Here is a 57242-nt window from a genome sequence, read left to right on the forward strand (position 1 = left end):
CGCTCAACGAAGACCAGTGGCTCTACCTGTTCTCGCTGTTCGTCGCGGTCGTGATGTTCTTCATTGCCCACAACCTGCTGCAAAGCGGCAGCGGCCGGGCCATGCGCGCCATCCGCGACCACGCCATGGCCTCGGAGGCGATGGGCGTGGACAACAGCCACTACAAGGCCATGACCTTCGGCGTCTCGGCCGCGTACACCGGCGTGGGCGGCGCGCTGTCGGCCATTGCCGTGCAGTTCGTGGCGCCCGATTCGTTCACGCTGTTTTTGTCGATCTCGCTGCTGGTGGGCATCGTGGTGGGTGGCGTGGGCACGCTGTACGGCGCGATCTTCGGCGCCCTCTTCATCATGTTCGTGCCCTCGCTGGCCGAGAAGGTCTCCAAGGCCGCGCCATGGGCGGTGTACGGCGTGGTGCTGATCGCCTTCATGTTCGCGATGCCCGGCGGCGTGGTCGGGTTGCTGCGCAAGCTCCAGGCACGCGTCGCCCGTGCACGATGACGCGATGCTGATCGCCTGCGTGATTCAACGGCGTGGACCTCGACCCGGTCGGGCCCGCGCTGAACATGAAGTGACCACCATTCATCCATCCACGCCCTTCGGAGCCCACCCATGAGCCAGCCTGACGACCAGGACCCCCTTCTGTACGAACGCGACGGCGACGTCGCCATCCTCAGTTTCAACATTCCCAAGCGGCTCAACCCGCTCACCGTGCCGCTGCAGGAGGCCCTGCGCCAGCGGCTCGCGCAGCTGCGCGACGAAGGCGAGGTGCGTGCGGTGGTGCTCACCGGCGTCGGCAAATCGTTCTGCGTGGGCGCCGACCTCGGCAGCATGGACGCCAGCGCGCCCGGCAGCCTGGGCCAGCGCACGGCCGACGCGATGGAGGCGCTGTCGAACCGCCTCATCGAAGACCTGCGCAGCTTGCCCTTCCCCGTGGTGAGCGCCATCAACGGCCCCGCCGCAGGCGCCGGCGTGGGCGTGGCGCTGGCCGCCGACGTCGTGCTGGTGGCGCGCTGCGCCTACTTCTACCTGCCCTTCATGCCGCGCCTGGGCATCGTGCCCGACCTGGGCACCACCTGGTTCCTCGAGCGGCTCGTGGGCCGCGCAAGAGCCATTGGCATGTCGCTGCTCGGCGAGCGCCTGTCGGGCGAACAGGCCGCGCAATGGGGCCTCGTGTGGGCCTGCGTGGACGACGCCGAACTGCGCGCCCATGCGGTGGCCATTGCGCAGCGGCTCGCGCGCCTGCCCGCACACGCGGCGCACGAGATCCGCGCCGTGTACGAATCGGCCGCGAGCCAGTCGCTCGTCGGCCAGATGCGCCACGAGGCCGAGCGCCAGCGCGAGCTGATCGACCGGCCCGACTTCGCCGAAGGCGTGAAGGCCTTCATGGAGAAACGCGAGCCCGTGTTCCGTCGACCATGAGCGGGGCTGCTGATTCCACCGCCGCTGCGGGCTTCGAGTTCGACGCCGAACGCCTGCAGCGCCACCTACGCAGCGCGTTGCCCGAGCTCGAAGGCCCGATGCGCCTGGCGCGCATCGGCGGCGGGCAGTCGAACCCCACCTTCTTCGTCGACTTCGACAACCGCGCCTTGGTGCTGCGCAAGCAGCCGCCCGGCGAGCTGCTGCCCTCGGCCCATGCGGTCGACCGCGAGTACCGCGTGCTGCGCGCACTGGCCGACACCGACGTGCCCGTGCCGCGCACCGTGCTGTACTGCGACGACCGCGCCGTGGTGGGCACGCCCTTCTACGTCATGGACAAGCTCGAAGGCCGCGTGCTGTCGAACTACGCGCTGCCCGGCATTGCGCCCGCCGAGCGCCGCGCGTACTACTTCGCGATGGCCGAAACCCTGGCGCGCCTGCATGCGGTCGACCTTGCGGCCGTCGGCCTCACCGACTACGGCCGCCCCGGCAACTTCTTCCAGCGCCAGATCGCGCGCTGGACCCGGCAGTGGGAGGCTTCACGCACCCGCGAAGACGCCAACATCAATCGCCTCATCGCCTGGCTGCCGGCCAACTTGCCACCGGGCGACCAGACCACCATTGCGCACGGCGACTTCCGTTTCGGCAACCTCATGTTCCACCCCACCGAGCCGCGCGTGATCGCCGTGCTCGACTGGGAGCTGTCCACCCTGGGCCACCCCCTGGCCGACGTGGCCTACAACTGCATGGCCTGGCACACCGGCGCCGACGAGTTCGAAGGCATGCAGGGCATCGACCTCGCGGCCGAAGGCATCCCCACGCAAGCCGAGTACATCGCCCGCTACCAGCAGGCCGGCGGCTGCGCCGAGCCGGTGACCAACTTTCACCTGGCGTTCTCGCTGTTCCGCTTCGCCGTGATCCTCGAAGGCATCGCGGCGCGCGCGAAGAGCGGCAGCGCGGCGGCGGCAGATGCAGTGCAGGTGGGCGCGCAGGCCGCGGGGTTTGCGCGGCGGGCGGTGGCGTTGATCGATTAGCCGGTAGCGAACCGGCCAGAGCCGGGCAGGGCGCCCGTCAGCCGCCGATGGGCGAGCACAGCTCGACCAGCGTGCCGTCGGGGCAGCGCACGTACGAGACCACCTGTCCCCAGGGCTTGGTCACCGGCGCCGACAGCTGCGTGGCGCCGGCTGCGAGCGCACGGCTGTGCGCGGCAGGCACGTCGGGCGTCACGAGGCCCAGCTCCATGCCCAGCGGTTGGGCGGAATCCGAGGCGGCGACATGCCCGCCCGGAAAGTTGGAGTCGGCGAGCGCGTGTGCGGCAAAGGACAGCGTGGTTTCGCCGGTTTCGACCTCGCCATAAGTGCCCGATTCGTGCAGGAAGCGCGTGGGCAGGCCGAAGGCTTGTTCGAAGAACTTCAGCGATTGGGCGACGTCGGGAACGTAGACGATGGTGTAGCCGAGTTTCATGGGCGAGGGCGCGTTGCTTGCTTACTGCGCTTCCAGCCGCTCTGCAATCTCGCGCGCCCCGAGTTCCCGCACCGTGGCCAGTCGCTCCAGCTGCGCCGCACGCGGGCGTGCCTTGCCTTGTTCCCAGTGATAGATCGTCTGACCCGACACACCGACCAGCTGCCCATAGATCGCCGCGGACAACCCGAGCTTGGCGCGGTGCGCGGCCAGCCGGTTGGCACTGAAGCGGCGCTTGGGGCCGCCCGCGTCGGCGTCGTCGCCCGCAGCACTGGCTGCTGAGGCCGGTGCCTGACGCGCGGAGCCCTTGGCAACCTTGCGCAATTCTTTTTCAAGCGCGCTCACCTGACGGCGCAACTCGGCAATCGATGCCCGGTGCGCAACGGAGGCCTTCTTGAGGGTTTCGATCTCCGCTCGCACTTCCTTGCGAGCGACACGGGAGATTTCGGCTTTGAGGATGGAGGCGATGTTTGGCATGGGGGGATTGTGCTCAATTTGGGGAGACAAATGGAGGGTGCGTGCTGTAGGCGGATGCCGTCGTTTATGGGGCAGCAGGTGTTGGAGCTCTCAAAGAGCTGCGAATTTCTTCGTTGAACTCCAAATTCCCGATGCCGATGGATGCTTGCCGCGCCGGTTGTCAAAACTGCGCTTATCAGGTTGAAAGGCTTCGTCCGAGCGTTCGAAGTAGCGCTATCGACAGCAGCCGTCGTTCAAGACGAGCACTCAACTGGTACCCGTAGCTGCGCTTCTGACGGATCTGACAAACGACTCACTGAAAGCCGCGGCCCTGGCCTGCCACGACGGCAAGCCGTACGCGCTGTGCAGGCGTTTGACGGGAAACTCTATGATCGCGCGATCAATAACGAGGAGAGACCGAAATGAAGAAGATTGCCGCCATCGTCATGGCGTTTCTGGTCACCGGCTGCGTCACGGCGCCGCCCGTCAAACCGCCAGAGATTCAAATCACGAACATCCCCTCACTTAATGTTGAGGCGACTGCAGACATCGGCGAAACGTTGGTGGCGAAAGGCAAGCTCTACGTCTTTGATGGTTTGGACTTGCAGGAGCGCATCACTGACAACGGGATCATGCGCGAGTACATTGTGGAGCCGAATGCGATGCGGCTCGAGCGAGAGGATGCTGATGGAACCCAGTTCTTTTTTGCATCGCCCGGCGCTTACTGGATCAACGACAAGTACACACGTCGCCGCGCCGAGCCCTTCGGAGGCTATCTCACTAGGAAGAAGAACGGCACATTGCAATTGATCGGCTCATATGACATGACGGGGGCCGGCAAGATCAATCCGGCCGCGCCACGCCACCGCGTCGGCAAGATCGTCGATAAGACGCAGCCGAATTTCAGGCAAGAATTGCTGTATGGGGGGCGGATTGGCAATCAGATCAAGATCACTTATCGCGAGTTTGCGGGCGATCTCATCAGACCAGGGTTCACACAAGAAGCTCAGTACGACTTGAGCACCGAACAGACGATCGGCTTCAAAAGCGTGCGGATCGAGGTCATTGAGGCCACCAATACTCGAATCAGATACAAGGTGCTTGCTTCTTTCCCGGACTCGCTCTAGCAACGCAGACCCTGGTGCCCGGCGGCGATGCTCCAATTCGATTCACGCTGACGACGTCCGCTTCGGAGGAGTTTCAAGTTCCGCTCAGGGCCCTGAGCGGCCGATCGTCCTGCTCCAAAGCAGACGGTGAAAGAAGGTCTCCACGCCGCCTCACCAGCCAACGTGTGCGAAGCCGCCTTCGTGGTGGAAGACGCTGAGAGCAGCGATCTCGCGCCACAGAAAGATGACGTCCCCATCAAACATGAATTGGGAGGACTGGTTCATCCTCAGGCGCAACTCGTCGACGGGACACTGCAGCGACTGCCCATCGATGAAGCTTTCGTCAGTCACAACAAGGACCTGACCCGTCGGAAGCACCTTGTCCGTGAAGATCAGATCGAATAGCTGACCCTTACCGTTCGGTGCATCGAGGTCGGGCCAGGTAGTGATGGTTACGAAGTTGTAGGGGATTCCGGCCCGATCAGCCGCTTCGAGGATCGCATCCGGCTGCAGTTTTGCACCAGGAACCACACGATCCAACAGCTGGAGCGGAAGCGAAAGAGGATCGGTCTTCATGTTGTTGGGACGTAGTTGGGCATGTCTGCTTGTGGCCGAATTCTGCAGTAGTCGCTGAGGCATGATTCAGCTATTCGCACAAAAACTGGACATCGGAAATGCAGTTCGTACGCTTGGGGGAGTTTTTCGCTGCTGCCCGTATTACCGGACCAACGCACAACTTGCTTCAGATTCGACTCGGTGGCCCCCTCGATGGCTTTCCCATCTGTGAGCGACTCGCCGGCACAGGCGAGTGCCGGCACAAGCCTTTGAACGAAGATCAGCTCGTCCAACACGTGCTACGCGGGGTGGCGGAAGCCAACCAGCATCTGGGCTCCGCCTACGTGGTCTCACACATTCGATACGTCGAGAACGATACGCCTCCCGAAAAAGCATATGGCTTCATGGCAATGCGGATCGTTGAGCACTATCACAATGGTGGTGCGTTCGAATCTGGTCTGTTGACTGAACAGGACGGTTGAAGGTCTGCTGTTGGCCGCGATGGGACCTTCAAGGAACCAACTCGCTGACTACGCCGATTCCGACAATCCTTGCACCTTCTAAGATCTGGAATTGTGATCCAACGACCAGATCCCCGTAGTCGACATTGGGTGCATAGATGAACGCGACCTCAGCATCTGTACAAATTCCGGGCTGAATCGGCTCGCTGGATTCATCGCCCGAAAAGACCACCCCCAAGTACTCTCCATTGCCGACGCGAAAGTGAGGTCTGTACTTTCGGGTCAAGTACGCGGGCATCGTTCGACCGCTAACTTCCGCGGCAACGAACTGAACTATCACCTTCGCACCGGGCATATATTGGGCTTGATCGTATGACTGCTGGGGAACGAACTGGAGCCGGATTGTGAGCGTCGGGTTCTGGCCGCGACGCGTCATGCTTCGCGGCACTCTGAAATCTAGTCCATATGGATGGCGATGGTCCTCGAATCGAGCGCAATTTTTTGCAGCGTGCGATAGAAATTGCCGTCCTGCCAACGGCGCAGGACGTCGGTGTTCACAAAGCGGAGCACGCACTCCCCAGGCCAACCTGGTCCCCCCGCGCTCAGTGCATCCCAGAGCGCGTCGAAATTGCGGCCAAAGAGTTGTGCACCCTCCGGTTGTGTCGTCGACAGGTAGGCTGCCCAAAAATCTGCTTCGTCGTTGAACTCACTGCAGTCGATGATGAATTCACGCATTACTCATGACGTTCGAAATTGAGGGGACGAGGTGGAAGTCTGCTATTGGCCGACGTCAGTCGTTCGCCGCGTCTACGAAGTAGCGAGCATAGAACGTCCGAGCGTCCTCCCAGTCGTCTTCGAAGGCGTCAAGGTACTTGCCGTAGTCTGCGATGGCTGACCAGTCATTCCTCGCGATTGCCAAGCGAGACTGATCTTCGAAAAAAGACCGCAGCTCCGGCCACCGGAGCGCGTGCATGCAGACCTGTACAAACTCTTTCGGCGCGTACCCCCGCATCGTTCTAAATTTGTCCTCGAAGGCGTTGCGTAGGGCTGGAAAGCTTCCAACAAGGTCAATCGCTTTAGATGCGAACGGAAGCACCTCGGGCGCGTCGAAGACTTCGCCGAGCTTGTGCTCGGCACGCTTCGCAAGGTCCACGAGTTGGTCAGCAGGCTTCACAAAATCCTCTTATGTGGCGATTTGGCGCAAAGGTCCAGTTTTGGCGCCAAATTCTGCCGCGACGGCGAACGTCTGGTTCTAGCCGTATGCAGCGCTCACGGGTCATTTGCCCGAGGACACCGGCCGCTGAAAGCCCCGCGCAAGCTCGGGAAAATCGTCGGCCACCTTGATTGCTGCTTCTGGCTCCATGCCGATCATCGGAAGCATGAAGACAGCGCCACCCGTGTCGAAGGCATAGATTTCACCACCGCCGTTCCCGGCGAAGGCCACGAAACCCGGCGCGTACACATCCACGTCCATCTCTGAATTGACCGTGACGACCTCGTCTTCGCCCCAGAGGATCACGTAGTGTTCCTCACCCGACAAGACAGCGAAGCCCTCAAACAGACCGTTCGTATCGATGAAAACGCGGTAGGCAGCGGGCAGCGGGATGGTCATTGGGAATGTCCGGTTATGGCCTGTCATGAGCCGGCGGCCACAAGGTCTGCGAAATCTTCGGCGACGCGGACCAACTCGCACGTTTCATGACGCCAGACGAAGACCTCCGGACCAAGCCCTTGTCCATCCGCGAGAAAGACTAGCTGATCACCTTCGCCGTTACCGCCCAGCGGTACCGCGGCTGAGGGAAATCCACGCCAGGCTCTTGCACGCTCGGTCTCGGGGACGACGCCATTGAGGGTGCGGGCGAGCCGCTTTCTGTCGGAGTCGTCCGCGATGGGATACAGCTCCCAGTCGTCGCTCTCCGTTGCGACTGTGCCGCCGTTGCTCCTCATCATGGCGAGGCGATACGTTGTCGGGAAGCCGACGCCCAACGCCTGCTCCGCAGCCTGCACGTAGCGCTCATCCAAATCGAACGGCATCAAATCCTTTTCATTGAGAACTTGGGTCTAAGGTCGGCTTCTGGCCGTCAAGCGCCGATTGCCTTTTCACCAATCGGCACCGCAGGTGCGGCATCCTTGGCGAGCATCGAAAGCTTGCGCTTGTACAAGGGCGCACGGATCGCCGTACGCACACGCTTGAGAGTGGTGGCGTTGCCGATGAGAGGCCAGCAATCCATCAGCAGCCAATCTCGCTGCTGGCTCTGCTGCTTCGAAGCAGTGGGGTCAACGGCAATGATGCGGCTCAGGACGGCGTCGAGGCCTGGAGGATCGTCTGCGGGCGCGCGCGGAGTGCTGGCGCGCAAGGCATCCACTAGCAATTTCAGCCGGGCCAAGTCGTTGAGAGCGTCAAATTGGACTAGCTCCGATGCCGTGCCCAGCAACTGGTTGAGCTCGGACACCGTAGTCTTCTCTGTTAATGGCCGTAGTGCCAGATAGGCCATGCCATGAACGTGCCCCTTGACGCCAATCCGCTTGTCGCGTGTCAACGCCAGCGCATCGCGCCAACCGTAGGTGCGGGACACTGCGTCAACGAGTTGGCGTCGCATGTTGTCCACCCACTCGCGTTCCTGCCGAGCTTCGTATTTCGGCCAGAGCGATAAGAAAGCAAATGCGTCAGCACGTGCAGCGTGGTATTCGCCGATGGCTCGCCAGCCGACCCATTGCTCCTGATCGAAATTTGGGCTTGCTGCGGCTTCCATGGCTACTGACAGGTCGCCATCGGCCAGCAGCCTATACACAGTGGCGCGTTGCAGGAATCCTTGAACCAGCTTTGAGGCGCTTGCGCGGATGGCGCGTTGAGCTGTGGCGACCGGAATCAGCCCGCCAGCTAGCAGGATGCAGATCGCGTCGCTCACGTTGAAGCCGAGATGGCTGTTGGCGTCATACGGAGCGCGGACGCTGAATCTCGCTGCGGGCTCGTAGAGCCGAGTCGTGCAGAACGGGTCAGGGCCGCGAGCGACCCGCGCATGAAGGGCGGCACGCACCGCCTCCTGGAATGGAACAAATGCAGCCGGCGTTGGATAGGGTGGTTGCGATGCCGCTTCAATTTCTTCATCCGACGGTGAGTAGCCGATGGCAGCGATGGCTAGGTCATCCAGCGGAGACAGGGGGTCACTGGTCATTTGGCATTGGCCTTTGATGTGGAGACAGATGGAATCCCGCCCCAGAAGCTACACCGCATTTCGCTCCTTGGGCATTGATGATCATGGCTTCGCTCGCAATTAGCCAGCCCTGCAACGCAGCAATGGCAATCTCCAGAAAGAATTGGAAACTCGCAGTGAAGGTCTGCTCTTGGCCGACTGTAGACCGTCGCGCCGCCGTCGTGAACTGGCCCGAAGGCGACTTCGTGTCACTCCAAAGCAGTCCCTCTGAGAGCGGAACGAGCGCTTGTCTACAGCTTTCGCATGCCAAGCAGCCAGGATTTTGCGGTCTGTTCTGCTTCCCCTTGTGGCCCCCAGAATGTGAAGCCCCTTCCCTCGAATTCTCTAATCAAATAGGCGGCAGCGCCGTCAAACGGAACAACTGGGCGTTCGAGATTTGCCATCATCTCCTCCGAAGTAATGTCGGCCGCCGGTTTTCCGGTTCCATGTGCGAACTTAGAGATAGCAGCATCGCTCACGACCACCAGCTTTTCAGCTCCTGTCAAGATGAAGAACCTCGGTGATAAAGATGCGCTATGTGGGATAAAAATCCCACCTGCATATACCGCAATAAGTCGCTTTCCATCGAATCTCTTGCGCTCTAGATAGAAGATTCGAAAGTTGTCCGGCTGCTCACTCAAAAAGAATATACCCGCTTCATTCTGGCCGACAGGAACGTATCGGCCCGCTTTTATAGCAAGCGCGTACTGAACCCTCATGAGACCAGCGACACCCTCGTGTACGAAGTCCTCCGACGGAGCGCGCGCCGCCACGCCTGACGCGGGCTGCAGGTTCGTTGGTTGGACCGCGCAACCTGCGAGAGCGAGAGCGATTGAGACGAGAACTGTTTTGAAGAGCATAAAGGTTGTGCGGAAGTTGGTGCGCCGGGAGGCTAGATTTTGGCCAAAGCCGAGCGGCCGGATCTGGCCGAATAGCGCTGTTCAGCTGGCACTAGCCCGGCGCATCCAAGGTGAGCTTGTGTCCGCACGCGAGGCGGTCCACCCGAGTGGTAGGTCTGCCAGTTCACCGAGGGTTCTGTCGCGCTCTACCAATTGCGCCAAAGCCACAAGCATCGCTTGCGACATATCAGCGGCATCGCTCGTCAGCATCTGCCAAGCGCCATCGTCTGCATCATGGGATACATAAAGGATTGGCGCGGTCCCATTCATGATCGACCTCACGGTGAAGCATGCGAGGTTCGGAGGGTCTTCGAAGGGCCACACATCGTCAGAGCTGGACATGGTTTTCGTCTTGGAGTGTTGCTCATCGGCGCGATGAAGAGTCGACGCCGAATAGCGGCTCTTGGCCGACTGTAGTCATGGCAAGGGCTGGCGGAGAGTTGCGGTGATACGAAACTGAGAGCGCGCGACAAACGTCCGGTTGTGGCCGAATGTAGCCGAAGCATTGCCAGCGGCGTCGGCCCCTGAGCGGTCCTCGGGAACTCTCCAAAGCGGCCGCTCGGCGCGGAGTAGTTCACGAGTGTGCGCCTCCGATGCCAAGCTGGTCAGCGTTCACGGGCATCATCGAACGTCACTTCTATGGAATCTTCAATGGGCGCAAAACGGAATGTGTCACCCGAAGAATTCTGCCTAAGTCTCGAAAGACCGCTGCCTGCGAACCACGGCGGACGCACACCTCCGGAGTGCTTCCAATGGTCGTCGCGCGACGCGAGCACTTATTTCCAGAACTGCCACCGCGACTTTTTCCGTGCAGCCTGCGTGCTCGGTGCCGACGCGGCCGGTCCTAGGGTTGCAGCGACATTCGAGATGCGGCCGAGTTCGTCGAAGCTGATCTCGATGTGTCCTTCGCCCGCTCTCTCGGCGCGGATGCCCCCCGCCCCGTTGGATGCCGCATGCAACCCTTGCTGCCGCAGAAAACTTGTCACCATTCGGCGATGGTCCACGTCGAACTGCGAGATCACTTCCATCAGCACCGTGTTCACGCGGGGCAGCGACACCGGCGCCAGCACCTCGGCCGGCACATCGTCGAGTAGCACGAACAGTGCACCGCCGTCGTAAGGCGCGCGGTAATAGCAGCGGCCTCCCTCTAGGCCGCTGCAGGTCATAGCGATCATGTGATCGGTGATGTCGTCCAGTTGCAGCGAAGGTTGGGTGAACGCCCCTACGGTCTGCGCCTCACCGAGCTGCCGGATGCGCAAGGCGGCCTCAGTGAGTTGCGGCGGAAGATTGCTCTGCGTGTTGGCCCAGACCCACAGCCATGTGCGGGGTTCGAAGGCATGCGTGCCGAGCAGTTGCACGGGGTATTCCAGGTCATCGCCGAAGCGCAACAGGCCTTTCTGCGTGTCGATGCCCCAGGGCCTTTCACCGATTACATCGCCCAATGCAATTTGTCTGGCGAACGAGGAAGCCGCGTGGTCTGCAAAATGGTCTTGAAATGCGCTCATGTTGATTTATGGTCGATGTCGGTTGTTCTGTTGAAGGTCCGGACTTTCCGCGCATCCTCGACACGCGAGAGAAAGTCGTGTTCGCGCATCGCCACGATTGCGCGAATGACTGCTTCGGAGCGATTCAGAACATCTCGGCAAGCGTCTGCTTGTGGCCGACTGTAGCCGGTCTTACTGCCGTAATTAACGAGCTTGAAGCAGTCAATCGATGCGCTTCACAGCGGAAGATCAACGTGCCCGTGACGCCACGCTGTTCGCCGCTTCTCTGATCTGCGGAGAGGTCGCGGTGCTAGCGATCTCCTGCAGTGTCAGCAGCAATGAAACGTCACCGATCTCAGTGATGCCAGAGTTCAACATGCGCCCTACCATCACTATGCCGAGTTCGCTTGGCTGTCGCGCCAAGGAAGCAAGAAGCGCGGGCTCGTAGTTCGGGAGCTTCTCTAACCCGTGAACAATGCTCCACATCACTCCGTACCCGTCTTCCTCGGGATAGCGCTCAAAGACGCTCAGCATTTCGGGGATCGCTTGTTCTGGACCGCCTGCTTGCCAAAGTTCATCGAGCAGGTCGTCCAAACGACGCCAGTTGCCATCCTCAGTGGGAGCAAATTTGGCGATGTCGAGGGCTATGGAAGTGATTTTTCGAGGCACTGAGAATCCTAGTCGTATGACTGCTCTTGGCCGACTGGAGCCGGCGGCATGCTACCTTCCGGGCCGACACGGCTCATGGGAATCATAGATGGACGAATGGCTTGAAAGACAAGCGCCGCTCGACGCAGCAGTAGCGAATGCCCTCATTGCTGCGACCCCGGAATGGTGGAAGGCAGCGAGACTCGTCGCCGACCGGGAACAGGAAGGCTCGCATGAGCGGATGACCATCGTCATCACGTCGCCTGACGGTCAGCCCGAGCCTGTTAGCCCAACCGAGGAAATCTATGCAAGCCTCTACGCGCTCGCCGACCTTTTCCGTGAGCGCGGGTCCATCTGGCGCTCCGCGTCGTACGCCGTTAGCCAGGAGCAAGACGGCGACTGGAAGTACTCGGTGCAGTTCACCTACTAGAAACTGGACGTCGACGTCGACATCGAAGGTCCGGTTGTGGCCGACTGTAGCCGGTGGCTCTGCCTTCGCAAAGGGGCCCGAAGCAGCCAGTCCCACTTGCTGAAAGCAGAAGTTCGCGTTCGAGCAGTCTCAAAATTCGGTGTTCAAGTCTTGCCGAATTTCCACCACGGACTTTTGGGTTGTGGGGTAGTCGCTGGTTGCGCTTCGGGCATCGGGGCGGCGCCGAGTGACTGCGCACAAATCGAATTCCACACGACTGCATCCAGCGGCATCACTTTGGACCAGTCGATTTTTCCAGTGAACGCCGGGTGGGGAGCGAATCCATAGAACTGGCTCGGGCCACGCAATACGCCGCGCTCCTTGAGCAGCGCCACACCTTGGCTCAAAAGGTTCTGCTCTTGCCACTCTAGCGAGTTCATCATCCCGGTGAAGTGCTGGAAGCTTTCAGCAACCCTATGCACGCCACCCTCAAGGACATCGAGCTTCTCAACTTCGCCTGTCCTCAGTTCAAAGAACATGTCGCCAAAGACCGAGGCCCCGATTGGTCGAATCTGCCCAGTCACCATGCCGGGCCATTCCAACAGCAGGCGGTTGAAATCTAGCTTTTCTGCGTCGACGAAAAGATCGTTCCAGGTTAATGAGCTCATGTTGAGAGTCGCGTTCGAATGTCCGCCGCCGATTCTGGAACTTAACAGGAGAATCTTTCAAGTGCCCGAGTTCCCGAATGCAATGGCTCGCGCTTCTGCTGAAGACGTGGCTGCATATGCTCGGACCGGAGCCAAAGAGAAGTTGCTTGCGCCGAGCGAGCCACCGAGCGCGGGAGAGACGAATGGAGCGAATACCTCGCCGGCCCGGCGCTCAAATCCGGCCGCGGTCAGGCTCCCCAGCAACTCATCAAAGAACAGTGCACTAAAAAACTCAGAATCGCCAGCAACTTGCCTGCTGAATTCGTCTTCGTCGTCACTGATTCGGTATAGATGACCGGACCAGCTGTCCAAGAACCAAATGCGAGCGCCGTGGTCGGAGAAAAGCATATGCCCCAGAACGGTGACGTGCAGAAGGGTGAAGTCGCTCGGCACGTGCCACCGCCAAGGCTCATCAAGTGAGAATTTCTCGTACTCGTCTGGACGGAGCAAAACGCTATCGAGGGTTATGGACATCCTTAAGCCTGTTCTTTTTCGTTCGCCAATCTATGACGCGCACTTCAGCTGATGCGCCGCTGACCCCCGATCAAGGCGTCGTGCGCGTGCCGCGAGCGTCCGGTTTCTGGTGATCTCTGCGGCGGGGCCGACCGACCGGTCTTGGCCGTCAGTCGCCGTAGTCTGTGCTCGGCTCTTCGGTTCCGTCAGGCTTCCAGAATCGCCAGACTCCGACTTCCTGGCCCGCGCGGTAGCGGCCCTCGGCCGCAGGCTGCCCGTTCGGATGCAAGTCGCGCCAAAGCCCGTCCTCCTTGCCATCGACATACTGCCCTTCGGACGCCAGCGTGCCATGCTCGTGGTAAGCAACGAAGAGGCCGTGCCGAATCCATCGGGTCTTGTCGGGAGCCATCACCCTCGCATAGCGGAACTTGATGGCTCCTGACTCGTAGGGAATCTCGGCGATGTTGAGGTCAGCTTCGATGGTCATGCTAAGGCATTGACGGGAATTGGCGGGCGGTCGGGAAGGTCCGGTGTTGGCCGAAGACGGGCCTTGCTTTTATAGAGAGATCCGTTCCCAGCGTCTCTTGTATGCCCACTCGTGGCTTCCAAAGGCATAGGAAAGAAATGCCTCCACCGCTTCGTCGGGGCCAACAATGTCCACGCAGCGGTAGTGCGCCGCGGAAGTCACGAGTTGATGCTCCAGATGAAAGCCATGTCCGTCGGCGTAAACCTGCATGTAGGTGCCGCCGCGCAAATCCAAGACAGCGAACGGATCCGATTTGCCAGGCAACTCGGGTATCGCTCGACGTATGTCGTCTTCGTTGGCGGCGCCAGCGAGCCCAAGGAATGGGCATGAGAACGTCGCATTCGCATATTCAGCCCCTACGTCAAGCAGAATGTACGAATCCGGTGCAACCGGCTCGCTGCTAAGCAAGACGATCAGAAAGCAGTCGTCAGCGAAGGCAGGTACATGAGCAAGAACATGGCCATTCACCTTGCTGCGCCACGCGGTGACCGCTGCAGGCTCGATCTCCGCCCAGTCCCCCAGCGCAAGCGAACCCCAAACGTCACGAGCCAGGCCTAGTGCAGCGGCCTTCTCGGGGTTCGAAATTTCAGCGCTCACTAGGCCGCCGTTTAGGAGGTCGAGATACTCTGCAATCTGCAAAAGCTTGGGAGACCGTTTTTGAGGCTTTTTAGAAAAGAACATCAGATGAGATCCGATAAGAAAGAACTTCCGCTCTCGAATTTTTTGGATGGCTAGACCGAGGCTGCTTTAACGGCACTGTTGTGATCTTTAGTCGGGCCACCGGATGACGGCTTCTGGCCGCATTCTGCCGGAGCCTCGTCGAGGCCGAATGGGATCCTTTTGAGACGCTGCGACCAGCGGAAAGCAGCCGCTCGAAGGGCCGACTCGACGCCGGCAATCAGCGCGGGAGCTGAGTGCGAAGCACCTTCCACTCTTCCCAGGCCGATTCGGGGTGAATATCTTTGTACCCCCGCTTCTCCGCAACCGCCTTCGCGGCCCTATTGTTCGCCACCATCACGGATGCATGGTCTCTTATCTTCTCAACTTCAGCTTGCGTCAGTGGGGCGGCTTTGAGCTGTTCGGCACGAGCCAGTAGTGCTGCAAGCGCGGGGACATATTGAAGGACGAGGTGCTTCGGGTTGGGACGCTTGGCAAGCTCCGCATATTCACCAACATCCAACTCAGCGAGTGACTCTGTCGCCGCCATAACTTGTCCTGCAATCAAGAAAGTGAAAAGAGAGAGGTAGACAATCTTCTTCGAGAAAGTCTGTCCAGACCTGTTGAGCGTCATCAGCATACATTGGCCTGTCGAGTTGATGGTCGCGCAACTATAGCGGCGGATTCGCACACGGTTACAGGGAGCAGGCGCCTACGAAGGTCGGCTTCTGGCCGACTGTAGCCGGTTGGGCGGGAGCTTCGGCACCGCTCCAAGGCCGCCGAGCCCGGCGCATCGTGGTCACTCGGTGGCCACCGACGAGAGTGCTGCGCAGAAGTCGTCGAACGAATCCGCTACACGCTCGTACGACGGCTCGTCCTCTTCGGACCGCTCGTTGCTCCAGAGGACGACCTGCGACTCGCCCGAACCGCAGTCGAAGCAAAGGGCATCGTTGTTTGCCAGCACGGCAAACGGCAGAAGCGACCCGAGACGATTCTCGAGAGCGGACCAGAAGACATTGGCGTTTAAGAACCCGAGCTGATGGTCCTTAAGGTCATGACCGGCCGTGTAGTGGAGGAACCGTTCTATCGGTGGAGCAAGTTGACCAACGCGCGTGCGAAAGTATCTCGTTGAGGGCCTGCCACCGTTGAACTCCTCGAGGACCTGCAGGTAAGCTGGGTCGAACTCGAAGGAAGGAAAATCGGCGCGGACCATTTCCCTCATGTCATCGAGCTCGCGCTTCGAGGCGGGGCCGACCAGGGATGCGTCGAAGAACTGAAGTGGCATCGGTACCTTTGGCGAGAGGTGCGAACGACTGCTAACCGGCAAATTGTGGCGCATCGCCGAACGACCGGTCCTGGCCGACTGTAGCCGGTCGCGCCGCCGTCGTGAACGGGCCTTTTGCCGACATTGCGCTTGTCCGGAAGCAGCCGTTGAAGCTGCATCGAGTACGCCACAGCTCAGGGTTTTTCTTTCCTGGGCGGAGACAATGGCATGGCAACTCATCTGCCGTTCAATGTTGGTCATCTTCGCTCTCTTGCTCATCTGTCTCTGGCTCCAGCTGCTCGCATTTGCTTGGACGGGGACAAGAATGAACGTTCCCGTGCAGGCTATGACACTAGGTATCGGCCCGGGAGTATTTCGTCTGGGCCGGCTTCATTTCAAGCTACTACCTATCGGTGGCAATGTGCAGTTCGACGCAGACCCAGGCGGCTTGCATCCAACACCGTTCAATAGCTTGTCTCGCAAGAAGCTGGTTCTTTTGAATTTGTCAGGAGTTTTCTCGCTGCTCCTGCTCAGCGTCACCCTCTTGCAGTTTGAAGGCTTGGTCGCCTTCTATAGGGGCATCTGGCAACTCGTGGCGGGCGCTTTGTGGCATGAAACTGGCTACGAATTGGTTCGTCAAGGCCGTGAGGCGATTGCAGACGAGCCCTGGTGGAGACTGCTGGGTCTAACTGCAGCACAGGTCGCTGCGTGGGTCACCCTACCATTTCCACTATCGAGTGGCGCACGCGCTTTGGCTGCGGCTTTCCGGGGCACTTGGGCTGCAGCGGCATGGGAGTCGACCGCAAACAGCTTCATGCTGCTGCTCTATTTTGCTTTTCTGGCCTCTTGGCTGGTCGTCCTGTTCAACGCATTTTTCTGATTGCGGCCTTACCGACCGGTTCTGGCCGCGTCCCGCTGTACGTTTCCGGGCCTCAGGGCTCACCCCGATATTTCGGGTTCGCCTGAAACTCACCCGTGATGTTGCCACGTTCATCGACCTTGAATGCCCCCTTGATGAACTCCGGAGGGATGTGGTCGGTCGGGCCGAAGCTTCCCGCGATTTGGTAGACCCAGCCTCCGGGGTTGGCCTTGGCTTCCGCGACCATTTCCGGCGTTGGAGCGACCGCTATCGGCGAGACCGCCGCGACTTTCTTGAATGGCCACATATACGGTGTACGAATCAGTTGGAGGGGCTGAGCGAACGGCCGATTCTGGCCGGAAGGCGCTGATGCTAGCCGCCGCGAACACCGATGGCGCTCCGCAGCCTGCCAAGGTCCGGCGCATCGGACTCGACGAAGAAGAGGTCCTCGGTGACACCCGTGACATTGTCGGCAATGCCGATGATGAACTCGCGGGCGAATGTCGAGTGCAGCTTCGCCAAGTACCCGGCAACGCGCTCAACGTCTCCGAACCATCCTTCAGGCTCGTCGCCTGGGTCTGGCAGTGCCAAGATGATGCCAAGGTCCCAGTCGGGCAAGTCGTCAGGGTGGCTGCCAGACACATCTGTCTTCTGATTCACCACAGTCGGCCTTGAAGTGACCCAGCCTGGCGCAACGGCAAGCTCGACAAGCCTTTCCTCGATGGGCGCGGCGACGTCTTCTAGGTCAGAGCCGTCTACGTACGCATACAGGGTGTGTCGTTGCATGGTCTTACTGGAAGGTGGGCCGGAAGGTCCGGTTGTGGCCGAATGTAGCCGGTCGTGTCGCCGTCGTGAACGGGTCCCAAGCAGCCAGTCGAAATAGCCTGAAGCGGACGCTCGGCCCTGCCGGCTGTTGCTCGGCTCGCGAACCCTAGTCAGAAACGTCCTATGCCCTTGGCCCATTCGGCAACTTGCCGCTCGCAGCGATTTGTTCCGCTACGTAATCGAGGCGCACGAAACCTTCGCGCTCCTGAAAGGAAACGGTTTCTGCATGCATCAGCTCACCATAGGTCTGCATGAGAGTGCAGGCTTCGACGAATCGCGATGCACTCAAGTAGGCTTGAATGGCAGTTCGGTAGATGGCGTAGTCCCCATTTAACTTCGTGCCTCCGTAAGACAGGTTGAGGTCAGCGCGGGCTTGCCAGATGGGGTCATCCGCTAACCGCGGCGCATCGTCTTGCCCTTGCAACCATTTGAGTTGTTTCATCGCACGCTGGCCAAATGACGGCGGGGCAATGATCGCCTTGACCGCAACGGCATGTGCTTCTTCTATTCGACCCTGCCGAACGTACTGTGCCCACAGGAGGCAGAGCGCATCCGTGTACTCTGGGAGCACATCAAGTGCCTGCTCCAAAAGCGCTACGGCGTCATCTACAGCTTGCGACTGAACCCTCTGCTTTGCCTCAAAGAAAAGCGCGCGTGGAGAACGCGCATCCTTTTCAAGCGAGAGCGGTTCGGGGTATTCGTCCTCTGCGTCTTTGAATGCATCTAAAAAGGAGGACAGCGACGAATACGTCGGCTGAATCTGCCACGAATCGTGCCATGTCTCGACCACAATCGGCTCTCGTGCTTCCAACCCGATGGGCCAGTAGAGGCCGAAAGAATCGCCATTTCCGAGTGCTCCCTCTGTGAAGGGGAGGAATCCCAGTGGAGGATATGGCGTCTTGTAGCGCCATGCGCAGTCAACGCTTACCTCTGAAACTTGCGGGGGAAGAAACATGAAATTGAGGGACGATGGTTGCTGAAAATTGGCCGCATCGGGCTCCACTGTGGCGTGGCTTCGACCGTCTGGTTCTGGCCGACTGTAGCCGCACGAGTTGATGGCGAAAAAAGGGGAGCCCCCGACATTCGCGAGCTCATAAAACCGTCGATCATCGGGGCGACTATTGGCTTGCCTTCAGTTCACTTGCTATGACTTCAACGGCGCTCGACATTGCGCGTTTCACGCGCTCGCTCACGAAAGTCCCCCTGCTAGTCGAGTCCGACCCTTGAGGGTCCAGTTGTAAGACTGTGCCCTTCACGCGCCTTGAATCGACCGCAACGTCGTAGTTGACGATGACTGCCGGCAGATTGCTCGGATTCCGGTCGACAGCCAGCTTGGGCGAGTTGGCTCGACAAGCGCCGCTCGCAATGGCGCCTACTATCGCGGTTCCTAGCGCCGTGCCTACAACCCCTGCCCCCGATGCGGGCGGTGCAAGGCCATAAGCGGCCCCAGTCGAATCGGCACCGCCACGACTGCTGGGTCGAAGAACCGATTGCCAATTGTTGAACACCTCGAACGTGTCGATCTGAACGGTCTTTCCGGCAAACTCGCGACCCAAGCGAGAGTCGAGGGCGCGCAACAAGTATGAAAGGCGCCCCGGCTCCGTTTGCTCGTCACCCAGGCGATAGACGCCATACCAGCAATCCGTGATGTTCCCCGACATCACTTCTGCTCGCTTCTGGTCTTCGCTTCTTTTGTCGATGAGTTTGATTGACGGATTCTGAGTTCCGCTTTCGACGTCGAGAACGTACTTGCTTGAGGTCGCGCACCCACTCAGAAGCGCAGTACCGACTGCTAGAAATAGCAGGAGGGTTGATGGGGTCATTTCGCTATTTCTGTCCCATTCGCTTGAGACATGGACTTAGTTGTACGAATTGGCAGGTCTAGATGAACGTCGGCTCCTGGCCGGATTCTGCCTTCCCAACTCGAAACGCGATATGCCCGTTTCCATCGTTGAGCGCTAGATTTCGTCAGCCGAACTGGCGTGCCTCGCCTTAAAGACTAGTGGCTATCTCGCGGAAGATTTCATCTCGGAGGGGCGAAGCGGCCTATCGCACACCGCCATCAACAACGGCACGCAGCGACTGAGTCGTTGCATCGGCCGCCTCGATCCGCCGCAACAACTCCTCATTCACCAACCGCACCAACGCCCCCAACTCCGTCCGTGTCGGAAAGACTTCTTCCGTATCCCCCACACGCTGTGGAACGATGAGCTTCTCAATACACGCGTAGGCCCGTTGCACCACATGAAGACTGTCGACGTCATCACACGCCTGCAGCGCGAGCGATTCGGCACTGGCGGTTTCTTCAGAAGATGCAGGAAGCGAAGACGCGTGCGCGGACGCGCGGGGAGATGCAGATGCAGCCATGAATGGCCTCCAAGGGGTTTCGGTTTGCTGAAACCGACGCACCCAACGCCAATTGAGGGCGGCAGCTCGACGGGTTGGCGTACCGGGAAACCACTTGCGTGAAACCGGCCGGGCTCGCGCCCGCCCATCGAGCCGCCTAAACAGGTAGCACGAACGACAAAGCCGCAGACCCTGCGGGGTGGCTGCGGCTTTTACGTCGCAGTGATTTCATCGGGACGCCAATCCCGATCACGCCATGTTGATGACGTGACCGGCGCAGTATAGCCACGGCCAGTACTGCTCCTGCGAGAGTGGATTCGCAGGCCTGCCGACCTATCATCCGGCCCTGTCGAGCCTCAACCCGCAGCGCACCGCATCGTCATCTTTCATCCGCAAAGCAGACATGAACAACGAGAAATGGGAAACGACCATCCTGAGCGACACGGCGCACGAGCACCTCGTCGCGGAGCTGAGTTTCGATGGCCAGTTCTTGTTGCTGCTCGACCGCGAGGAAGGCCGGGACCAGCTCTGCGTTGCGTTCCCCGCGAAGGACGGAAGCCTGGGCTCGCGCATTCCACTGCCCGACTTCGTCGCGCAGCTGAACGCTGCGGCAGCCGATCTGCGCCGTTAGCGCACTGAGGCGCCGCACCACCTCACGGCGTCGTCGCATTCTTCCCCGGGGTCTTGCGTTCGCCGTCGCGCGTCACCGGCACCCGCCACCGCAGCGCACCACTCGCCAGCACGACGCCGGGCACCACGAACGACAGCGCCAGCAGCGCGGGGCGCGTGACGGGTTCGTTCATCCACCATGCCGCGCCGAGCGTGGTCAGCACGGGCACGAGCGCGGACGACAGCGCGGCGCGTGCGGCGCCCAGCTGCGTGATCGCGACGCCGTAGACCACCAGCCCCAGCAAGCCGGCGACCACGCCTTGGCCTGCGGCCTGCATCGCGATGTCGGTCCATGGCGCGGCGAACAGTCGTGGCGGGCCGGCGAGCCAGAGCAGCGGCAACAGCAGCAGGGTCGATGCCCCGTTGACGAAGGCGGCGCCCTGCCATGCGCTCATGCCGCAGCGGCCGAAGGCCAGGGAGTAGACGGTCCACAGCAAGGCCGCCAGCAGAAAGAGCAGGTCGCCGCGCCAGTGCTGCTGCCGCAAGCCCTCGCCGAAGCTGCCCGCCGCGAACACCGCCATGCCGACGGCGATGCCGGCCAGCCCGAGCAGCCGCAGGCCCTGCACGCGCTCGCCCCGGTAGACCCACGCGCCCAGCGCGGTGAAGAGCGGCAGGCTGCCGGCCATGAAGATGCCCATGTGGCTGGCGGGCGCCCATTGCGCGCCGGCCAGCACCAGCAAGCCGAAGGGCAGGCCGCTGCCGACGACGAGCAGCACGAGCGCACCGCGCGATGCGCCCGGCGGCACGAGCCTGCCGCGCAGCCACAGCGGGCTGAGCAGCAGCGCGGGAATGCCGTAGCGCAGCAGCGCGAGGTCCATCGGCCCGAGCGCGGTGGCGGTCACGCCGTGGCGCGACAGCAGCTGCCAGGCGCTGCCGATGAGGGCGGCGGCCAGCGCGGCGAGTGCGCCGATCCAGAGGGTGCGAGGCGATGTCGTCATCGGGCCAGTCTGTGGCCCGGGCGGCGCGAAAGCTATCAGATTCGTGCGCCTGCGCCGGCCGGCCCGAGCGCGCGGCGGGCGTCCCCGAGCGTGACGCCGACGGCGCGCCGGAACACGGCGCCCAGGTGGCTCTGGCTGCAGTAGCCGAGGTCGTGCGCGAGGCCGGCGAGGTCGCGCTCGCCGTCGGCCAGCCGCTCCATCGCCGACGCCAGCCGCAGGTGCTGGCGGTACTGGTGCAGGCTCAGGCCGGTCTGCTGGCGGAAGCGGCGCGCCAGGTGAAAGGGCGAGCGCGACACGGCCTCGGCCAGCTCGTCCAGCGAGAGATGCCGTGCGCCCGCACCGCTGCCTTCGGACAGCAGCAGTTGCCGTGCACGCGCGACGGCGCCGTGCCAGGGCGCCTGATGCGGCGCGCTGCCCAGCTCGGCGACGAGCGCGGCGACCAGGGCCGCGGCCTGTGCGCTGTCGGTGTCCGGCAGCTGGCGCCGCGCCGCGTGCATGCGGTACAGCGCCTGCGGGGTCAGCAGGCAGACGCTCACACCCGCAGCGCTTGCACCGTGGGCCGGGCTCACCGATGCGTGGCCGCTGACCACGAGGCTGTGCCGCACGGTCGCGGTCTCGGGCCGCAGCCGGTAGGCGGTGGCATCGCCGAAGCGGATGGCGGTGAGCGCGTCGGTCAGCCAGGTGTGGTCGCCCGAGCGCACGTCGAGCCGCGTGCGACCGATGGGGAAGACCACGCGCGGCGAGGCCACGGTGTACAGGTCGCTCCAGGCTGGCCCCTGCGGCGCGTGCAGGCGCACATGCGCCACCTCGAACCCGCGCCCGGCATAGAGAAGGGTGCGGTCTTGCGGCATGCGAAGCGTGAACGTACGAGTGAGTGGCTCAGCCCAGCGCAGTCCAGCTGCAGCGCAGCTCGTACTGCGCGCCGCGGTAACTGAGCGTGCCCGTCGCGCCGGCCACGCGCAGCGCCACGGCCACCTGCGGCCGTTCGAGGCCGGTGCCGCGCACGCGCATGAGCTGCTGGCGGTGGTCGACGAAGCGCTGCTGCAGGGTGAAGCGCTCGCTGCCTTCGGTGCCCGGGCCGGTGCGCGCGACGATGAGTTCGGTCAGCTGGCCGGTCGAGAGGCTGAACTGGATCTCGACCGCGTAGGGCCGGCCGTCGCATTGCAGGCTGCCGTTCGCAAAGGCGGGCGACAGGCCAAGAAGCAGGAAGCAGGGCAGGGCGAGAGCGAGGAGGCGGTGCATGTCGCTGTGGGCGCAGGTGGTGGCCCGCCACCATACCCGAAGCGGGTGAAACCCACCCGCACACACCCAGACACACCCGCCGGTGCGTCACCCCACCTTGCGCGCGCGTCCTTCCCAGTGCGGCTCGCGCAGCTTGTACTTGAGCATCTTCCCCGCCGGCGACAGCGGAATCTCGGCGCGAAACTCCACGCTGCGCGGGCACTTGTAGCCGGCGATCAGCGTCTTGCAGTGCGCCACCAGCGCCTCGGCGCTCAGGGCTTCGCCGGCGCGCAGCACGACCACGGCATGCACGCGCCCGCCCCACTGGTCGTCGGGCACGCCGACCACGGCGCACATCGAAACCTGCGGCAGCTGCGTGATGGCGTTCTCGACCTCGGCCGAGTAGATGTTCTCGCCGCCGCTCACGATCATGTCCTTGAGCCGGTCGACCACGTAGACGAAACCGTCGGCGTCCATCACGCCGCCGTCGCCGGTGTGCATCCAGCCGTCACGGCGGCTTCTGGGGCTTCTTCGCGTCAGCGGGCACGCCGCAACCGGCCATCGACAAGCTGGCCGGCGCGGTGCGAAAGGCCGTGGCGCAGCCTGATCTGCAGGAACGCATGATCGGGCTGGGGCTGGAGCCTTCGGGTGAAGGGCCGGGTGAGTTGATGGCGGCGCTGCGGCGCGAGAACCTGCTGTGGTCGCGGCTGATCAAGGACATGAAGCTGAAGCCCGAATAAAGCCTGTTCGCAAGCGCCTGCGCATATGTCGTGGGGCTGGGCGCACAGGTGTGTTCGGTGGCCCTGTAAATGCGCGATACACGCGGCGCGAAATTTACACATCGCTGGCGCTTTGCCGCCCCCTGCGCAGAATCGTTTGGACCGAAAAGAAACGATCAAGAAGGGGAGGGGTTGTGGCTACACAAGCAGCGCCGAAGAGCGGGTTCGATAAATGGAAAGAGGGCGTGGATCGCGCGCCCGGCGACGCGCGATGGAACATCTGGGACCGCGAGATTCAATCGGCGGTCAGTGATTTCAACCAGCATCTGGCGACCACGCCCGGCTACCGTCCGTTGGACTGGCGGACGATCAAGGCGATCATCTGGGTTGAGTCGGGGGCGGGCAATCCGGAGTGGCACATCAAGCCGATGCAGATCGGTGTTGTTGGAGACCCGGGCATGGACTCCTTGCTCTACGGCAACGAGGGCGGAAACCTCATCTTGCCCCCGATCTGGCGAGAGCGGCTGACGACCGTTTCGGTTCGTACGGTTCCGGCGCACAACATCCGGGCTGGCGTCGGCTACCTGTTGATGCGGATGGCGGAGTACGAATACCGCAGCATGCCGACGGCCGATACGACGCTCTACGAGGTCACTGTCAAACCGGGCGACAGCCTCGACAAGATCGCGAGAGTCAACGGCTCCACGACCGAGGTGGTGGCCAGGCTCAATCCAGCTGCAGCCATACTTCAGACCGGCCAGGTTCTGCGGGTCCAAAGAGCCTCGACGCAACGCGTCATTTCAGGCTGGCGACCCCTGTCAACGGCGTTGATCTTCAAGCGCTACAACGGAGGACGGGAGGCGACCTACGTGAGAAAACTCGAAATCGTTCTGGAGATGCAGCGCAATGAAAAATAGTCAAGCGCGTTGTTTGGTATGTGTCGTCGCGGTCGCGCTTTCAACGGTCACGAGCGCCGCATCGAGTCGAGGCCTCATGAACGAAGGCGAGATTCGTCTCGAATGCGGGAACGAATTTTTCTCCATGGCTGCGGTCAGAACCTGCCTGGACAAGAAGCAGGCCCAAAGCGAAGTCGTCCTGAAACGCGCTGAAGCGCAGGCACGCAAGGCCATCGCCCGTTGGGATGAGGACGACAAATACATCGACCTCGCCAAGACCCGGCTTGCGGTGTCAAGCCGAGCCTTTGCGAAGTACCGGACCGAGCACTGCGCGTTCGCGGCGTCCATGGGCGGCGGTGCCATCGGCAACGCGCTCGAGATGGGCCGCGCCGCGTGCGGCGCGGAACTCAATCAGCGTCGTGCAGAGCAGCTGCGCCTTCTGGTGTCCGAGCTGCCGCCCAAGCAGACCACCAAGTAGACCGCTCACGCCCAGGCCTTCGATGCGCGCGGCCTGCTCGGCGCTTTGCACGACATGCGCCGCCTCGGATTCGTTCACACCTTCTCAGATGCCGATGAACTCGGCCACGTCGTCCAGCGGCGCGCGCTCGGTCTCGAGGGCGTCAATGGGTTTGTCGCGGTCGGCGTAGCCGATGGCCATGCCGGTGAACAGCATGCGTTCGGGCGGCAGGTCGATGAAGCGGCCGATGGTCTGCGGGTAGATGGCCCAGCACTCCTGCGGGCAGCTGTCCAGGCCCTCGGCGCGCAGCAGCAGCATCACGGTCTGCAACATCATTCCGAGGTCGGACCACTGCGGCGGGCCCATGCGGCGGTCGACCGTGCAGAAGAGCGCGAGCGGTGCGCCGAAGAACTGGAAGTTGCGCGCAAACCATTTCAGGCGCGCGGCCTTGTCTTCGCGCGGAATGCCCAGGCGCGCGTACATCGCCTCGCCGACGGCGAAGCGGCGGTCGCGGTACGGGGCCACCAGCTCGCGCGGGTAGATGTCGTATTCGCTGCCTTCGCCGCCGGGCGTTTCCTGCACGCGGGTGCGCATGATCGCCTTGAGGTCGTTCAGCCGTTCACCGCCCACCACATGCAGGTGCCACGGCTGCAGGTTGCCGCCCGAGGGCGCACGCAGCGCGGCCTGCAGCACGCGGCGGATGGCGTCGGGCGGCACGGGGCGGTCAAGAAATTCGCGCACCGAGCGGCGGCTCGCGACGGCGTCGTAGACGGTCATGCTCATGATGAAGTGTGGCTCCGGGGAAGAGAGATCGGCAGGGTCAGCGTGCGACAGGTCGGCACAGGCACAGCCCGAGAAGCGCACCGGCGGGCGCACCTCAAGATACCCGCCTTCGGTCGGATGCGTGGGGTCTCCGTGTCGAGGCCCATGCTAGGGGCAACCCTCGGGCGCTCTCAATCGTCCGTTCCGACGATGTGACGCGCAGGGGGCGCTGCCTACCATCCAGCCCGAACGCCGCACGAGGTCCGATGACGTCCGATGAAGTCTGGTGAGAGGCCCGCGGCCGGCAGCTTCTTTTTCACAAGAACGACGGAGACAACACCATGACACGTTCCCTCTTTTCCGCCCGCCACAGCGCGCGCCGCCGTCTGCTGGGCGCGGGCCTCGCGGCCACGCTCGGTCTGGTCACGGCTTTCACGGCGCAAGCGCAGAAGCGCTACGACCCGGGCGCGAGCGACACCGAAATCAAGATCGGCCACATCGTTCCGTACTCGGGCCCGGTGTCGGCCTACGGCACCATCGGCAAGGCGGCGGCGGGCTACTTCGCCAAGCTCAATGCCGAAGGCGGAATCAACGGCCGCAAGGTCACGTTCATCTCGCTGGACGACGCCTACAACCCCTCGAAGACGGTGGAGCAGGCGCGCAAGCTGGTCGAGCAGGACGAGGTGCTGGTGCTCTTCGGTCCGCTGGGCACGGCGCACAACCTGGCGATCCAGCGCTACATGAACGCGAAGAAGGTGCCGCAGCTGTTCGTGGCCACGGGCGCCACGCGCTTCGGCGACCCGAAGGCCTTTCCCTGGACGATGGGCTGGCAGCCCACGTACCAGACCGAAGGCAAGATCTACGCGCAGCACATCCTCTCGACCAAGCCCAACGCGAAGGTCGCCGTGCTCATGCAGAACGACGACTTCGGCAAAGACTTTCTGAAGGGCTTTCTCGAAGCGCTGGGCGACAAGGCCAAGACGATGGTCGTGGCGCAGTCGACCTACGAGGTGACCGACCCGACCATCGACAGCCAGATGGTCAACCTGAAGGCCTCGGGCGCCGACACCTTCTTCAGCATCACCACGCCCAAGTTCGCGGCGCAGGCGATCCGCAAGGCGGCCGACATCGGCTGGAAGCCCACGCAGTATCTGTCGAGCGTGTCGGTGTCGGTGTCGGCGGTGATCAAGCCGGCCGGCCCCGAGAACGCGGTGGGCGTGATCTCGGCCACCTACCTGCGCGACCCGGCCGACGACATGTGGAAGGGCGCGAAGGAGTACGAGGACTACAAGACCTGGTTCAGCAAGTACTACCCCTCGGGCGACCTGAGCGATTCGCTCAACGTGCTGGGCTACTCGTCGGCGCAGACGCTGGAGCAGGTGCTGCGCAAGGCGGGTGACGACCTCACGCGCGCCAACATCATGAAGGTGGCGGCCAACCTGCAGTACAGCCCGCCGATGCTCTACCCGGGCATCGACGTGAAGACCTCGCCGACGGACTTCTATCCGATCGAGCGCATGCAGCTGGTGCGTTTCAACGGCACGCGCTACGAGCCGTTCGGCAAGGTGCTGGGCGACTGATCGATTGATTGATCGCCTCGTTCCTGATGTCCCCCTTTTCGTTTTTCCACTGAAGCTTCCATGACCTCCATCGTTCGACTGGCCGCCGCCCTGGGCGGCGCGGCCCTCCTGTTCGCCGCTGGCGCGGCCTTCGCGCAGAAGAAGTACGACACCGGCGCATCCGACACCGAGATCGAGCTCGGCATGGCCATGCCCTACAGCGGCCCCGTGTCGTCGTACGGCATCGTCGGCAAGGTCAACGAGGCGTACTTCAGGATGGTGAACGACAAGGGCGGCATCAACGGCCGCAAGGTCACGCTCATCAGCTACGACGACCAGTACACGCCGCCGCGCACCACCGAGGTGGTGCGCAAGCTGGTCGAGCAGGCCACCACGCTGAAGAACATGCGCACCGGCATGCTGTTGCCGGGCATTGCGCTGAACACGTCGGCCACCGACTACTTTCCGTTCCACACGCTGCAGCTGGTGCAGTTCAACGGCAAGGAGTTCGAGCCCATGGGTGATTCGATTGCCGTGAAGTAGCCCTCAAAGAAGCACGCTCACAAGAAACCAACAGGAGACACACACCATGTTCGGACTGATGCAGGACCGCCCGCTGCTGATCTCGTCGCTGATCGACCACGCGGCCACCTTCCACCCCCACGCCGAGGTCGTCGGCCGCACCGTCGAAGGCCCGGTGCACCGCACCAACTACCGCGAGGTGCAGCTGCGTTCCAAGCAGGTGGCCAACGCGATGAAGGTGCTGGGCGTGGCGCCCGGCGACCGCGTCGGCACGCTGGCGTGGAACACCCACCGGCACCTGGCGCTGTACTACGGCGTGTCGGGCTCGGGTGCGGTGCTGCACACGGTGAACCCGCGGCTCTTTCCGGAGCAGATCGACTACATCGTCAACCACGCCGAAGACAAGGTGCTGTTCTTCGACACCAGCTTCGCGCCGCTGGTCGAGAAGCTCGCACCGAAGCTCACGAGCGTGCGCGCCTTCGTCGCCATGACCGACCGCGCGCACATGCCGGCCATCGACGTGCCCAACCTGCTGTGCTACGACGAACTCATCGGCGCGCAGAGCGAGGACTACACCTGGCCCGCGTTCGACGAGCGCACCGCCTCGTCGCTTTGCTACACCTCGGGCACCACGGGCAACCCCAAGGGCGTGCTGTACAGCCATCGCTCCACCGTGCTGCATTCGCTGATGGAATGCGCGCCCGACACCTTCGGCGTGTGCTCGCAGATGACGCTGATGCTGGCCGTGCCCATGTTCCACGCCAACGCCTGGGGCATGCCGTACTCGGCGGCGATGGTGGGCGCCAAGCTCGTCATGCCCGGCCCGCACATGGACGGCCAGAGCCTGTACGAACTCATGCGCGACGAGAAGGTGAGCTTCTCGCAGGCGGTGCCCACCGTGTGGCTCATGTTGTTCCAGTACTTCGATGCCCACCCCGAAATCGACACCCGCGCCATCGGCCTGAAGCGCATCGGCGTCGGCGGCGCCGCCACGCCGCGCGCCATGATCGAACGCTTCGAGCGCGACTTCAACGCCGACTTCGTGCAAGGCTGGGGCATGACCGAGACCAGCCCCATCGGCGTGATCGGCAACCTGCTGCCCAAGCACCTCGCGCTCCCGAAAGATGAGCAGACGACGGTCAAGATGCGCCAGGGCCGCGGCGTGTGGGGCGTGGAGCTCAAGATCGTCGACGAGAACGGCCAGCGCCTGCCGCACGACGGCGTGGCCTTCGGCCACCTGCATGTGCGCGGTCCGTGGATTGCGAGCGGTTACTTCCGCAGCGAAGGCGGCGACGTGCTCGATGCCGAAGGCTTCTTTCCGACCGGCGACGTGGCCAACATCGACGCCGACGGTTATGTGCAGCTGGTCGACCGCGCCAAGGACGTCATCAAGTCGGGCGGCGAGTGGATCTCGTCGATCGACCTGGAGAACGCCGCCAGCGCGCACCCGGCCGTGGCCGAGGCCGCGGTGATCGGCATCGCGCATCCGAAGTGGCAGGAGCGGCCGCTGCTCATCGTGGTGAAGCGCGCGGGCGCACAGGTCACGGGCGAGGAACTGCTCACTTTTCTTTCGCAGCGCGTGGCCAAGTGGTGGCTGCCCGACGACGTGGCTTTCGTCGACAGCCTGCCGCATACAGCCACCGGCAAGCTGCTGAAGACCAAGCTGCGCGAGCAGTTCAAGGGCTACGTCGCAGCCAAGTCAACTTGATGACAGTTGTTAGGTTTTTCTGTGCATAACTCTGTGGGTTGCCTGAGGAGGCGGACCCGCAGAACGAGCATTGACGGGGCTTCGCACCACGTTGCTCACTGATTGAGCAGGCCCGGATTTTCCCCGGCACTTTTTACCCACCGCGTTCCTTTTTTCCAAGGCCCCTGCGAGTCGTCGACTTGCAGGGGCTTTGGCGCTTTGTGCCGACTCCGCTGGTCTTTGTTCACAGTTTCGCCCTGAGCCTATGCCTGCGGGGCTTGCTTTCGGACTCGTCCGATGGATGGATCGGGACCGTCTTCCTAAAGTCATCGGTCAACACACCGTTTGATCGAGTCGCGTGCATTTCGCGTGCTTGTCCGGTCCCATTTTTTATCCAGCGAGCACAGGAAATCCCATGGCAACGAAGAAGAAGACGAAGGTCGTCGTCAGCAGCAACGGCAAGAACATCGATCACACGGTGGACGCCGCAGCGACCGGCAAGGCGCCGCTCAAGATCAAGGTCGGCAAGGGCGCCAAGTACCTGCTCAAGGGCGAAGACGGTTTTGCCCCCGAGAACGTGACCCTCACCCGTGTGGGTGCGGACCTGCATGTCACGCTCGAAGGCGAGGCGAGCCCGAGCCTGGTGCTCGAGGGCTACTACGCGCAATCCGAACCCGTGGGTCTGTACGGCGTGGCCGAAGACGGCCAGCTGTATGCGTACACCGCCACCGACGGCGCGAGCGAGATCTTCTCGCTGACCGAAGGCCGGTCGACGCCCGTGGCGCTGGGCGGCGATTCGTTCGGCTCCGGCGTCTCGTACCTGGCGGGTGCCGAAGCCGGCACCGGCAACGACTTCATGGGCGGCATGTTGCCGCTTCTGCTGACCGGCGGCCTGGTCGCGCTGGGCATCGGCGCGATCGCCGCGGCCAGCGGCAGCGACGGCGAGACTGCGCCGCCCAGCCTGCCCCCCGTGGCGCCGCCCGTCGTTCAACCGCCCGGCAAGCCCGGCTTCGACGGCATCGGCGGTGCGCATGACGACGTGGGCCTCGTGCAAGGTCCGATCGAGCGCGGCGGCGAGACCGACGACACCCGCCCCGACTTCCATGGCACCGGGACGCCCGGCAACACCGTCACCGTGTACGACAACGGAACGGAACTTGGCAAGGTCGTCGTGGACGGCAGCGGCGCATGGAAATTCACGCCCACCAAGGACCTGGAGGACGGCCAGCATTCCATCACCATCACCGAGAGCGATGCGGGCGGGCGCGAAAGCGTGCCTTCGGACCCGTTCGAGTTCGGCGTCGACATCACCCCGCCGGTCCAGCCCGGCTGGAACGGCGAAGGCCCGGGCCAGGTCAAGGACGACGTGGGCCTGATCCAGGGCAACGTGCTCCCGGGCGGTGCCACCGACGACCCGCGCCCTGAATTCAAGGGTGAAGGCACCCCGGGCAGCACCATCATCGTGCAGGACAAGGGCGAGGAAATCGGCCAAGTCCAGGTGGGCAAGGACGGCCAGTGGACCTTCACGCCGAAGGACCCGCTGAGCGAGGGTGACCACGCCATCACCATCGTCGAGCGCGACCCGGTCGGCAACGAGAGCAAGCCCTCCAAGCCGTTCGAGTTCGACGTCGACACGACCCCGCCCGACCAGCCCCAGCTGGGCGGCGCCATCGACAACATGGGCGATATCAAGGGCCCCATCGCGCCCGGCGGCGTCACCGACGACCGCCAGCCTGAATTCCACGGCCAGGGCACGCCCGGCGACACCATCGTCATCAAGGACAACGGCAAGGAAATCGGCATCGCCGACGTGGGCGAGGACGGCAATTGGACCTTCGTTCCGTCCATCGACCTGGGTGAGGGTGACCACTCGATCACCATCGTCGCGCGCGACCCGGCCGGCAACGAAAGCAAGCCTTCCGACCCGTTCGAGTTCGAGATCGACGTCACCCCGCCGGACGCCAGCAAGCTGGCCCTGACCGGCGTGGCCGACGACGTGGGCGCCGTGCAGGGCAACGTCGCCTCGGGCGAGACCACCGACGACGCGCGTCCGCTGCTCAGCGGCACCAGCGCCGGCACGCCCGGGCACACCGTCGTCGTGTGGGTCGAGAACAGCACCGGCACCCACAAGCTGGGTGAGGCGATCGTGGGCGAAGGCGGCAAGTGGACGCTGCAGGTGGACACACCGCTGGCGGCGGGCCAGAACAAATTCACCGTCGTCGAACACGACGCAGCCGGCAACGGGACCTTCCCGACCGAGCCGTACACGGTCAACATCGACACCGGCCGTCCGGAAGTGCCCGTGATCCAGAACATCAAGGACGACGTGGGCGTCGTGCACATGCTGCAGAAGGGCGAAGTCACCAACGACGCCAAGCCGACCATCATCGGCACCGCGCAGGCCGGCACCACCGTCAAGGTCTACGACAACGGCACCTTCCTGGGCCAGGTCGTGGCCGACGCCGGCGGCAACTGGAGCTTCACGCCCGTGAACAACCTGGCCGACGGCAAGCACGACATCACCGCCACGGCCACCAACCCCGTGGGCCAGACCAGCGACCCCACCGGCATCTGGAACTTCTCGGTGGACGCCACGGCACCGGGCAAGGCCACCGACTTCGAGGTCACCGACGACGTCGGCGGCTCGGTGGGCAAGCTCACCGAAGGCATGACCACCGACGACGACCGCCCGACCTTCAGCGGCAAGGCCGAGCCGGGCGCCACCGTGAACGTGTACGACAACGGTGTGAAGATCGGCGAAGCCATCGCCGGCGGCAACGGCAGCTGGACGTTCACGCCCGACACGCCGCTGGCCAGCGGCAACCACGCCTTCACCACCGAGGTGGTTGATGCGGCCGGCAACAGCAGCGGCCAGGGCGAGCCGCTGAACGTGATCGTGGACGCCATTCCCGGCGTCGTGACCCTCGACAGGCTGGTGGACGACCAGGGCGCCGTCAAGGGCACCATCGCGGCCAACGGCAGCACCGACGACACGCGTCCCGAGATCCAGGGCACCGGCAAGATCGGCAGCACCATCAAGGTGTACGACGGCGCCACGCTGCTGGGCCAGACCGTGGTCGGCGCGGACGGCACGTGGCGCTTCACGCCCACGGCCGACCTGAGCGAAGGCGCACACGCCATCACCGTCACGGCCACGAACCTGGCCGGCAACGTGAGCGATCCCACGCCGGCGGTGAACTTCACCATCGACACGATCACCCCCACCGCACCGAGCATCGACGCGGTCAAGGACGACGTGGGCGCCGTGCAGGGCGCACTGACCAACGGCGGCACCACCGACGACCCGTCGCCCACCCTGTCGGGCAAGGCCGAGGCCGGCACCACCGTGACCATCAAGGACGGCAGCGTCGTGCTCGGCACGGTTGTGGCCGACAAGGACGGCAACTGGAACTACACCCCGACCTCGCCGCTGGCCGAGGGCGAACACACCTTCACCGTGACGTCGACCGACAAGGCGGGCAACACGAGCGCGCCTTCGGCCGAGTTCGTGGTGACCACCGACTACACGCCGCCTGACGCCAGCAAGCTGTCGATCACCGGCGTGCATGACGACGTGGGCGGCATCACGGGCAACGTGGCCCCGGGTGTGACCACCGACGACGCACTGCCTGCGATCAGCGGCACCGGCACGGCCGGCAACACCATCATCGTGATGGTCAAGGACGCCACCGGCAACCACAAGCTGGCCACGGCCATCGTGGGCGCGGACGGCAAGTGGTCGCTGCAAGTGACCACGCCGCTGGCCGTGGGCTCCAACGAGTTCACCGCCATCGAGCAGGACAAGGCCGGCAACCAGACCGCACCGAGCGCCTCGTACACGATCGTCGTGGACACGGGCCGACCCGAAGTGCCGGTGATCCAGAACGTGCAGGACGATGCAGGCTCGGTCACGGGCATGCTGCAGAAGGGCCAGGTCACCGACGACGCCAAGCCGACCATCATCGGCACGGCACAGGCCGGCACCACCGTGAAGATCTACGACAACGGCACCTTCCTGGGCCAGGTCGTGGCCGACGCCACGGGCAAGTGGAGCTACACGCCGGGTGCCAACCTGGCCGACGGCAAGCACGACATCACGGCCACGGCCACGAACGTCGTGGGCCAGACCAGCGATGCCACGGGCATCTGGAACTTCTCGGTCGACACCAAGGCCCCGGGCCAGGTCACGGGCCTGGAAGTGCTGGACGACGTGGGCGCGGTGCAAGAGCCGCTCAAGAGCGGCGACACCACCGACGACAACAAGCCCGAGTTCAACGGCAAGGCCGAGCCGGGCGCGACCGTCAACCTGTACGACGGCGACACCAAGATCGGTGAAGCCGTGGCCGATGAGAACGGCAACTGGAGCATCACGCCGACCAACCCGCTGGGCGACGGCGCGCACTCCCTCACGACCGAAGTGGTGGACCCCGCTGGCAACAGCAGCGGCAAGGGCCCGGCACTGGACATCACCGTGGACACCTCCGGCGTGACGGTGTCGATCGACAAGCTGGTGGACGACCAGGGTGCCGTCAAGGGCGCCATCGTGGCCAACGGCACGACCGACGACAAACGTCCCGAGATCCAGGGCCAGGGCAAGGCCGACAGCACCATCAAGGTGTACGACGGCGCGACCCTGCTGGGCGAGACGATCGTCAAGTCCGACGGCACGTGGAGCTTCACGCCCACGGCCGACCTGGGCGAAGGCGCGCATGCCATCACCGCCACGGCCACCGACCTGGCCGGCAACGTGAGCGCAGCCACGCCTGCGGTGAACTTCACCATCGACACGATCGCACCTGCTGCACCGAGCATCGATGCGGTCAAGGACGACGTGGGCGCCGTGCAAGGCGCGCTCGTCAACGGCGCAACGACCGACGACCCGTCGCCGACGCTGTCGGGCAAGGCCGAAGCGGGCAGCACTGTGACCGTCAAGGATGGCACCGTCGTGCTGGGCACGGCTGTGGCCGATGCCAATGGCAACTGGAGCTACACCCCAACCACGCCGCTGGCAGAGGGTGAGCACAAGTTCACCGTGACTTCGACCGACAAGGCGGGCAACACGGGCGCGCCTTCGGGCGAGTTCGTGGTGACCACCGACTACACCGCACCGGACGCCAGCAAGCTGGCCATCACCGGCGTGGAAGACGACGTGGGCCTGGTGCAAGGCAACGTGGCCCCGGGCGCCGTCACCGACGACAGCCGTCCGGTCATCAGCGGCACGGGCACGGCCGGCGACACCATCATCGTGATGGTCAAGGACAGCACGGGCAACCACAAGCTGGGCGAAGCGACCGTGGGCGCCGACGGCAAGTGGTCGCTGCAGGTGAGCACGCCGCTGCTGTACGGCAGCAACGAGTTCACGGCGATTGAAGTAGACCCGGCGGGCAACCCGACGGCACCGAGCGCGCCGTACACGGTGATTGCCGCCGGCGATCCGCCGCCCGCTCCCTCGATCCAGAACGTGCAGGACGACGTGGGTGCTTCGCAAGGCATGCTGCAAAAGGGCCAGGTCACCGACGACGCCAAGCCGACCATCATCGGCACGGCGCAGCCGGGCACGACCGTCAAGATCTACGACAGCGGAAACAAGATCGGTGAAGTCGTCACCGATGCCACGGGCAAGTGGAGCTTCACGCCCGAGACGGCGCTGGCCGACGGCACGCACAACATCACGGCCACGGCCACGAACGTCGTGGGCCAGACCAGCGATGCCACCGGCATCTGGAACTTCTCGGTCGATACCAAGGCACCGGGCCAGGTCACGGGCTTGGACGTGCTGGACGACGTGGGTGCAGTGCAAGACCCGCTCAAGAGCGGTGACACGACCGACGACAACCAGCCCGAGTTCAAGGGCCAAGCCGAACCGGGTTCGACCGTGAACCTGTATGAAGGCGACACGCTGCTGGGCAGCGCCGTGGCCGACGAGAACGGCAACTGGAGCATCACGCCCACGAACCCGCTGGGCGACGGCGATCACTCGCTGAGCCTGGAAGTGGTGGACCCGGCTGGCAACTCCAGCGGCAAGGGCCCGGCGCTGGACATCACCGTGGACACCTCGGGTGTGACGGTGTCGATCAGCAAGCTGGTGGACGACCAGGGTGCCATCAAGGGCACCATCGCTGCCAACGGCAGCACGGACGACACGCGCCCCGAGATCCAGGGCACGGGCAAGGCCGGCAGCACCATCAAGGTGTACGACGGCGGCGTGCTGCTGGGCCAGACCGAAGTCAAGGCGGACGGCACGTGGAGCTTCACGCCCACGACCGACCTCGCCGAAGGCGCACACGCCATCACCGCCACCGCCACCGACAAGGCGGGCAACACGAGCGAGCCGACTTCGGTGGTGAACTTCACCATCGACACGCTGGCTCCCACCGCACCGAGCATCGACGCCGTGGCCGACGACGTGGGCGCCAAGCAAGGTGCACTCGTCAACGGCGCCACGACCGACGACCCGACCCCGACGCTGTCGGGCAAGGCCGAGGCCGGCAGCACCGTGACCGTGTACGACAAGGGCGCCAAGCTGGGCACGGCCGTGGCCGATGCCAACGGCAACTGGAGCTACACCCCGACCACGCCGCTGGCGGAAGGCGAACACACGTTCACCGTCACCGCCACCGACAAGGCCGGTAACACGGGCGCGCCTTCGGCGCCGTTCGTGGTGACCACCGACTACACCGCACCGGACGCCAGCAAGCTGGCTATCACGGGCGTGGAAGACGACGTGGGCGCCGTCACCGGCAACGTGGCTTCGGGCCATACGACCGACGACGTGCTGCCGCTGATCCGCGGCACGGGCACGGCGGGCGACACCATCATCGTGATGGTGAAGGACAGCACGGGCAACCACAAGCTGGGCGAAGCCACCGTGGGTGCGGACGGCAAGTGGGCACTGCAAGTGACCACGCCGCTGGCTTCCGGCATCAGCGAATTCACGGCGATCGAAGTGGACCCGGCGGGCAACCCGACGGCGCCGAGCGCGCCGTACAGCGTCATTCTGGACACCGTGCCGGCCCCCGGCGCGACGATCGTGTACGTGATGGACGACGTCGGTGCGCAGCAGGGCGCACTTGCCAACGGCGACGCCACCGACGACACCCGCCCGACCCTCATCGGCTCGGCGCGCGCGGGCGACACCGTGAAGATCTATGACGGCGCCACTCTGTTGGGCGAAGTCGTGGCCAACAACGATGGAAACTGGGAGTTCACACCCTCTGTCAACCTGGCCGAAGGCGCGCACAGCTTCACGGCCGTGTCCGTGGACAAGGCGGGCAACCCCAGCGCACCGTCCACCGCGTTCGACCTGACCGTTGACCAGAGCGCGCCGGCCAAGCCGGAAGTGGGCGGCGCCATCGACAACGTGGGCGAAGTGCAGGGCGACATCGCCCCGGGCGGCGTCACCGACGACCGCCAGCCTGAAATCCACGGCGAAGGCACGCCGGGCGACACCATCGTCATCAAGGACAACGGCAACAAAATCGGCGAGGTCGAAGTGGGCGAGGACGGCAAGTGGACGTTCACGCCGCCGACCGATCTGGCCGAAGGCGATCACTCGATCACCATCGTGGAGCGTGACCCGGCCGGCAACGAAAGCCAGCCGTCCGATCCGCTGGAGTTCGTGGTCGACACGACCCCGCCGAGCGCAGCCAACCTCGCGATCACCGGCGTGGCCGACGACGTGGGCGGCATCATGGGCAACGTGGCCTCGGGCGAGACCACCGACGACGCCCGCCCGGCCCTCAGCGGCACCAGCAGCGGTGCGGCCGGCAACACCATCATCGTGATGGTCAAGGACGCCACGGGCGAACGCGAACTGGGCCGTGCCACCGTGGCCGCGGACGGCACGTGGACGCTGCAGGTGAGCACGCCGCTGGCCTCGGGCAGCAACGTCTTCACCGCCGTGGAGATGGACCTGGCGGGCAACAAGACCGCGCCGAGCGCCGAGTACGCCGTGACCGTGGACACCGGCCGTCCGGAAGTGCCTGTGATCCAGAACGTGCAGGACGACGTGGGCGTGGTGCACATGCTGCAAAAGGGCGAAGTCACCGACGACGCCAAGCCGACGATCATCGGCACCTCGCAAGCTGGCAACACCATCAAGGTGTACGACGGCGCGACGCTGCTGGGCCAGGTCGTGGCCGATGCCACGGGCAAGTGGAGCTTCACGCCGGGTACCAACCTGGCCGACGGCACGCACAACATCACCGCCACGGCCACGAACGTCGTGGGCCAGACCAGCGATGCCACGGGCATTTGGAACTTCGTGGTCGATACCAAGGCACCGGGCGCGGTCACGGGCCTGGAAGTGCTGGACGACGTGGGCGCAGTGCAAGACCCGCTCAAGAGCGGCGACACGACCGACGACAACAAGCCCGAGCTGAAGGGCAAGGCCGAAGCCGGCAGCACCGTGAAGGTGTACGACGGCGCGACGCTGCTGGGCGAAGTCGTCGCCGATGCCAACGGTGACTGGAGCTTCACGCCCAGCACGCCGCTGGTGGATGGCGCGCACTCCCTCACGACCGAAGTGGTGGACCCCGCTGGCAACAGCAGCGGCAAGGGCCCGGCGCTGGACATCACCGTGGACACCTCGGGTGTGACGGTGTCGATCAGCAAGCTGGTGGACGACCAGGGCGCCATCAAGGGTGCGATTGCTGCCAACGGCAGCACGGACGACACGAAGCCCGAGATCCAGGGCACGGGCAAGGCCGGCAGCACCATCAAGGTGTATGACGGCGCCACGCTGCTGGGCCAGACCGAAGTCAAGGCCGACGGCACGTGGAGCTTCACGCCATCGACTGACCTGGCTGAAGGCGCACACGCCATCACCGCCACCGCAACCGACAAGGCGGGCAACACGAGCGAGCCGACGTCTGCGGTGAACTTCACCATCGACACGCTGGCACCGAGCGTGCCGAGCATTGACGAAGTCAAGGACGACGTGGGTGCCAAGCAAGGCGCCCTGACGAACGGCGCCACCACCGACGACCCGACCCCGACGCTGTCGGGCAAGGCCGAAGCCGGCAGCACCGTCACGGTGTACGACAACGGCGCCAAGCTGGGCACGGCTGTGGCCGACGCCAACGGCAACTGGAGCTACACCCCGACCACGCCGCTGGCCGAGGGCGAGCACAAATTCACCGTCACCGCCACCGACAAGGCAGGCAACACGGGCGCACCTTCGGGCGAGTTCACCGTCACCACCGACTACACCGCACCTGACGCCAGCAAGCTGGCCATCACGGGCGTGGAAGACGACGTGGGCGGCGTTCTGGGCAACATCGCCTCGGGCGGGACGACCGACGACAGCCGTCCGCTGATCAGCGGCACGGGCACCGCGGGCGACACCATCATCGTGTCGGTCAAGGACGGCACGGGCAGCCGTGAGATCGGCCGCGCAACGGTCGATGCGAATGGCAGCTGGACGCTGCAGGTGGAATCGCCGCTGCTGCAAGGCAGCAACGAGTTCACGGCCGTTGAAGTGGACCCGGCGGGCAACCCCACCGCACCGAGCGCCGTGTACACGGTGACGCTGGACAGCACGCCCCCGAGCGTGCCGGTGATCCAGAACGTGCAGGACGATGCAGGTTCGGTCACGGGCATGCTGCAGAAGGGCCAGGTGACCGACGACGCCAAGCCGACGATCATCGGCACCTCGCAGGCCGGCAATACCATCAAGGTGTACGACGGCGCGACGCTGCTGGGCACTGTCGTGGCCGATGCCACGGGCAAGTGGAGCTTCACGCCGGGTACCGACCTGGCCGACGGCACGCACAACATCACCGCGACGGCCACGAACACCGTGGGCCAGACCAGCGATGCCACCGGCATCTGGAACTTCGTGGTCGACACGAAGGCCCCGGGCCAGGTCACGGGCCTCGAGGTTCTCGACGACGTGGGTGCAGTGCAAGACCCGCTCCAGAGCGGCGACACGACCGACGACAACAAGCCCGAGTTCAAGGGCCAGGCCGAGCCGGGCGCGACCGTGAACCTGTATGACGGCGACACCAAGATCGGTGAAGCCGTGGCCGATGAGAACGGCAACTGGAGCATCACGCCCACGAACCCGCTGGCCGATGGCGATCACTCGCTCACGACCGAAGTGGTGGACCCGGCTGGCAACTCCAGCGGCAAGGGCCCGGCACTGGACATCACCGTGGACACCTCGGGTGTGACGGTGTCGATCAGCAAGCTGGTGGACGACCAGGGCGCCATCAAGGGCACCATCGCGGCCAACGGCAGCACGGACGACACGCGCCCCGAGATCCAGGGCACGGGCAAGGCCGGCAGCACCATCAAGGTATACGACGGCGCCACGCTGCTGGGCCAGACCGAAGTCAAGGCGGACGGCACGTGGAGCTTCACGCCCACGACCGACCTCGCCGAAGGCGCACACGCCATCACCGCCACCGCGACCGACAAGGCGGGCAACACGAGCGAGCCGACGTCTGCGGTGAACTTCACCGTCGACACGAGCGCACCGAGCGTGCCGAGCATCGACGAAGTCAAGGACGACGTGGGTGCCAAGCAAGGCGCCCTGACGAACGGCGCCACCACCGACGACCCGACCCCGACGCTGTCGGGCAAGGCCGAAGCCGGCAGCACCGTCACGGTGTACGACAACGGCGCCAAGCTGGGCACGGCCGTGGCCGATGCCAATGGCAACTGGAGCTACACCCCGACGACGCCGCTGGCCGAGGGCGAACACACGTTCACCGTCACCGCCACCGACAAGGCCGGCAACACGGGCGCACCTTCGGCCGAGTTCACCGTCACCACCGACTACACCGCACCGGACGCCAGCAAGCTGGCCATCACGGGCGTGGAAGACGACGTGGGCGGCGTTCTGGGCAACATCGCCTCGGGCGGGACGACCGACGACAGCCGTCCGCTGATCAGCGGCACGGGCACCGCAGGCGACACCATCATCGTGTCGGTCAAGGACGCCACGGGCAGCCGTGAGATCGGCCGTGCGACGGTCGATGCCAACGGTAACTGGACGCTGCAAGTGAGCACGCCGCTGCTGCAAGGCAGCAACGAGTTCACGGCCGTTGAAGTGGACCCGGCGGGCAACCCGACGACACCGAGCGCGCCGTACACGGTGACGCTGGACAGCACGCCCCCGAGCGTGCCGGTGATCCAGAACGTGCAGGACGATGCAGGCTCGGTCACGGGCATGCTGCAGAAGGGCCAGGTGACCGACGACGCCAAGCCGACGATCATCGGCACCTCGCAAGCCGGCAACACCATCAAGGTGTACGACGGCGCGACGCTGCTGGGTCAGACCGTGGCCGACGCCACGGGCAAGTGGAGCTTCACGCCGGGTACCAACCTGGCCGACGGCACGCACAACATCACGGCGACGGCCACCAACACGGTGGGCCAGACCAGCGATGCCACCGGCATCTGGAACTTCGTGGTCGATACCAAGGCACCGGGCGCGGTCACGGGCCTGGAAGTGCTGGACGACGTGGGCGCGGTGCAAGACCCGCTCAAGAGCGGCGACACCACCGACGACAACAAGCCCGAGTTCAAGGGCCAGGCCGAACCGGGCGCGACCGTCAACCTGTACGACGGCGACACCAAGATCGGTGAAGCCGTGGCCGACGAGAACGGCAACTGGAGCATCACACCCACGAACCCGCTGGCCGATGGCGCGCATGCGCTCACGACCGAAGTGGTGGACCCCGCTGGCAACAGCAGCGGCAAGGGCCCGGCGCTGGACATCACCGTGGACACCTCGGGTGTGACGGTGTCGATCAGCAAGCTGGTGGACGACCAGGGCGCGATCAAGGGGGCGATTGCTGCCAACGGCAGCACGGACGACACGCGTCCTGAAATCCAGGGCACGGGCAAGGCTGGCAGCACCATCAAGGTGTACGACGGCGCGACCCTGCTGGGCCAGACCGAAGTCAAGGCGGACGGCACGTGGAGCTTCACGCCCACGGCCGACCTGGCCGAAGGCGCACACGCCATCACCGCCACGGCCACCGACAAGGCGGGCAACACGAGCGAGCCGACCTCGGTGGTGAACTTCACCATCGACACGCTGGCTCCGACTGCGCCGAGCATCGACGAGGTGAAGGACGACGTGGGTGCCAAGCAAGGTGCACTCGTCAACGGCAGCACCACCGACGACCCGACCCCGACGCTGTCGGGCAAGGCCGAAGCCGGCAGCACCGTGACCATCCTGGACAACGGCGCCAAGCTGGGCACGGCCGTGGCCGATGCCAATGGCAACTGGAGCTACACCCCGACCACGCCGCTGGCAGAGGGTGAACACACCTTCACCGTCACCGCCACCGACAAGGCGGGCAACACGGGCGCGCCTTCGGGCGAGTTCACTGTCACGACCGACTACACCCCGCCGGACGCCGGCAAGCTGGCCATCTCGGGCGTGCAGGACGACGTGGGTGCCGTCACCGGCAACATCGCCTCGGGCACCGGCACGGACGACACCCTGCCGGAAATCCGCGGCACCGGCACGGCCGGCGACACCATCATCGTGATGGTCAAGGACAGCACGGGCATCAACCACGAACTGGGCCGCGCCACCGTGGGCGCGGACGGCAAGTGGGCGCTGCAAGTGACCACGCCGCTGCTGCCGGGCAAGAACGAGTTCACGGCCATCGAGGTGGACCCGGCGGGCAACCCCACCGCACCGAGCGCCGTGTACGAAGTGAACCTGAACACCGTGGCTCCGAACCCGCCCACGATCGAGGGCGTGAAGGACGACGTGGGCGCCCTCCAGGGCCCGCTGCCAAAGGGCGACGTGACCGACGACGCCCAACCGACGCTCAACGGCACGGCGCAGGCCGGCCACACCGTGACCGTCTACGACGGCGCCGTGGTGCTGGGCACCGCCGTGGCCGACGCCAATGGCAAGTGGGAGTTCACGCCGGCCGCCAACCTGGCGGACGGCACCCACCAGATCACGGCGACGGCCACCGACCCTGAAGGGCTGACCAGCGCCAAGACCGCGGTGTGGGACTTCGTGGTGGACACCGTGCCGCCGACGCAGACCGCCGAGCTCATCGACATCGGCAAGGACAGCGGCTTCGACGCCGACGACTTCCTGACCAACGACGGCAGCGCCGGGCGTTTGCTGCACGGCAACCTGTCGGCAGTGCTGGGTGCGGGCGAGACGCTGCAGGTGTCGACCGACGGCGGCACCACCTGGAAGGCCGCTTTCGTGGACGGCGCCAAGTGGAGCGCGCAGGACGACAACAGCCATACCGGCGACTGGGCGGTGCAGACGCGCGTCGTGGACGAGGCGGGCAATGCGGGCCCGGTGGAATCACAGGCGATGAAGCTGGACACCGTGGCGCCTGCGGCGCCGACGAAGGTCAGCGTGGTGAATGGCGGTGTGGAGGTTGAATTCAATCCGGCGGATGTGGCTGTGGGTCACAAGGTCAGCTTGATCCTTCAGGGGAACTATTTCGACTACACGCTGACCCCTGCTGACATCGCTGCAGGGAGAGTACTTATCACCAATCTGCCAGTGGGTTTGGCTGGGAGTGTTTCTGCGGCAATCGCTGATCCTGCTGGCAATGCGTCGCAGTTCAGAACCAGCGAGACGGAAATTGTGATGGATGATTTCTCGAACCCTGTGGGAAAGATGGAATCACAGAAATTCCTAGTGACCTCTAGCAATATGACAACGAGTCCAACGCTGTACGACACCAAGGGCAGCGATGCCACGGATAAGTATGGAAACCAGGCAACAGGGAAAGCCCTTCTGGTTAATATGGATGGATTGGCGGGCGGCTGGTCTCAATTGACGTTGAAGAATGGAGGCGTTGCCACTTCCGCCAAATTCAATATCTATGGGACGGATTTTGTTGGGAACAAGGTCGAGTTCTATGACATCGCCGGAAATTTGATCTACACGCAGGCTTTGACTGCGGGGCGGGAGAGTGGGCGTGTTGGCAATGACGGCGGCGATCTTTTCGATATACAGATGCCGATCGGGACCGCCTTCAGCAGCATCAAGTTCATCGGCGCCCACAACGATGGATGGTTCGTGGACAACGTGGTGATTGGTGCAGTTCAGACATCCGTGTTGGCTGACCTTTCTCAGAGCCAGACTCTGACCGACGCATCTGTGGGAACTTTGCACGGCGGCTCGGACAACAACGTGTTCACCGTCACCGACGTCAAGCACCTGTCCGACTCGGCCATCTCCGGCAACGGCGGACAGGACACGCTCAAGCTCACCGGCGCCAACCAGACGCTCGACCTGACCGGCCTCGGCCGCAAGGTCAGTTCCATCGAAATCGTCGACATCACGGGCACGGGCAACAACACGCTCAACCTGTCGCTCGGCGACGTGATGGAAAACGGCGCGGTCGACCAGTTCGTGACCAACGGCCGCGTGCAGATGCTGGTCAAGGGCAACGTGGGCGATGCGGTGTCGCTCACCGACCTGCTGCCCAACGGCACCGACCCGGGCGATTGGGTCAAGGGCGCCAACGTGACCATCGACGGCGTGGTGTACGAGGTGTATGCGCACTCGGGCTTCAAGGCCGACCTGCTGGTGCAGCAGGGCGTGACCGTGACGCTGCAGATCACCATCGACCGCGTGCTCGACGACGCGGGCGCCATCACCGGCGCCATCGACAAGGGGGGCTTCACCGACGACACGACCCCGACGCTGCAAGGCAAGGCCGCTGCGGGCGGCACCGTGAAGGTGTACGACGGCAGCACGCTGGTGGGCTCGGCCGTGGCCGACGCCAAGGGCAACTGGAGCTTCACGCCGACCGCGGCACTGAGCCAGGGCCTGCACGGCCTGAGCGCCACGGTGACGCCGGTGGGCGGCAGCGAGAGCGCGAAGACGGCGGTGTTCGAGCTGACCGTGGACAGCATCGCCCCGACGCAGACCGCCACCGTGACCGACATCGGCAACGACAGCGGCTTCAGCGCCAGCGACTTCCTGACCAACGACGGCCACGCGGGCCGCGAGATGAAGGGCGTGCTCTCGGCCGCCCTGGCCGCGAACGAGACGCTGCAGGTGTCGACCGACGGCGGCCAGACCTGGAAGGCCGCCTCCGTGGCGGGCACCCAGTGGACGCTGCAGGACGGCAACAGCCACACCGAGAGCTGGAACATCCAGACCCGCGTGGTCGATGCCGCCGGCAACGTGGGGCCCGCGCTGTCGCAGGCGGTCACGCTGGACCAGGTGCCGCCCAAGGCGCCGACCCAGCTGGTGGCCAGCGGCACGGGCGTGGACGTGTACTTCGACGCCACCGACGCCAAGGCGGGCGACAAGGTGCGCGTGGCCTTCGGCGACAAGCAGGTCGACCACCTGCTCACCACGGCAGACATTGCCGCGGGCAAGGTGTTCGTGGCCAATCCGGTGCCGCCGTTCACGGTCGACTTCACGAGCGTGCCTTTGGAGAGCGTGCCTTCGCTGCAAGTCGGTCGCCTGACGATCGACAGCGCGGGCATGAGTGTCCTGCCCGGGGACTCCTTCTCGGAGGCCCTGCAGGGCACGAAGGGGAACTACCTGCAGGTCGACATGGTGGGCGGGCAGGGGCCGTCCCTCGGGTTCGCCGTGGCAGGCGGAACGGACTACATCGCCTTCCACATGGCGGGCCTGGCCAACCCCGACCCGAAGAGCCTGAGCATGACGGTCTATGACTTGAACGGTCAGGTCATCGAGGTCGTGGCCCTGAACCTGACGGCGCCGAGCCAGCTGGACTGCGCCTACACCGCGCCTGCGGGCAAGGTGATCGGCCACGTCAGTTTCGAGACGGCGATGCCGACGCTGTGGATCGCGATGGACAACATCCAGATCGGCGGTGGCGTCAACGCGAACACCGACGCCAAGGCCGTCATCATCGACCCGGCGGGCAACATCTCGACCGAGACCATGCCGATGGTCAACGCGACCCTCGACAAGGTGGTCGACGATCAGGGCACGATCAAGGGCGAACTGCAGGCCGGTGCGCTCACCGACGACAACCAGCCCGATCTCAGCGGCAAGGCCGGGGCCAACAGCACCGTGGTCATCAAGGACAACGGTGTGGAAATCGGCCGCACGACGGCCGACGCCAACGGCAACTGGGCGCTCAAGCTGCCCACGCCGCTGGCCGACGGCGCGCACAGCCTGACCGCCACGGCCCTCGATGCGAACGGCATCGCCGGAACCCCGACCGGCGTGTTCGGCCTGACCGTGGACGCCACCGCGCCGACCAAGCCGACCATCGTGTCGGTGACCGACGACGTGGGCAGCATCCTCGGCAACATGGGGCCGAACACCACCACCGACGACCCCCGCCCCGAATTCAAGGGCAAGGCGGAAGCCGGCAGCACCGTGGTCATCTTTGACAAGGGGGTGGAAATCGCGCGCGTGCAGGCCGATGCCGCGGGCAACTGGAAGTACACGCCGGCCACCGGGCTGACCAACAGCACGCACACCATCACCGTGACCGCCATCGACAAGGCGGGCAACACCAGCGCGACTTCGGACGCGTTCGGCTTCACGGTGCTGACGACCCCGCCGCCCAAGCCGACCATCGTGTCGGTGGTGGACGACGTGGGCGCCGTGCAGGGCGAGCTGTACAGCGGCGGCCGCACCGACGACGCCCAGCCTGTCGTCACGGGCAAGGCCGAGGCGAACAGCACCGTGATCATTTACGACAACGGCGTGGAAGTCACCCGCTTGCAGGCCGATGCCTCGGGCAACTGGACCTACACGCCGGCCGCACCACTGGCCGAGGGCGGCCACAGCATCAGTGCGGTGGCGATGAACCAGGCGGGCACGACCAGCGTGCCGTCGGCTGCGTTCGGGTTCACGGTGGACACGGTGGCGCCGGCTGCGCCGACGATCGTGACGGTGTACGACGACGTGGGCACGACCGGCAACGTGACTAACGGCGGAACGACCGACGATGCCCAGCCTGAGTTCAAGGGCAAGGCCGAGGCGAACAGCACCGTGGTCATTTATGACGGTGCGACCGAAATTGGCAGGGTGAAGGCGAGTGCCTCGGGCGACTGGAGCTTCACGCCGACCACGGCGCTGATCAATGGTGCGCACAGCATCAGCGCTAAAGCCGTTGATGCTGCCGGCAATGTCAGTGCGCCTTCTGGAGGTTTTAATTTCGATGTAACGGTCTTTGACCTGTTTGAGGATTTCAATTCCGATGCGATTAAGACGTTCCCTAATGTAGGGGATTCACTTGATTCCGGTGTTTTTACGATAACTCAATTGAAGAGTGCGATTAGTTGGTATGACTCAGGGGTGATCGATTCACATTACGATGGGGAGCATGCGTGGGGGATAAGTGGCGGCTCCACAAAGGCAACGCTAAATAATGGCGTTCAAGCTAGCGCTATTAAATTTTTGATGAGAGATAATCAAGATCCAATTGGGCCAACGATATCGTTTTATGATAAATCTGGGGGGTTGATATTTAGTGAAAAATTCAATGCCAATCCCGATGATAAATATTTCGAATTCAAGATGCCTGGCGGGGCCTTGTTTAGCTCTTTTGTCGTGACGCCTGGGGCCGCTCCTAATCATGGGTGGGACTACATTGAGTTGGACAATATATCGATTGCAACGGCAACTACGGGGGAAGGGCAATTCGCTGTTGATCAAAAAATAGTTGATCGAGCCGAATCAGAATTCCTCACGACGAGTGACGAAATCCTCATCGCCAAGCTTGGCTTCGCCGACCGCCTGGAAGGCGGCGCCGGCAACGACACCTTCACGAATGTCGGCACGGCGGACGTGGCGCATGGCGGCGTGGGCGACGACACCGTTCGCATCCACAGCGGCGACTTCGAGCGCATCGACGGCGGCCTGGGCATCGACACCCTGGTGATGGACGGCAAGTCGATGCACATCGACCTGTCGGCCCTCGGCCTGGCGAAGGTGCAGGGCTTCGAGAAGTTCGACCTGGGTGCAGGCGACAACACGCTGGCGCTGAGCGCGGCGGACGTGCTGGCCGGCGGTGCGCGTGACATGGTCACGGCCGACGGCAAGGTGCAGATGCTGGTCAACGGCGCCAACGGCGAGGTCGACCTGCTCGGCGGCCAGGCCGGCGACGACGGCTGGATGCAGGGCAGCAACGCCACGGTGGGCGGTGTGACGTACAGCGTCTACACCAACCTGGCCGGCACGGCCGAGCTGCTGGTCGAGGACAAGGTCCACGTGACGATCCTGTAAGCCTGCACTGCAGGCCAGCCGTCCGGTGGGTGGCTGGCGCGCGCGACGGCCCATGGCCGTTGCGCGCTGCCGGCCGGCCCGCCCCGGTTGTCCAGCGGCTTCCTTTTTTCCTTTCCTTTCTTTTCCTCAATTCATTCACTGTTTGATGGATGCCCCTGCCCGGGGCATCAGGAGCTATTCATGATGTCTTCTTTGTCCCCTTCCAATTTTTCCGGCCGCGGCGTTCGCGCCGCCGCACTCGTGGCACTGGGCCTGCTGGCCGCGATCGCTGCCGAGGCTCAGCAACAGCAGCAGCAGCAGCAGCCCCCGTCGCAGAAGCAGCCGTCCGCCGCCCGTGCGGGCGCGGCCTACCGCGCAGTGCCCGCCGCGGCGCCCGACCAGGCGCAGGTGATCTTCTTTCGCAGCGCGAGCACCTCGGCATCGGGCAACCGCCCGGGCGCGGCGCACGTGTACATCGACGGTGAATTCCACGCAGCGCTGCTGCCCAACAGCTTCACGCGCCTGTGCGTGGCTGCGGGCAATCACTCGGTCGAGGCCTACATCGGCGACGCGCCCACGTACGAAGGCAAGTCGCAGCCGCGCACGCGCGCCGACCTGGAAGGCGGCAAGACGGTGTTCGTGGCCGTGTCGGAGCAGGACGGCTCGGGCTCGCCCGTGCCCTTCCGTCGCGCCGATGCCGAGCGCATGCTGTCGGGCGCGCGCGAGCAGCGCCACGTGATCAGCCGCGCGAGCGCCGTGCAGCCGTGCCGCGGCGTGGTGGCAGAAGCGCCGCCCGTCGAGAAGGCCCGCTACACGCTCAACACGGACACGCTGTTTGCGTTCGGCCGCGCCGACCTCGCCGCGATGACCGCCAAGGGCCGCACGGCGCTGGCCGAAGTGGCGACGCAGATCCGCGCGAACTCGCTGGACGGCGTGACGCGCATCGCGGTGCGCGGCCATGCCGACCCGATCGGCACGGCGCCCGAGAACCTGCGCCTGTCGGAGCTGCGTGCGCAGACGGTGAGCCGCGTGCTGGCCGACGAAGGCCTGCCGGCGGACCGCATCGCGGCCGAAGGCATGGGCAGCCGCGAGACGGTGGTGTCGTGCGCGGCCAGCCGTTCGCGCGACGCACGCATTGCCTGCAACGCACCGAACCGCCGCGTCGAGGTGGTGGTGCAGGGCGTGAAGTAAGCCGACCTGCCGGCGGCCCCGGGGCCGCGCGGTTCGCAGGGTGTGGAACTTTGCCGCGCAACGGCAGGGACCACGCCCTTTCGGGCGTGCAGGGGCCGCAATTTCGGACGAGTCCGATGGATTGTTCAGGGGCTCATTTGTAAAGTCCTTGGCATGGGAACGGCGCGTGCCGCCGGCTCCCGGCTTCGAGATCCCCAGCCGCTGCAACGGCGCATGAGGGGACTCCTGCGAATTCCATTTCAGTGCCATGCAGGTCCGATGCCCCAGGGGCAGGGACGGGTGTTGCCCTGAGGTTTCAAGGCACACCACCCCGGCATCGCGGCCTTGCCGCAATGCCGCATGCATCACAACGAGCAAAAAGGAAGAACGACATGGCTGCAGTGATCGCGCAGGACGCACCTGGCAAAGCACCCCCCCCGACGGACATGGTGGCGGAAGAGCGCGACACCTTGCTGCGCGCCGTGCACTGGCTGTGCGCGCACCACGGCCGCACGCTGAGCGAGGCCGCGCTGCAGGCCGGGCTGCCGCGCGACGTGCGGCTGTCGCCCACGCTGGCGGTGCGCATCCTGGAGCAGGCGGGCATCGGCGCGGGCTGGGTCAAGCGCGACGTGGGCGACCTGCTGTCGTACCTGTTCCCCGTGGTGGCGCTGCGCAAGGAAGGCGGCGCCTGCGTGATCACCGGCCGCAAGGGCCAGGGCGACAAGGCCCTGTACGACGTGATCCTGCCGGAAGCCGGCACGGGCACGATGACGCTCAATGCGACCGAGATGAACGCGCTGTACGGCGGCCATGCGCTGCTGTCCAAGCCGCATGCGCAGCTGGACGACCGCGCGGGCCCGGAGGCCGAAGAGTCCGAAGGGCACTGGCTGTTCTCCACGCTGTGGCGCTACCGGCGCTACTACGCGAGCGCCGCGCTGGCGGCGCTGCTGATCAACATCCTCACGCTGGCCAGCACCTTCTTCACGATGAACGTGTACGACCGCGTGGTGCCCAACCAGGCCTACGTGACGCTGTGGTCGCTGGCCATCGGCGTGGTGTTCGCGATGGTGTTCGAGTTCAGCGCGCGCCACGTGCGTTCGCACCTGGTGGACGTGGCGGGCAAGAAGGCCGACCTCATCCTGGGCTCGATGCTGTTCCGCAAGCTGCTGGCCACGCGCATGGAGCACAAGCCGCAGTCGTCGGGTTCGGCGGCCAACCAGCTGCGCGAGTTCGAGTCGGTGCGCGACTTCGTGACCTCGGCGACCATTTCGACGCTGTCGGACCTGCCGTTCTGCCTGCTGTTCGTGGGCATCATCTTCATGATCGGCGGGCCGCTGGCGCTGGTGCCGCTGCTGTCGATCCCGCTCATCATCCTCATCAGCGTGGCCATCCAGTGGCCGCTGGCCAAGGTGATGCAGGAGAACCTGCGCGAGGGCTCGCTCAAGCAGGGCCTGCTCATCGAATCCATCGAAGGCATCGAATCGCTCAAGGCCGCGCGCGGCGAGGGCGTCATGCAGCAGAAGTGGGAAAACTTCAGCGCGCTCGCGTCGACCAGTTCGATGAAGTCGCGCAAGCTCTCGAGCATGGCGGTGAACCTCGTCACGCTGATCCAGCAGGTGCAGACCGTGGTGATCGTGGTGTGGGGCGTGTACCTCATCCACGCGGGCGAATTCACGATGGGCGCGCTGTTCGGCACCGTGATCCTGGCCGGGCGCTCGACCTCGCCGCTGGCGGCGGTGGTCGGCCTGGCGGTGCGCTACCAGCAGGCCAAGACGGCGCTGACCTCGCTCAACCAGGTGATGGCCAAGCCGGCCGACCGCATGGCCGAGCGACGCTACCTCGCGAAGCCGGTGTTCAAGGGCGACGTGACGCTCAAGAAGATCAACTTTGCGTACCCCGCGCCGCCGATGCAGCCGGCACCGCCGGTGCTGCAGGACGTGAGCCTGACGATCAAGGCCGGCGAACGCATCGCCATTCTGGGCAACATCGGTTGCGGCAAGTCGACGCTGCTGCGCGTGATGGCCGCGATGTACCAGCCCGGTGCCGGGCAGGTGCTGCTCGACGGTGTCGACGTGGGCCAGATCGACCCCGCCGACGTGCGTGCCGCCGTGGGCCTGCTGAGCCAGGACGCGCGCCTGTTCCACGGCACGCTGCGCGACAACGTGACCATCGGCTACCCGGCGGCCACCACGGAGGAGTTTCTGCACGTGGCGCGCATCACCGGCATCGATTCGATTGCGGCGCGCCATCCGCGCGGCTACGACATGCCGATCGGCGAAGGCGGCCACGGCCTCTCGGGCGGGCAACGCCAGCTGGTGGCGCTGGCGCGCTGCCTGCTGCTGCGCCCGCGCATCCTGCTGATGGACGAGCCCACGAGCTCGATGGACCTGCAGACCGAACACGAATTCCTGCGCCGCATGGCGCACGTCACCCAGGGCCAGACGCTCGTGGTGGCCACGCACCGGTTGTCGGTGCTCGACCTGGTCGACCGCATCGTCGTGATGGACGGCGACGGCAAGGTGTTCCTGGACGGACCCAAGGACACGGTGCTGGCGCGGTTGCGCGGCGCGGCCAGCAATGAACCGAACGAACAAGCGGTGCCCGCGTGAGCGCGCAACCGATGCAAGGAAACGATGTCATGAACACGAATGAAACCACCGCGCAACCCGTTCCCGGTCCGGCCTTGCCGGCGAAAGTGTCGGCTCCCGCGGCAAAGCTGCCCGCCAAGCGCGCGGGCCCCACGGGACAGCCGCGCCAGGAAGACTCGCCCTTCGTGAAGGACCTGCGCGAGGCGATGCTGGTGCAGAAGACGCCCGGCAGCCTGGTGGTGCTGTACCTGATCGCGGCGATCCTCGTGGTCGGCGGCGTGTGGGCGCACTTTGCCAAGGTGGAAGAGATCACGCAGGGCGAAGGCCGCGTGATTCCGGCCAGTCGCGAACAGATCATTCAAAGCCTGGAAGGCGGCATCCTCGAAGCGATGAACGTGCACGAAGGCGACGTGGTCGAGCGCGGGCAGATCCTGCTCGAGATTGACGCGACGCGCGCCGGTGCCTCGTACCGCGAAGGGCTGTCGAAGGTGCAGGCATTGAAAGGCGCGATTGCCCGCCTGCGCGCCGAGGCCTATGCACAGCCGCTGGTGTTTCCGCCGGACGTGCAGGGCGTGGACTCGATCGTGCGCGACGAGACGCAGGCCTACAACGCGCGCCGCCAGACGCTGAACGAAAGCGTGGGCGCGCTGAACCGCAGCCTGCAGCTGGCCGAGCGCGAGATCTCGCTGTCGGAGCCGCTGTCGGCACGGGGCCTGATGTCCGAAGTGGAAGTGCTGCGCATGAAGCGCCAGTCCAACGAGTTCCGCCTGCAGATCGCCGAGCGCCAGAACAAGTACCGCGCCGAGGCCAACGCCGAGCTCACGCGCTTCGAGGGCGAACTGGCGCAGGCCAAGGAGAACATGGGCGCGCGCGAAGACGTGGTCAAGCGCACCACCATCAAGGCGCCCGTGAAGGGCACCGTGAAGAACATCCGCGCCAACACCATCGGCGGCGTGATCCAGCAGGGCGCGGACATCATGGAGATCGTGCCGCTGGAAGACCAGCTGCTGATCGAAGCCAAGATCAAGCCGTCGGACGTGGCGTTCATTCGCCCGATGCTGCCGGCCACGGTGAAGATCTCGGCCTACGACTACGGCATCTACGGCGGCCTCACCGGCACGGTGGAGCACCTGAGCCCCGACACGCTGCGCGACGACGAGAAGGCGCGCCAGGGCGCACGCGGCGACACGTCGTACTACCGGTTGCTGGTGCGTACGGACAAAGCCTCATTGAGCGCGGGCGACAAAGAGTTCCCAATCATTCCCGGCATGACCGCCACGGTCGAGATCCGCACGGGCGAGAAATCAGTTCTGAGTTACTTGCTGAAGCCGGTGCTCAAGGCCCGCGAAGCGTTTCGCGAGCGATAAGCCAAGAGGGCAGGAGTTGAAATCATGAAGACGAAATCCATGCAATCGGGCGTGTGTGCCCTGCTGTCGGCGTCGATGCTGATGAGCGTCGGGTTGAGCGCGGCGCACGCGTCGGACGACGGCGCCCCCGCGCTGAAGGTGGCGCGCCGCCTGGCCGCACCGCCGGCCACGGCCCCCGTGCCGTTGGCGAACCTGCCGGCGGCCGTGGCGCCGATGGCCTTCGCGCCTGCGCCCGCGCCGCTCGTCGCGTCGTCGCCCGCACCGTTCCAGATGCGCAAGGTGGCGGCGTCCGCGTCGGCGCTCGGGCTGTCGGCCGACGCCGGCGAGCGACTGCGTGCCTACCTCGACGAGACGGTGCGCAAGGCGCTCGAGCTCAGCGCCGAGGCGCGCGAGGCCAATGCCAACTGGAAGGCCGCCGAGTACGACATCGACCAGGCCAAGGGCCAGCGCTGGCCGCAGGTGCAGGTGGGCGTGTCGTCGCCGACCGCGACCTTCGGCAGCGGTGCCAACAGCAACAGCGGCACGCGCAGCGCGGCCGGCAACCTGTCGGTCACCACGCCGGTGTACGACTGGGGCCGCCTGAGCGCCACCATCGACAGCCGCACCGAGACCTCGAAGGCGGCCTACCAGGCGGCGCAGCAGGTGCGCCAGAAGATCGCCTACGACACGGTGTCGGCGCTGCTCGAACAGCGGCGCCACCAGGCGGCGCTCGAGGCCAGCCAGGGCTATGTGAAGCGCATGGAAGAGCTGGTCGACATGCTCAGCCAGATCGTGCAGAGCGACCGCGGCCGCGCCAGCGAACTCACGCAGGCGCGCGCACGCCGGCTGCAGGCCGTGACCGGCCGCGACGCCATCACGGCCAAGCTGCGCGAAGTGCAGGTGACGCTCGTGAAGCTGGTCGGCGAAGAGGTGCAATGGCCGGCCGACCTGGCGTGGGAAATCCGCCCGGTCGCGCTGCAGGACGCACTGGTGGCGGGCGCGGAGCATCCGGCCATGCAGCAGGCGCGGGCCGAGGCCAAGGCCGCCGGCCTGTACGCGGAGTCGGTGAAGGCGGGTCGCCTGCCGCAGCTGAACTGGGTGGTCGGCAAGAGCACGCAGGAAGATTCGCTGGGCAACAAGCAGCCGTGGTCCACGGGCCTGTCGTTGCAGTGGAACGCGTTCCAGGGCGGCTCGGGCCGGGCGTCGGAACGCGCGGCGTTCGAGCGCGCGGCGGCCGGCGAAGAAAAAGCCGAGGCCTCGGCACGCGACCTGGCCTACCGGCTGCGCACGTCTGCAGAGCAGCGCGACGCGTCGGCGAGCCGGGCCGGCGAGTACACCGAGTTGATCCAGGAAACCGATCGCGTGCGCAAGATCTTCTACGAGCAGTGGTACCACCTGGGCAAGCGCACGCTGCTCGACGTGCTCACGGCCGAAAGCGACCACTACAACAACCAGTCGGCGCAGGTGACGACCCGCTTCGACGCCGAAGCGGCCGACCTGCGCATGCGCGCCGACTCGGCCATGCTGCTGGACTGGCTGCGCGGCGCAAAGGTGCTCTGAGGGCCGCGAACAGCGGCGCTTTTCAGCCCAGGCCTATGTACGGACGCGGCGCACTTTTCTAGGATGGGTTCGCGCCCTGGTTGTTTCGCTCGGCCTGCATGCGGGGCAGCTTCGCTTCATTCATTCCTTTGAGCATTTCCAGAACCATGCAGGACCTGATCCCCGAGGTCGCGAACCGCGACCTGAGCCTGCGCAGGCCTTGTCCCGCAGGCGTCGTTTCCGTGGTGCTCGGATGAGGCACGCCTTCTCTTCCCCGGCACCGGCGGCCCGGCGCATCGGCGTGCTCGGCCGTGCTGTGCGCGAGCGCGAGTACGCGCGGCGCGTGCTGCGCGGGCTGGGCATCGCGCCCTGGGTGTTCACCAGCGTCGAGGAACTGGCGGCGCTGGGCGACGACGTGGCGCGCCTGAACCTGCTGTTCCTGGGCGACCCGCCCATGCTGCACCGCGAAGGCGGCGTGCCCGAGCCCGAGGTGCTGTCGTCGCTCGGGAACAAGGTCGTGCTGCTGACCGATGCCGCGCCCGAGCCGCCGCCGACGCGGCACCTGCGCGGGCGTCCGCCCATCGCGGCCGCGTCGTTCGATGATTTCCATCGCATCGTGTGGCACGCGTTGAAGGCGCGGGGCCTGGCCTGCGCGCCGCAGACGCCGCTCGCGTGGGGCGCCTACAGCTTCGATCCGGTGGACCGCCGCGCCACCTTTCCGGGCCAGGTGCAGCGGCTCGATCCGGTGACCTTCGACCTGGCGCTGGAGTTCTTCTTCAACCCGGGGCAGGTGCTCAAGATCCCGCGGTTGCGCAAGATGATGAACCCGGTGCGCGGTGCGACGAGGTTCTGGGGCAACGAGATCATCGGCACGCTGACGGACGTGGCGGACGCGTTGCAACTGCACGGCGCCCACGGCTGGCAGCTGACGCATTGCGAGCCCGAGGCCTTTCGGCTCGACCGGGTGCCGATGGGCAACGGGCCGGGTGGCTGACGGTGCATCGGGACAAGAAAAAAGCCCTAAGTCGTTGAAAACTTAGGGCTTTTTTGACTTCTCCACCGAGGCGGGGAAGTGGTGTTGGTGGCTCTTCACGGATTCGAACCGCGGACCTGTGGATTATGATTCCATCGCTCTAACCGACTGAGCTAAAGAGCCGTTCAGTACAAAACTGCACCGAAGCCCAAAATTATAGCCCAGGCTTTGGGCCGAGTTCAACACCCGGCGTTTTCAGGTCGATTTTTCTGCATCCGAATCCTCCGGATCGCACCCCGACTTAACCCCGATCGCCTCACTGAGCCGTACAAGCCCGGGTGACAATCCTTCGATGTCTGCGCTGCCCCGCGCCCCTTCCTCTGCTGCCTCCGCCGCCCTTGCGCGCGACGCCATGCCCGACGATCAGTTGATGCTGGCCTACGCCCACGGCGATGCCGCTGCCTTCGACGTGCTCTATGCGCGCCACGAAGGCGGCCTGTTCCGCTTCGTCAAGCGCCTGCTCGGCGCGCGGCTGGTGGCGCAGGCCGACGAGGTGTTCCAGGACACCTGGGTGCGGATCATCTCGGCGCGCGACAGTTTTTCGCCGCAGGGCGCCACGTGGCGCACCTGGGCCTTCACCATCGCGCACAACCTCGCGATGGACCGCCTGCGCGTGAGCGGGCGCGAGGTGACGCTCGATGGCCACGCGACCGACGACGATGGCGACCCGGTGCCCGCGCTGGACCGCGGCGTGCACGGTGCCACTGACCTGTCGGCGCATCCGTCGGCCGAAGAGCTCGCGTTCTGGCGCGCCGCCGGTCGCCGGCTGCTGGTCTGTCTCGACGAACTGCCGGCCGAGCAGCGCGCGGCTTTTCTCTTGCACCATGAAGACGGCCTGACCGTCGATGCGCTCGCGGCCAAGCTGGAGATCGGCTTCGAGACCGTGCGCAGCCGCCTGCGCTACGGGCTGCAGAAGCTGCGTGGCTGCATGGAACGCTACCTGTCGGTGCTGGAGCAGCGGGCATGAGCACCGGCATGGACGACGACCTGCACGACCCGCGGCTGCGTCGCGCGCTGGACCACGCGCCCGACCGCGACGCGATGCCCGCGGCCCACACGCGCGAGGCGATCTTGAAGATGGCGCACAACCTTGCTGCTGTTTCCGCGCCGGCGGCCGGCCATGTGGCTGAAGCCGCGCCGTGGTGGCGACGCCTGTTCGGCGGCGGCAGTCCCCGCTCGCGCATGCCGTGGAATGCGGCCTTCGCGACCGTGCTCGTGGCGACCTTCGTGACCGTGTTGTGGCATCGGGAGCCGGTGCCCGAGGCCGGGCTCGATGGCGAGGCGCAAGTGGCCGGGGCGCCCGCGCCGGCATCGGCACCGCCTGCGCAAACGGCCGAGGCGCCGGCAGCCGCGCCTGCTGCTGAACCGGCCGCAACGGCGGACATGACGCCGCCCGCTGCGCCACGCAGCGACGCGGCGCGCGATGCGAAAGAGACCTCGAAGCAGCGGGAGACGCAGGAAGCACGAGATGCCTCACGGCGGCGCGAAGCCCCTCCTGCTGCGGAGGCGTCGATTCAGAAAGACGAAGAGCGGATGCTGGAAAAAGCGGCACCCGCGGCCCCGGTGGTACCAGCCCCGGCGCCCGCGGCACCGGCGATTGCGTCGGCGCCCATGCCGGCGCCTCCCATGGCCGATGTCGGCCAGAGTCCTGCGCCCTATGCCGCCGCACCGCCGGCACCGGCCGCAGCGCCTGCAGCACCGATGCAGCGCGAGTCCGCAGAAACGACGTCATCGCTCGCCGCACAAGGCGGTGCCAGCGCGAACGTCGCAGGCATGCAGCGCCGCGCTGCACCCGCGTCCGCACCGGCCGCAGCCAAGGCCGCCGCACCACGCGCGGCGGCAGAGGCCGTCACGAGCAGCGGCTTTACCGCACTGGACCGCTGGACCACCCTCGACATCACGCGCGCCGGCACCACCACGCGCCAGACGCGCGGCGACACCGAAGGCCTCGCGGCGCTGGTGAACACAGTGGCGCGCGCGGCCACCGTGTCGGGCGGGGAATTGGGTGCGCCGGTCGAGGCGCGCATCGAACTGCGGCGCGACGGCGCGTTGCTGGCCGTGCTCGAGATCGCGGGCGATCAGGTGCGGTGGACGCCGCAGCCGGGCGGCCCTGCATCCATCGGTACGCCGCCGGCACAGGCGCTCGACGCGCTGCGCACGGCGGTCTCGCGGACCCGCTGACGGCGACCGTTGCAGTCGCTGTCGCCGGGCCCGCGATTCAGCGGATCAGGCGTTCTTGAAGTCCGGGGCCCGCTTGTTCAGG

General features: G+C 64.9%; 50 protein-coding genes, 1 tRNA gene and 1 pseudogene (2 of these 52 running past the window's edge). 22 read left to right on the top strand and 30 right to left on the bottom strand.

Features of this window, described 5'->3' with window-relative positions; genetic code table 11:
* From GFK26_RS11010 to GFK26_RS11020, 3 genes are all read left to right on the top strand, one after another.
* Window positions 1–497: the 3' portion of a branched-chain amino acid ABC transporter permease gene (locus GFK26_RS11010; protein WP_228122060.1), read on the top strand. 436 nt of this gene lie to the left of the window's left edge; only the last 497 of its 933 coding nucleotides appear in the window; the start codon falls outside the window, past its left edge; it ends in the stop codon at window positions 495–497.
* Window positions 498–608: 111 nt separating this feature from the next.
* Window positions 609–1418 (top strand): enoyl-CoA hydratase-related protein, encoded by an 810-nt coding sequence (locus GFK26_RS11015; protein ID WP_153281999.1) that lies wholly within the window; start codon window positions 609–611, stop codon window positions 1416–1418.
* Window positions 1415–2449 carry a phosphotransferase gene (locus tag GFK26_RS11020; protein WP_153282000.1) on the top strand — a complete coding sequence of 345 codons (1035 nt, stop codon included), beginning with the start codon at window positions 1415–1417 and terminating at the stop codon, window positions 2447–2449. Before GFK26_RS11015 ends, GFK26_RS11020 begins: the two co-directional genes overlap by 4 nt.
* A gap of 37 nt (window positions 2450–2486) precedes the next feature.
* On the opposite strand, the gene GFK26_RS11025 is transcribed toward GFK26_RS11020, so the two are convergent.
* Complete coding sequence (locus tag GFK26_RS11025) at window positions 2487–2879, bottom strand: VOC family protein (protein ID WP_153282001.1); 393 nt, start codon at window positions 2877–2879, stop codon at window positions 2487–2489.
* A 21-nt stretch (window positions 2880–2900) separates the two neighbouring features.
* Window positions 2901–3353, bottom strand: coding sequence for a helix-turn-helix domain-containing protein (locus tag GFK26_RS11030; RefSeq protein ID WP_153282002.1), 453 nt, complete (start codon window positions 3351–3353; stop codon window positions 2901–2903).
* Between the two features lie 401 nt (window positions 3354–3754).
* Here GFK26_RS11030 and GFK26_RS11035 point away from each other — a divergent pair, with 401 nt between their 5' ends.
* Entirely contained in the window at window positions 3755–4459 is a 705-nt protein-coding gene (locus GFK26_RS11035; RefSeq protein ID WP_153282003.1) for a hypothetical protein, read from the top strand.
* A 150-nt stretch (window positions 4460–4609) separates the two neighbouring features.
* Here the strand turns inward: GFK26_RS11035 and GFK26_RS11040 are convergent, their stop codons facing one another.
* Window positions 4610–5014 carry a hypothetical protein gene (locus GFK26_RS11040; protein ID WP_153282004.1) on the bottom strand — a complete coding sequence of 135 codons (405 nt, stop codon included), beginning with the start codon at window positions 5012–5014 and terminating at the stop codon, window positions 4610–4612.
* A 98-nt stretch (window positions 5015–5112) separates the two neighbouring features.
* On the opposite strand from GFK26_RS11040, the gene GFK26_RS11045 reads away from it, so the two are divergent.
* Window positions 5113–5475: a hypothetical protein gene (locus tag GFK26_RS11045; protein ID WP_153282005.1), complete on the top strand. Its 363-nt coding sequence runs from the start codon at window positions 5113–5115 to the stop codon at window positions 5473–5475.
* Between the two features lie 28 nt (window positions 5476–5503).
* Here GFK26_RS11045 and GFK26_RS11050 read toward each other — a convergent pair whose 3' ends face one another.
* The 9 genes from GFK26_RS11050 to GFK26_RS11090 all read right to left on the bottom strand — a co-directional run bounded on the left by GFK26_RS11050 (window position 5504) and on the right by GFK26_RS11090 (window position 11700).
* Entirely contained in the window at window positions 5504–5890 is a 387-nt protein-coding gene (locus tag GFK26_RS11050; protein ID WP_153282006.1) for a hypothetical protein, read from the bottom strand.
* Window positions 5891–5910: 20 nt separating this feature from the next.
* Window positions 5911–6189 carry a barstar family protein gene (locus tag GFK26_RS11055; RefSeq protein ID WP_153282007.1) on the bottom strand — a complete coding sequence of 93 codons (279 nt, stop codon included), beginning with the start codon at window positions 6187–6189 and terminating at the stop codon, window positions 5911–5913.
* A 55-nt stretch (window positions 6190–6244) separates the two neighbouring features.
* Window positions 6245–6607 (bottom strand): hypothetical protein, encoded by a 363-nt coding sequence (locus GFK26_RS11060; protein WP_153282008.1) that lies wholly within the window; start codon window positions 6605–6607, stop codon window positions 6245–6247.
* Window positions 6608–6730: 123 nt separating this feature from the next.
* A complete protein-coding gene (locus tag GFK26_RS11065) occupies window positions 6731–7066 on the bottom strand; it encodes an SMI1/KNR4 family protein (protein WP_153282009.1) in 336 nt (111 codons plus the stop codon).
* A gap of 23 nt (window positions 7067–7089) precedes the next feature.
* Window positions 7090–7488: an SMI1/KNR4 family protein gene (locus GFK26_RS11070; RefSeq protein ID WP_153282010.1), complete on the bottom strand. Its 399-nt coding sequence runs from the start codon at window positions 7486–7488 to the stop codon at window positions 7090–7092.
* A 47-nt stretch (window positions 7489–7535) separates the two neighbouring features.
* Window positions 7536–8630: a hypothetical protein gene (locus GFK26_RS11075; RefSeq protein WP_153282011.1), complete on the bottom strand. Its 1095-nt coding sequence runs from the start codon at window positions 8628–8630 to the stop codon at window positions 7536–7538.
* A 269-nt stretch (window positions 8631–8899) separates the two neighbouring features.
* Window positions 8900–9508 (bottom strand): hypothetical protein, encoded by a 609-nt coding sequence (locus GFK26_RS11080; protein WP_228121968.1) that lies wholly within the window; start codon window positions 9506–9508, stop codon window positions 8900–8902.
* An 815-nt stretch (window positions 9509–10323) separates the two neighbouring features.
* A complete protein-coding gene (locus GFK26_RS11085) occupies window positions 10324–11052 on the bottom strand; it encodes a DUF6882 domain-containing protein (RefSeq protein WP_153282013.1) in 729 nt (242 codons plus the stop codon).
* A 228-nt stretch (window positions 11053–11280) separates the two neighbouring features.
* A complete protein-coding gene (locus tag GFK26_RS11090) occupies window positions 11281–11700 on the bottom strand; it encodes a hypothetical protein (protein ID WP_153282014.1) in 420 nt (139 codons plus the stop codon).
* 88 nt (window positions 11701–11788) lie between these two features.
* Between GFK26_RS11090 and GFK26_RS11095 the strand changes: the two genes are divergently transcribed.
* Complete coding sequence (locus GFK26_RS11095; protein ID WP_153282015.1) at window positions 11789–12109, top strand: hypothetical protein; 321 nt, start codon at window positions 11789–11791, stop codon at window positions 12107–12109.
* Window positions 12110–12252: 143 nt separating this feature from the next.
* Here the strand turns inward: GFK26_RS11095 and GFK26_RS11100 are convergent, their stop codons facing one another.
* From GFK26_RS11100 to GFK26_RS11125, 6 genes are all read right to left on the bottom strand, one after another.
* Window positions 12253–12756 (bottom strand): hypothetical protein, encoded by a 504-nt coding sequence (locus GFK26_RS11100; RefSeq protein WP_153282016.1) that lies wholly within the window; start codon window positions 12754–12756, stop codon window positions 12253–12255.
* Between the two features lie 57 nt (window positions 12757–12813).
* Window positions 12814–13269 carry a hypothetical protein gene (locus GFK26_RS11105; protein WP_153282017.1) on the bottom strand — a complete coding sequence of 152 codons (456 nt, stop codon included), beginning with the start codon at window positions 13267–13269 and terminating at the stop codon, window positions 12814–12816.
* A gap of 148 nt (window positions 13270–13417) precedes the next feature.
* Entirely contained in the window at window positions 13418–13735 is a 318-nt protein-coding gene (locus GFK26_RS11110; protein WP_101492424.1) for a toxin-antitoxin system YwqK family antitoxin, read from the bottom strand.
* Window positions 13736–13804: 69 nt separating this feature from the next.
* Complete coding sequence (locus GFK26_RS11115; RefSeq protein ID WP_153282018.1) at window positions 13805–14455, bottom strand: hypothetical protein; 651 nt, start codon at window positions 14453–14455, stop codon at window positions 13805–13807.
* Window positions 14456–14672: 217 nt separating this feature from the next.
* Window positions 14673–15071, bottom strand: a complete 399-nt coding sequence (locus GFK26_RS34200) for a hypothetical protein (protein WP_228121969.1) — start codon at window positions 15069–15071, stop codon at window positions 14673–14675.
* Window positions 15072–15230: 159 nt separating this feature from the next.
* Window positions 15231–15956 carry an SMI1/KNR4 family protein gene (locus tag GFK26_RS11125; protein ID WP_194274067.1) on the bottom strand — a complete coding sequence of 242 codons (726 nt, stop codon included), beginning with the start codon at window positions 15954–15956 and terminating at the stop codon, window positions 15231–15233.
* A gap of 64 nt (window positions 15957–16020) precedes the next feature.
* On the opposite strand from GFK26_RS11125, the gene GFK26_RS11130 reads away from it, so the two are divergent.
* Window positions 16021–16575, top strand: a complete 555-nt coding sequence (locus tag GFK26_RS11130; RefSeq protein WP_153282020.1) for a hypothetical protein — start codon at window positions 16021–16023, stop codon at window positions 16573–16575.
* 52 nt (window positions 16576–16627) lie between these two features.
* Here GFK26_RS11130 and GFK26_RS11135 read toward each other — a convergent pair whose 3' ends face one another.
* From GFK26_RS11135 to GFK26_RS11155, 5 genes are all read right to left on the bottom strand, one after another.
* On the bottom strand, window positions 16628–16861 hold the full coding sequence (locus tag GFK26_RS11135) for a hypothetical protein (RefSeq protein ID WP_153282021.1): 234 nt from the start codon (window positions 16859–16861) through the stop codon (window positions 16628–16630).
* A 65-nt stretch (window positions 16862–16926) separates the two neighbouring features.
* On the bottom strand, window positions 16927–17340 hold the full coding sequence (locus GFK26_RS11140; RefSeq protein ID WP_153282022.1) for a hypothetical protein: 414 nt from the start codon (window positions 17338–17340) through the stop codon (window positions 16927–16929).
* 160 nt (window positions 17341–17500) lie between these two features.
* A complete protein-coding gene (locus GFK26_RS11145; RefSeq protein ID WP_153282023.1) occupies window positions 17501–18334 on the bottom strand; it encodes a tetratricopeptide repeat protein in 834 nt (277 codons plus the stop codon).
* A gap of 163 nt (window positions 18335–18497) precedes the next feature.
* Window positions 18498–19202: a hypothetical protein gene (locus GFK26_RS11150; RefSeq protein ID WP_153282024.1), complete on the bottom strand. Its 705-nt coding sequence runs from the start codon at window positions 19200–19202 to the stop codon at window positions 18498–18500.
* Between the two features lie 223 nt (window positions 19203–19425).
* Window positions 19426–19746, bottom strand: coding sequence for a hypothetical protein (locus tag GFK26_RS11155; RefSeq protein ID WP_153282025.1), 321 nt, complete (start codon window positions 19744–19746; stop codon window positions 19426–19428).
* A gap of 382 nt (window positions 19747–20128) precedes the next feature.
* Here GFK26_RS11155 and GFK26_RS11160 point away from each other — a divergent pair, with 382 nt between their 5' ends.
* Complete coding sequence (locus tag GFK26_RS11160; RefSeq protein ID WP_153282026.1) at window positions 20129–20356, top strand: hypothetical protein; 228 nt, start codon at window positions 20129–20131, stop codon at window positions 20354–20356.
* 22 nt (window positions 20357–20378) lie between these two features.
* Here the strand turns inward: GFK26_RS11160 and GFK26_RS11165 are convergent, their stop codons facing one another.
* From GFK26_RS11165 to GFK26_RS11180, 4 genes and pseudogenes are all read right to left on the bottom strand, one after another.
* Window positions 20379–21332: a DMT family transporter gene (locus GFK26_RS11165; protein WP_153282027.1), complete on the bottom strand. Its 954-nt coding sequence runs from the start codon at window positions 21330–21332 to the stop codon at window positions 20379–20381.
* A gap of 35 nt (window positions 21333–21367) precedes the next feature.
* On the bottom strand, window positions 21368–22183 hold the full coding sequence (locus GFK26_RS11170; protein ID WP_153282028.1) for a helix-turn-helix domain-containing protein: 816 nt from the start codon (window positions 22181–22183) through the stop codon (window positions 21368–21370).
* A gap of 28 nt (window positions 22184–22211) precedes the next feature.
* Window positions 22212–22574 (bottom strand): hypothetical protein, encoded by a 363-nt coding sequence (locus GFK26_RS11175; protein ID WP_153282029.1) that lies wholly within the window; start codon window positions 22572–22574, stop codon window positions 22212–22214.
* Between the two features lie 87 nt (window positions 22575–22661).
* Window positions 22662–23066 (bottom strand): annotated as a pseudogene (locus GFK26_RS11180) (AMP-binding enzyme); the annotation flags it as partial.
* A gap of 80 nt (window positions 23067–23146) precedes the next feature.
* On the opposite strand from GFK26_RS11180, the gene GFK26_RS11185 reads away from it, so the two are divergent.
* From GFK26_RS11185 to GFK26_RS11195, 3 genes are all read left to right on the top strand, one after another.
* Entirely contained in the window at window positions 23147–23293 is a 147-nt protein-coding gene (locus GFK26_RS11185; RefSeq protein WP_416222550.1) for a hypothetical protein, read from the top strand.
* A gap of 173 nt (window positions 23294–23466) precedes the next feature.
* Window positions 23467–24189 carry a LysM peptidoglycan-binding domain-containing protein gene (locus GFK26_RS11190; protein WP_153282032.1) on the top strand — a complete coding sequence of 241 codons (723 nt, stop codon included), beginning with the start codon at window positions 23467–23469 and terminating at the stop codon, window positions 24187–24189.
* Between the two features lie 76 nt (window positions 24190–24265).
* A complete protein-coding gene (locus GFK26_RS11195; RefSeq protein ID WP_194274069.1) occupies window positions 24266–24646 on the top strand; it encodes a lysozyme inhibitor LprI family protein in 381 nt (126 codons plus the stop codon).
* An 84-nt stretch (window positions 24647–24730) separates the two neighbouring features.
* On the opposite strand, the gene GFK26_RS11200 is transcribed toward GFK26_RS11195, so the two are convergent.
* Window positions 24731–25402, bottom strand: coding sequence for a nitroreductase (locus GFK26_RS11200; RefSeq protein WP_153285931.1), 672 nt, complete (start codon window positions 25400–25402; stop codon window positions 24731–24733).
* A 326-nt stretch (window positions 25403–25728) separates the two neighbouring features.
* Between GFK26_RS11200 and GFK26_RS11205 the strand changes: the two genes are divergently transcribed.
* The 9 genes from GFK26_RS11205 to GFK26_RS11245 all read left to right on the top strand — a co-directional run bounded on the left by GFK26_RS11205 (window position 25729) and on the right by GFK26_RS11245 (window position 54940).
* Window positions 25729–26967, top strand: coding sequence for an ABC transporter substrate-binding protein (locus GFK26_RS11205; protein WP_153282034.1), 1239 nt, complete (start codon window positions 25729–25731; stop codon window positions 26965–26967).
* Window positions 26968–27027: 60 nt separating this feature from the next.
* Window positions 27028–27489 carry an ABC transporter substrate-binding protein gene (locus GFK26_RS11210; protein WP_153282035.1) on the top strand — a complete coding sequence of 154 codons (462 nt, stop codon included), beginning with the start codon at window positions 27028–27030 and terminating at the stop codon, window positions 27487–27489.
* A 46-nt stretch (window positions 27490–27535) separates the two neighbouring features.
* Complete coding sequence (locus tag GFK26_RS11215) at window positions 27536–29176, top strand: 3-(methylthio)propionyl-CoA ligase (RefSeq protein ID WP_153282036.1); 1641 nt, start codon at window positions 27536–27538, stop codon at window positions 29174–29176.
* Window positions 29177–29570: 394 nt separating this feature from the next.
* Entirely contained in the window at window positions 29571–47324 is a 17754-nt protein-coding gene (locus GFK26_RS11220) for an Ig-like domain-containing protein (protein WP_153282037.1), read from the top strand.
* Between the two features lie 183 nt (window positions 47325–47507).
* Window positions 47508–48494 (top strand): OmpA family protein, encoded by a 987-nt coding sequence (locus GFK26_RS11225; RefSeq protein WP_228121970.1) that lies wholly within the window; start codon window positions 47508–47510, stop codon window positions 48492–48494.
* 371 nt (window positions 48495–48865) lie between these two features.
* Window positions 48866–51082: a type I secretion system permease/ATPase gene (locus GFK26_RS11230; RefSeq protein WP_153282039.1), complete on the top strand. Its 2217-nt coding sequence runs from the start codon at window positions 48866–48868 to the stop codon at window positions 51080–51082.
* A 29-nt stretch (window positions 51083–51111) separates the two neighbouring features.
* Window positions 51112–52428 carry an HlyD family type I secretion periplasmic adaptor subunit gene (locus GFK26_RS11235; RefSeq protein ID WP_153282040.1) on the top strand — a complete coding sequence of 439 codons (1317 nt, stop codon included), beginning with the start codon at window positions 51112–51114 and terminating at the stop codon, window positions 52426–52428.
* A 24-nt stretch (window positions 52429–52452) separates the two neighbouring features.
* Entirely contained in the window at window positions 52453–53967 is a 1515-nt protein-coding gene (locus GFK26_RS11240; protein WP_153282041.1) for a TolC family protein, read from the top strand.
* Window positions 53968–54199: 232 nt separating this feature from the next.
* Complete coding sequence (locus tag GFK26_RS11245) at window positions 54200–54940, top strand: hypothetical protein (RefSeq protein ID WP_153282042.1); 741 nt, start codon at window positions 54200–54202, stop codon at window positions 54938–54940.
* 85 nt (window positions 54941–55025) lie between these two features.
* Here the strand turns inward: GFK26_RS11245 and GFK26_RS11250 are convergent.
* Window positions 55026–55102 (bottom strand) — tRNA-Met (locus tag GFK26_RS11250).
* Between the two features lie 169 nt (window positions 55103–55271).
* Between GFK26_RS11250 and GFK26_RS11255 the strand changes: the two genes are divergently transcribed.
* Both GFK26_RS11255 and GFK26_RS11260 read left to right on the top strand, forming a co-directional pair.
* Window positions 55272–55946 carry a sigma-70 family RNA polymerase sigma factor gene (locus tag GFK26_RS11255; protein ID WP_153282043.1) on the top strand — a complete coding sequence of 225 codons (675 nt, stop codon included), beginning with the start codon at window positions 55272–55274 and terminating at the stop codon, window positions 55944–55946.
* Window positions 55943–57160, top strand: coding sequence for a hypothetical protein (locus tag GFK26_RS11260; RefSeq protein ID WP_153282044.1), 1218 nt, complete (start codon window positions 55943–55945; stop codon window positions 57158–57160). Before GFK26_RS11255 ends, GFK26_RS11260 begins: the two co-directional genes overlap by 4 nt.
* Window positions 57161–57205: 45 nt before the next feature.
* On the opposite strand, the gene GFK26_RS11265 is transcribed toward GFK26_RS11260, so the two are convergent.
* Window positions 57206–57242, bottom strand: partial view of an enoyl-CoA hydratase gene (locus tag GFK26_RS11265; RefSeq protein ID WP_099792965.1) — the end only. It continues 743 nt past the right edge of the window; the window shows 37 of its 780 coding nt (coding positions 744–780); its start codon lies beyond the right edge, outside the window; the stop codon is at window positions 57206–57208.

It is taken from the genome of Variovorax paradoxus (assembly GCF_009498455.1).
GTDB classification, from domain to species: domain Bacteria; phylum Pseudomonadota; class Gammaproteobacteria; order Burkholderiales; family Burkholderiaceae_C; genus Variovorax; species Variovorax paradoxus_H.

Excerpts from the sequence above, each read along its gene's own strand:
- GFK26_RS11015 (WP_153281999.1), top strand. The coding sequence starts at position 609 with ATGAGCCAGCCTGACGACCAGGACCCCCTTCTGTACGAACGCGACGGC.
- GFK26_RS11020 (WP_153282000.1), top strand. The coding sequence starts at position 1,415 with ATGAGCGGGGCTGCTGATTCCACCGCCGCTGCGGGCTTCGAGTTCGAC.
- GFK26_RS11025 (WP_153282001.1), bottom strand. The coding sequence starts at position 2,879 with ATGAAACTCGGCTACACCATCGTCTACGTTCCCGACGTCGCCCAATCG.
- GFK26_RS11030 (WP_153282002.1), bottom strand. The coding sequence starts at position 3,353 with ATGCCAAACATCGCCTCCATCCTCAAAGCCGAAATCTCCCGTGTCGCT.
- GFK26_RS11035 (WP_153282003.1), top strand. The coding sequence starts at position 3,755 with ATGAAGAAGATTGCCGCCATCGTCATGGCGTTTCTGGTCACCGGCTGC.
- GFK26_RS11040 (WP_153282004.1), bottom strand. The coding sequence starts at position 5,014 with ATGAAGACCGATCCTCTTTCGCTTCCGCTCCAGCTGTTGGATCGTGTG.
- GFK26_RS11045 (WP_153282005.1), top strand. The coding sequence starts at position 5,113 with ATGCAGTTCGTACGCTTGGGGGAGTTTTTCGCTGCTGCCCGTATTACC.
- GFK26_RS11050 (WP_153282006.1), bottom strand. The coding sequence starts at position 5,890 with ATGACGCGTCGCGGCCAGAACCCGACGCTCACAATCCGGCTCCAGTTC.
- GFK26_RS11055 (WP_153282007.1), bottom strand. The coding sequence starts at position 6,189 with ATGCGTGAATTCATCATCGACTGCAGTGAGTTCAACGACGAAGCAGAT.
- GFK26_RS11065 (WP_153282009.1), bottom strand. The coding sequence starts at position 7,066 with ATGACCATCCCGCTGCCCGCTGCCTACCGCGTTTTCATCGATACGAAC.
- GFK26_RS11070 (WP_153282010.1), bottom strand. The coding sequence starts at position 7,488 with ATGCCGTTCGATTTGGATGAGCGCTACGTGCAGGCTGCGGAGCAGGCG.
- GFK26_RS11075 (WP_153282011.1), bottom strand. The coding sequence starts at position 8,630 with ATGACCAGTGACCCCCTGTCTCCGCTGGATGACCTAGCCATCGCTGCC.
- GFK26_RS11080 (WP_228121968.1), bottom strand. The coding sequence starts at position 9,508 with ATGCTCTTCAAAACAGTTCTCGTCTCAATCGCTCTCGCTCTCGCAGGT.
- GFK26_RS11085 (WP_153282013.1), bottom strand. The coding sequence starts at position 11,052 with ATGAGCGCATTTCAAGACCATTTTGCAGACCACGCGGCTTCCTCGTTC.
- GFK26_RS11095 (WP_153282015.1), top strand. The coding sequence starts at position 11,789 with ATGGACGAATGGCTTGAAAGACAAGCGCCGCTCGACGCAGCAGTAGCG.
- GFK26_RS11100 (WP_153282016.1), bottom strand. The coding sequence starts at position 12,756 with ATGAGCTCATTAACCTGGAACGATCTTTTCGTCGACGCAGAAAAGCTA.
- GFK26_RS11105 (WP_153282017.1), bottom strand. The coding sequence starts at position 13,269 with ATGTCCATAACCCTCGATAGCGTTTTGCTCCGTCCAGACGAGTACGAG.
- GFK26_RS11110 (WP_101492424.1), bottom strand. The coding sequence starts at position 13,735 with ATGACCATCGAAGCTGACCTCAACATCGCCGAGATTCCCTACGAGTCA.
- GFK26_RS11115 (WP_153282018.1), bottom strand. The coding sequence starts at position 14,455 with ATGTTCTTTTCTAAAAAGCCTCAAAAACGGTCTCCCAAGCTTTTGCAG.
- GFK26_RS34200 (WP_228121969.1), bottom strand. The coding sequence starts at position 15,071 with ATGCTGATGACGCTCAACAGGTCTGGACAGACTTTCTCGAAGAAGATT.
- GFK26_RS11125 (WP_194274067.1), bottom strand. The coding sequence starts at position 15,956 with ATGACCAACATTGAACGGCAGATGAGTTGCCATGCCATTGTCTCCGCC.
- GFK26_RS11130 (WP_153282020.1), top strand. The coding sequence starts at position 16,021 with ATGAACGTTCCCGTGCAGGCTATGACACTAGGTATCGGCCCGGGAGTA.
- GFK26_RS11135 (WP_153282021.1), bottom strand. The coding sequence starts at position 16,861 with ATGTGGCCATTCAAGAAAGTCGCGGCGGTCTCGCCGATAGCGGTCGCT.
- GFK26_RS11140 (WP_153282022.1), bottom strand. The coding sequence starts at position 17,340 with ATGCAACGACACACCCTGTATGCGTACGTAGACGGCTCTGACCTAGAA.
- GFK26_RS11145 (WP_153282023.1), bottom strand. The coding sequence starts at position 18,334 with ATGTTTCTTCCCCCGCAAGTTTCAGAGGTAAGCGTTGACTGCGCATGG.
- GFK26_RS11150 (WP_153282024.1), bottom strand. The coding sequence starts at position 19,202 with ATGACCCCATCAACCCTCCTGCTATTTCTAGCAGTCGGTACTGCGCTT.
- GFK26_RS11155 (WP_153282025.1), bottom strand. The coding sequence starts at position 19,746 with ATGGCTGCATCTGCATCTCCCCGCGCGTCCGCGCACGCGTCTTCGCTT.
- GFK26_RS11160 (WP_153282026.1), top strand. The coding sequence starts at position 20,129 with ATGAACAACGAGAAATGGGAAACGACCATCCTGAGCGACACGGCGCAC.
- GFK26_RS11165 (WP_153282027.1), bottom strand. The coding sequence starts at position 21,332 with ATGACGACATCGCCTCGCACCCTCTGGATCGGCGCACTCGCCGCGCTG.
- GFK26_RS11170 (WP_153282028.1), bottom strand. The coding sequence starts at position 22,183 with ATGCCGCAAGACCGCACCCTTCTCTATGCCGGGCGCGGGTTCGAGGTG.
- GFK26_RS11175 (WP_153282029.1), bottom strand. The coding sequence starts at position 22,574 with ATGCACCGCCTCCTCGCTCTCGCCCTGCCCTGCTTCCTGCTTCTTGGC.
- GFK26_RS11195 (WP_194274069.1), top strand. The coding sequence starts at position 24,266 with ATGAACGAAGGCGAGATTCGTCTCGAATGCGGGAACGAATTTTTCTCC.
- GFK26_RS11200 (WP_153285931.1), bottom strand. The coding sequence starts at position 25,402 with ATGACCGTCTACGACGCCGTCGCGAGCCGCCGCTCGGTGCGCGAATTT.
- GFK26_RS11205 (WP_153282034.1), top strand. The coding sequence starts at position 25,729 with ATGACACGTTCCCTCTTTTCCGCCCGCCACAGCGCGCGCCGCCGTCTG.
- GFK26_RS11210 (WP_153282035.1), top strand. The coding sequence starts at position 27,028 with ATGACCTCCATCGTTCGACTGGCCGCCGCCCTGGGCGGCGCGGCCCTC.
- GFK26_RS11215 (WP_153282036.1), top strand. The coding sequence starts at position 27,536 with ATGTTCGGACTGATGCAGGACCGCCCGCTGCTGATCTCGTCGCTGATC.
- GFK26_RS11220 (WP_153282037.1), top strand. The coding sequence starts at position 29,571 with ATGGCAACGAAGAAGAAGACGAAGGTCGTCGTCAGCAGCAACGGCAAG.
- GFK26_RS11225 (WP_228121970.1), top strand. The coding sequence starts at position 47,508 with ATGTCTTCTTTGTCCCCTTCCAATTTTTCCGGCCGCGGCGTTCGCGCC.
- GFK26_RS11230 (WP_153282039.1), top strand. The coding sequence starts at position 48,866 with ATGGCTGCAGTGATCGCGCAGGACGCACCTGGCAAAGCACCCCCCCCG.
- GFK26_RS11235 (WP_153282040.1), top strand. The coding sequence starts at position 51,112 with ATGAACACGAATGAAACCACCGCGCAACCCGTTCCCGGTCCGGCCTTG.
- GFK26_RS11240 (WP_153282041.1), top strand. The coding sequence starts at position 52,453 with ATGAAGACGAAATCCATGCAATCGGGCGTGTGTGCCCTGCTGTCGGCG.
- GFK26_RS11245 (WP_153282042.1), top strand. The coding sequence starts at position 54,200 with ATGAGGCACGCCTTCTCTTCCCCGGCACCGGCGGCCCGGCGCATCGGC.
- GFK26_RS11255 (WP_153282043.1), top strand. The coding sequence starts at position 55,272 with ATGTCTGCGCTGCCCCGCGCCCCTTCCTCTGCTGCCTCCGCCGCCCTT.
- GFK26_RS11260 (WP_153282044.1), top strand. The coding sequence starts at position 55,943 with ATGAGCACCGGCATGGACGACGACCTGCACGACCCGCGGCTGCGTCGC.